Raw genomic sequence first — 54,658 nt, 5'->3', positions numbered from 1 at the left:
GCCGAATACGCCTGAGGCCGAACTGCTTGTGGGCCATCGCATCGGCGATGCGGACGATGCCGAGCGCGCGGCCGGCGTCCTGCTCGCGCGGGGCGTCGGCGCGGTGCTGCTCAAGGGGGGACACCTGCAGGAAGGCCAGCGCGTGGTCGACCGTTTCTACGACGGCGTCAGCAGCGAGGTCTTCAGCCATGCGCGGCTGCCGCTGGACGCTCACGGCACCGGGTGCACGCTGGCCTCGGCCATTGCCGCCCAACTGTGCAACGGGCTGAGCCTGGCCAACGCCTGCGAAGCCGCCATCGATTACGTTGCCCGCGGTCTGCGCCTGGGTTATGCGCCGGGACGCAGCGATGTGCGCGTGCTGGACCACTTCGGCGCTGCGTCGCACGCATGAGCGTTGCCGTCCGCACAGCTGACCTGTGCACAGCCGACGGCCATTGCTTCCAGGTGCAGCAGGTGCTGCCCGAGCGGCCGCGCGCGCGCCTGCTCTGGCTGCCGGCGCTGGGCGTGGCGGCACGCCATTACCTGCCTCTTGGACAGGCGCTGGCGGCGCGCGGCATCGCGGTGTATGTGCACGAATGGCGGGGGAACGACAGCAGCTCCCTGCGTGCCTCACGCGCGGTGGACTGGGGTTACCGGGAACTTCTCCAACACGATCTGCCAACCAGCCAGGGCGCACTGCAGGCCGACGACGACGCGCATGGGGCACTGCCCTGGATCATCGGCGGGCACAGTCTGGGCGGGCAGCTGGCGTGTCTGCACGCCGCCCGCGGCGCCCTGCCCGCCCAGCTCTGGCTGGTGGCCAGCGGTACGCCCTGGTGGCGCAGCTTTTCCGGCATCCGCGGCGGCGTGCTGCCGTTGGCCTATCGCTTCCTGCCGTGGCTGGCACGACGACGCGGTGCGCTGCCTGGACGCCGGCTCGGCTTTGGCGGCAACGAAGCGCGGGGACTGATCAGCGACTGGGCCCGCGTGGGGTTGAGCAACCGCTATGCGGCACGCGGGTTGGATGAGGACCTGGAACAGTCCCTGCGCGACCTCGAAGGCGACGCCCGGGCCGTGGTGCTGCAGGACGACTGGATGGCGCCGCCGGGCTCCATGGGTGCTCTGTTAGACAAGCTGCCAAGGCTGCGACGGAAGATCGACGTTCTGACCGCGCAGCAGCTGGGCGTGGCCGCCGATCACTTCGCCTGGATGCGTGCGCCAGATGCCGTTGCCGACACCCTGTGCCGGCCGTTTCAATGAAGCCTTTCACAAAAGACGTTGACGGACGCCGCGACAATCCGCATAATTCCGCTCCTGTTGCAGCGCGCCCGTAGCTCAGTTGGATAGAGTACCTGGCTACGAACCAGGCGGTCGGGAGTTCGAATCTCTCCGGGCGCACCATCAACAGACATCGACGCCGCCGTTGATGTGCACCATGCAACATCGCTGTCACCATGCGCCCGTAGCTCAGTTGGATAGAGTACCTGGCTACGAACCAGGCGGTCGGGAGTTCGAATCTCTCCGGGCGCACCAGTGACAGGCTCCACCGGTTTCACCGCAGTACCCCAGTGCGCCCGTAGCTCAGTTGGATAGAGTACCTGGCTACGAACCAGGCGGTCGGGAGTTCGAATCTCTCCGGGCGCACCAGATTCCAGAAACAGCAGACCCCGGTCTGCTGTTTTTTTTTGCGCTGGCGATCAGCCCGCCATCGCCGACCACCAGTGCTGCAACCGGTCCGGCGTGCCCAGCCGCTGCCGCCACCACTGCAGCGCGGCGCCGTCTTCACCGGTACGCCATGCGAGCCAGAAACTCTCGTCCGGTTTCTGCTCCTCCACCGCCTTGATCACCAGCTCGCCGCGTGCCACCGCAGCGCGCGCGCACGGCTCCGGAAGGAAGCCGAAACCCACGCCGGCACGCTGCAGCCGCAGCTTGCTCGCCATGTCCGGCACTGCCAGGGATTCCTGTCCCATCAACAGCCCGACCGTGCGCGGCAACAAGCGGCGCGCGGAATCGGACACTGCGACCGCGCAGTGCTCGGCCAGCTGCTCGCGCCCGAGTGGACCGGTCTCGCTGGCAAGCGGATGCGCCGGCGCCACGGCAAATACGAACTCCACCGTGCCCAAGGGCTCGACCACATACCCGCCGCCGCTGGGGCCCTCGCCCGCCGCGCCGACCAGCAGGTCCGCACGCCGATCCAGCAAAGCCTCCCACGTGCCCGAAAGCGCTTCGCTGATCAACCGCAGGCGGGTCGGCGCGGCTTCGCCACGGAAGGCCTGGATGTCCGGCCCGAGCAACCAGGCGGGGAACATCGAATCCACGGCCAGAGTGAGCTCGGCCTCCCAGCCGGAGGCCACCCGGCGCACCCGCAGTTCAAGCTCGCGCGCCGCGCGCAGCAGATGCCGCCCCTCCTCCAGCAGCGCGCGTCCGGCCGCCGTGAGGTCGGCACGCGGACCGACCCGGTCAAACAGCTGCACGCCGAGATCGTCCTCGAGCTTGGACACGGTGTAGGAAATCGTCGAAGGCACCTTGTGCAGCGCCTTGCCCGCGGCGGCGAAGGAGCCCCGCCGTTCGATGGCGTCGAGAATCTGCAGTGCATCGAGACTGACCTTGAGCATTCGAATAATTCGATGATGGACGTCGAAACTATCCGTTTTTCAATGCCGCGCCGCAAGCGGATACTTCTTCCCAACGGCGGATTCACAGCAGAAACGTGCAGACCGCATCATCGAAACCATCGAACAGGAAGAGACACCATGATCCAGATCCGCAAGAGCGCGACCCGCGGCGAAGCCAACCACGGCTGGCTGCATTCCATGCATACCTTCTCCTTTGCCGGCTACCACGACCCGCGCTATGTGAGCTTCGGCCCGCTGCGCGTGATCAACGAAGACAAGGTGATCGGGGGCCAGGGCTTTGGCACCCACAACCACGCCAACATGGAGATCGTTTCCTATGTCCTCGGAGGTGCGCTGGAACACAAGGATTCGATGGGCACCGGCTCGGTGCTGCGCTATGGCGATGTGCAGCGCATGAGCGCGGGCACCGGTGTGAGCCACAGTGAGTTCAACCACTCGCCCACCGAGCCGGTGCACTTCCTGCAGATCTGGCTGTTTCCGGACACGCAGGCCATCGCGCCGTCGTACCAGGAAACGCACTTCAGCCCGGACGCCAAGCGCGACCAGCTGCGCCTGATCGCCTCGCCCGACGGTGCCGACGGGTCACTGCTGATCCACCAGGATGCCCGGATCTACGCCACGATCCTGGATGGCAGCGCCCGCCTCACCCACGTGCTGGCCAACGGGCGCGGCGCCTACGTGCAGGTCGCCCGCGGACAGCTGCAGGTCAATGGCATCACGCTGGACGCCGGCGATGCGGTGCAGGTCAGCGACGAAACCACGCTGATGCTGGACCACGGGCAGGATGCGGAAGTGCTGGTGTTCGACCTGCCGCTGTAAGGTCACGCGCCCTGACCAACGCCGTTGGCAGGAGCCGGCTATGATGCCGGCTCCTGCCTGCACGAGGACCTGCCTTGCCTGCCGATGTCCGCCCGCGTTCCCAGGCTTGGCGCACGACGGCGCTCTGCACTGCCGTGGTCTGTGCGGGTGCCCTGCTGGCGTGGCTGTGGCACCTTCGCGTGCCGGACGTGGACACCGTGCAGGTTGGCGCGGCGTCCGTCCAGACCGCCGTCGGGCCCGCGACGCCTGCGCGGGCGGGTCCCGCCTACCCTCTGCCGACGAGGGGTGAACTGCAGCGCCTGAAGGATCATGTCCAACGGCTGCTCGACAAGGCACAGGCGGGCGATGCGGCCGCCATGCGCGAGCTGGGGGACATCGCAGACTTGTGTTTCATGCTTACCCTGGACCGCATTCCGCTGGAAAACGTACTGCTGCAGTCCGAGCACCGCTTGGCGATCCACCAGGGCGCCGCCGTGGCGGCGGTCTACCGAAGTGCCAGCGAGCGCCAACGGGTCCGGTGCAATGCGCTGCCGCGCAGCGGGACGGGAATGCGCGGCCTTCGCGAAGCCTGGCGCAGCAAGGCCGCCGCCGCAGGGGAACTGACCGCGCGCATCCAGGTTTTCCGCGCTGCAGAGCAAGGCCGTCCCGCCGACGTCGCGGCGTTTCTTGATGAAGCCCTCGCCAGCGACGATCCACGCGCCCTTCTCGAACTGGTGCCACTGCTCTGGACCGCGACCGATCCAAGACTGGGAGTGGGCAACGGCGACCTGCCGGGCTATGAGGGCCATGATTTCATGGGCCAGACACCCAACGCGCTGAGCCTCATCGCCTGCGAACGGGGCCTGGACTGCAGCGTCGGTTCGCCGCTGATGGACATGGCATGTGTGGGTGGCGCGCTCTGCGGTGTGCAGATGGACCTGCCCGCGCACATCAATTCTGCGGCCGACGCAACGGGGACGCGCGAGGAACTCGACGCAGCGCTGGCGCGGATGCACGCCCTGCTGGCAACCTCCGCGCCATCGCGGTGAGGCGCGAGGCCGGGCGTGCATGGCCCGCCTCGCGCCATCACGCAGGCAACCGTTTACAGACGGAAGCGCGCACCCACCGTATACGTCCGCTCCGGCGAGGCGAAATCGCGCGGGAAGGCCGCGTTGCCGAAGGCGTTACGCGTTGAGCCGCCCAGTACGTTGGTGGCTTCGGCGAAGAGCGTGATGTGGTCGTTCAGGTCGTAGTTGAAGGCCACGTCCAGCCAGTCCTCGTTACCATGGCGGATCGCATTGGGCTGGTCGCCGGAGCTGTTGAAGCTGGCCACGTAGTCGCTGCGGCGGTTGTAGGCCACGCGGGCGGAAAAGCGCGCGTACTGGTACATCAGCACTGCATTGAATGCGTGCCTTGACACGTTGGTGAGCGGCTGCATCTCCCCGGTCGGCGACTCGGCTTCGGCGCTGATCCGGGTGTAGTTGAGCTGCGTGCCCAGGCCGGACCAGGCACCGGGCAGGAAATCGTAGAACTGCGTGTACCCCACTTCGTAACCTTTCAGCGTGCCTTCGCCGGTATTGCGGGGGCGGGAGATGGAATACGTGGTGCCAGCAATGACTTCGTCACTGGCGTAGCGCTGCACGTAGCCGTCCAGGTCGCGGTGGAACGCGGCGGCGGAGAGCAGCGAGCCGGGGCGGAAATACCATTCGAGCGAGGCATCGAGGTTGCGCGATGACACCGCTTCCAGCTCCGGATTGCCACCGTCACCACGGGCCGGCAGGCTGTCGGTGGGCGCGTACAGGCTCAGCTGCGGATTGAGGTCGGCGAAGGCCGGCCGCGCAATGGTCTCACTGGCGGCCACGCGCAGGATCAGGTTCTCAGCCAGCGAGACGTTGACGTTGGCGTTGGGCAGGTACTCGGTCCGGGTGGTTTCAATCCGTTCGGGTGCCGGCACGCCATCCACCGTCCGGGTGCCGTTGAGTTCCGACGCCAGGCGGGTGGCGCGAACACCGATCCGGCCATCCACCGGGACGCTGCCCAGCGTGGTGCCCCAGTTGAGCTGCACATAGGCGGCCGTGTTGTCCTCGCGGTTGTCGAAGAACTGCGAGGCCACCTCGGCCGGAGTATCCGGCGATTGCCCCATCACCCCCCGCAGTACCGCGGTCTGCTGCAGCAGGTAGCCCGCATTGGCCACCGTCCAGCGGTCCGTGGAGAAGCGGCGCGCGCCGTCGAGCATGTTGCCCGGCGAAACCGCTGCCAGGCCCGGCACCTCGCTGGCGAACAGGCGTCCGCCGCTGAGGTTGTCCATGGCCTGCCCACCGCCACCGTGGTTGGTCGCCGTGCGGCGGCTCACCCGCACGCCCGCATCCAGGCTGCTGAAGAACCCCTCGTCGAAGTTGAAGGTGGCATCGCCGCGCCATGCCCACTCTTCGCCACGCTGGCGGTCCCAGTTGTCGTAGTACTGGCTCAGGTACCAGTTCGCCGGATCGGCGGTATCGAAGGCACTGCCATCGGCCTGGGTGACCCAGGTATCGGGCACGCCACCGGAATCGACCATATGCATCCGCGGTGCCTCCAGGCCCATGTCCAGCGTCAGGGCACGATGGCGGTTGGTGGACCAGGTGTAGGCCAGTTCGGTCGACAGCGAGACACGCTCGTTGTGCCACTTGCCGCCGATCGCCGCCTGCAGCGTGTCGGAGGTCTGCTTGTGGGCCTGGGTGCTGGAGAGGGTGTACAGATCGCGCGCAACGACGCCGTCCATGACAGCCGTACCGGGACGCAGGCTGACCGATTCCACGTTGTCGGCGTTCACCAGCCCGGGGAACGGCATCCAGTAATTGACCGTGTTCCGGCCTTCGTAGTTGACGTAGAACGCGTCCAGATAGATTTCGCTGTTCTCGCCCGGCGCCCACTGGAACGCAACGTTGGCCGAGCGTCGCTTGTGGTTGTTGCGCGCGACCAGCGCGCCGGCGTTGAAGGGCACGAAGATCTGCTGCGCAGGGTCGACCGGACTGGCCACCCGGTCATACGTCCCGTAGAAACTGTTGCTTTCCTGGTACGGCCGCTGCTGCAGCGAAACACTGCCCAGAATTCCCATGCGCCCATGGCCGCTGTCCCAGGTGTGCGCTGCGGTGAGGCTGCCCTGCGGCTTCGCTTCGCCGGCCTGGTCGCCCTGGATCGCGCTCAGGCTGCCCGCCAGCGTGGTGTCCTGGTCCAGGTCGAACGGTTTGCGCAGATGGACATCGATGGCGCCCCCGATCCCGCCTTCGATGAACTTCGCGCTGCCGGTCTTGTACACGTCCACGCTCTGCAGCAGATCAGCGGGGATGTCCTGCAGCGCGATACCACGCCCCGTCGCGGTGAACACATTGCGGCCATCGAATGTCGTGACCACATCGGGCAGGCCGCGTACCAGCACGGTGCCCACCTCCGCGCCACCGCGCGCCACCTGTACGCCGGTCACCCGCTGCAGCGCCGCCGCCACGCTGTTGTCGGGCAGCTTGCCGATGTCTTCGGCCACCACCGAGTCGCTGATTTCGGCCTTGGCCTGCTTGGCTTCCACTGCACCGATCGCGCTGCCACGAACGCCGCGCACCTGCACCGCATCCAGTTCCTGCGTCGCGGCGGCATCGTTGCCCGGGGGCGAGACGGGCACGCTCGCAGCGTCCTGTGCATGGAGTGCCCCGCAGAAACCCGCAAGCAGCGAGGGCAACAGGGCCCGACGCAACAGGACGGCGGAGGTGCGGACAGACAGCGGATTCGTAGCGGGTGCAATCATCGACAAGGGGGTCCTTCAAGCGCCGCGGCGGAACGTGGCGCGCACTGTGCCTGGCCACGTGGCAGTGGCCGCACAAGGGAGAGGGGGAGGCCGCCGTGGCATGCGCGCCAGTGCGACCTCAGAGGTGCCGACCCGTGGATCAGCGCCCGCATTAGAGCAACTGAAAACTTAAGATTCCGTTCCCGGCCGATGAGGAAATCATTCAAACGCGCCATTTCCTGCCGCAACCAACTCACTCGGCACGGCTTTCACCCGGGAGGCTGCCCTTAGAGGTTGCACCTGTACGGTCGCCGGGGTGCTAAGCTATTGCACTTGGTAATCATTATCATTTGATACAGTGCGATCCACGACTCTCCCCCTTGCGTTCATCGGCGTTGCGCTCTCCGCTGTGCTGTTCCCCGCATCAGCCGGTGCCCAGGCGTCCGCAGCAAGCGTGCGTCAGCTTGACGCGGTGCAGGTTACCGGACGCGCGCAGACGCTCTACAAGGCCGATGACGCCGCCGTCGCCACGCGCACCGATACGCCCCTCGAACGGGTGCCGCAGTCGGTGCAGGTGCTGCCGCGTGAATTGATCGACGATCAGGCGGCACGCCAGGTGACCGACCTGTACCGCAGCATCAGCGGCTTGAGCCTTTACAGCTATGGCACGGCGACGCTGCGCGGGTTCCGCCAGGACAACGTGCTTTACGACGGCCTGCGCGGCGATCCCTATGCCGGCTTTTCGGTACCGCAGTTGTTCAACATCGAGCGGGTGGAAGTGCTCAAGGGTCCCTCCGGCGCGCTCTTCGGCGGCGGGGATCCGGGTGGGGTCATCAACTACGTGACCCGCAAGCCGCGAGCGCGGGCGCAACGCACGCTCGAAGTGCAGGCCGGCAATGCGGGCTTCCGCGCCGGTTCGCTGGAAGCCACCGGTCCTCTGGGCGCCACCTCGCGCGTGCGCTACCGCGCCGGCCTCTATGCCGAAACCGAGGAGGGCGTGCGCTGGAACACCGACCGTGACGGCGTGATCGCCGATGGCTCGCTGGCGTTCGACGTCGGCCAGACCGGCGAACTGATCGTGCAGCTCACCGACATCACCCAGCAGCTCGGGGGCAACCGGCTGCGCGGCGTGCCCGTGGACGACAACGGCAACTTTCTCGCCAGCCGGCGCTGGAACCACAACGAGGCCAGCGACTTCCTCGACATGGACGCGAAGATCGCGCTGGTCCGCTACCGCGTCTCGCCGGCGGCGGACTGGGACGTGGATGTGGCCGCGCGCTGGTTCAGGAACAACGAGCACCAGATCTACCACGAGCCGATGGGGTTGATCGACCGCGATCGCGACGGCACGCCGGAGTGGATGACCCGCCAGCTGCGCAACCAGATCCGCGACAACAACGCCCTGACCGTGGCCGGCAATGCGGTGTGGCGCACGCAGACCGGCGGCATCTCGCACAAGGTGCTGATGGGGGCGGACGTGTATCGCAGTGATGCGGATTTCCGCGCGCAGACCGCCAACAGTGCCGACCTTGCGCGTGGCGCCGGCCCGGTGCCCGGCATCGCCCTGCACGAACCGGTCTACGGGCAGTCCTCCTACCGCGACTATGGCCTGGCCACCCTGCCCTGGCGGTTCACCGGCACGCGCAGTGATCGCTACGGCGCCTACCTGCAGGATGAGATGGAGATCACGCCGCGCTGGCTGGTGCTGGCCGGCCTGCGCTGGGATGGCTTCAAGGACACCGACACGATCACGGGCACAGACGTGGATGGCAACGACCTCAGTTGGCGGCTGGGCAGCACGTACGAGGTGGCCGCAGGGCTGAATCTCTACGCCAACGTCGCGGCCGGGTTCATGCCGCAGGTCGCCACCAACCGGGACCGCACGGCGGGCGGGCCGTTCGATCCCGAACGCAGTCGCCAATGGGAAGTCGGCATGAAGAGCCTGCTCGGCGGGCGCTGGACGGTGAACACCGCCGTTTACCGGATCGAGCGCAGCAACATCGTGCAGGCCACCGGCCAGGTGATCGGCGGCATCAACCAGCTCGAGGCATTGGGCCTGGTACGCAGCGAAGGCGCCGAACTGGACGTGCTGGCCGACCTGACCGAACACTGGGTGCTCAACCTGACCTACGCCTACAACGACGCCCGCGTCCTGGAGGCCGGCCGCAACGGCATCACCGACGCCGTTGGCGACCGCTTCGCCAACGCCCCGCGCAATACCCTGGGCCTGTGGACGCGCCACGATCTGCCATCGCTCAACTCCGCCGTAGGGTTCGGTGCCGAGTACATGGATGAGCGGGTCAGTCGCGACGGACAGCGGGTCAAGCCGTACACGGTCTTCGATCTGAGCTGGAAGACGCAGTGGCAGCAGTGGCAGTTCCAGGCCAACGTCAAGAACGTGTTCGACAAGGTGTACGCCGCCAGCGGATTCATCGCGCGCAATGGGCACTTCCCGGGCGAGCCGCGCCGGGTCTACGTGCAGGCGACCTATTCGTTCTGAGGCTGCATGGGAGACGGCCCCATCTGTTCGCTAGACGCCGTCGCAGATCGCACCGGCACAGGCAATCACCTGCCCGGCCGCCGTGCGGGCGCTGCCGGGTTCGAACACCGCGTTCGCCCTGTCATGACGGATGCTGACGCCCACCGACGAACCGTCCTCGAACAGGATGCGCAGCCGGAGGGGCGGGTGCAGACGCCAGCCGGCGCTTCCCTGGGGGGTGCCGATGACGTCCTCCCCGAGCGCCTTGACGAGCACATCCCCGCTGCCTGCCGCCGCGTTCACCATCGCCTGCAGGTTGGCGTCAGCCAGATAATCGAACGCCGTCTTGCGCTGCACCGGAACGTGCAGATTCAAGCGAGCCACCGGCACCTGCATCTCCGGCTCCGCCCGGGTGCTGCCAACCTGGTACTGGCTGACGGTGTTTCTGGCGAGATTGTAGGTGAGGTACACACCGGGACCGCGGCCAGCGGCGAGTCGGCGGAAGCCCGCTTCGACACACGTATCACAGCGGATTGGCACGGGGGCGGCGACGGCGTCCGCAGCGAATGCAGGATAAAGCGCGGCGAGCAGCATCAAGCGGATGATCATGGACGATGGGTCTCAGGCACCTGGGCGATGAACCGATTGGAAGCCTCCATGAGACGAACCGGCACGTCCCTATTCAAGCGTGTTCGACGGCGACGGTCTATCAGGGTTATCTGACCAGCAACAACAAAAAAGCCCCTGTTTCCAGGGGCTTTCTTGACAATCTGGCGGAGCGAGAGGGATTCGAACCCTCGATAGAGCTTTTGACCCTATACTCCCTTAGCAGGGGAGCCCCTTCAGCCACTCGGGCATCGCTCCGGGGTTTTTGCTACCGCTTGATGCCGTGGCGTCTCAGCGGGGACGCGAATAATAGCGTTATTCGGGTCACCAGGTAAAGCGTTATTCAGCAGTATTTTCGCCCGGAGTGACTTCGTCGCCACGCTGGATGCGCTGGTAGATTTCTTCGCGGTGCACGGCCACATCCTTCGGCGCCGTGATGCCGATTCGAACCTGGTTGCCCTTGACGCCGAGGACGGTCACGCTGACCTGGTCACCGATCATCAAGGTTTCGCCGACGCGGCGGGTCAAGATCAACATTGCAGTATTTCTCCATGGAACCGTGTGGAAGGGTATCCCCCACCGGCTTGACGACCTGGGGAAGGTCGCCTCGAGACAACGGGAAAAGATGACCAATGGTACCGTCAGCCCTCCCGCAGCCACAAGGCGCGGGAGGGGAGCGGTTCATCAGAGGCGGGGGCGGATCCAGTCGACCACGGCGGCCAGCGCCGTTGCAAGGGCGGGCCCGTCTTCGCCACCACCCTGGGCGAGGTCCGGGCGACCGCCGCCCTTGCCCCCGATCTGACTGGCCACATGCGCCAACAGTTCCCCTGCCTTGACCCGACCCATTGCACTGCCGTTCACACCGGCCACCAGCGCTGCCTTGCCATCCTGAGCACCTGCCAACAGGATCACGGCGTCACCCAGCTGCTGCTTGAGGCGATCAACAGCGTCGCGCAAGGCTTTCGCGTCAAATCCTTCCAGCCGCGCCACCAGGACCTTCACGCCAGACACGTCAACCGCCTGGCCGGCCAGGTCCGCCGTCGCGCCGGAGGCGAGCTTGGCTTTGAGCGACTCCAGCTCCCGTTCGAGCTGTTTCTGGCGCTGCACCTGCACACGGATCTTTTCGACCACGTCGGCCGCGCTACCGCCCAGCAGACCGGCGACCTCGGCAAGCCGCGCCTCTTCGGCCGCGACGTGATCGAGCGCACCCTGCCCCGTCACCGCCTCGATGCGACGCACACCGGCGGAGACACCGCCTTCGGAGGTGATCTTGAACAGACCGATGTCACCGGTGCGGCTTACGTGGGTACCGCCACAGAGTTCGGTGGAGTAGTCACCCATCTTCAATACGCGCACGTTCTCGCCGTACTTTTCGCCGAACAGCGCCATCGCACCGAAATCCAATGCCTCCTGCATCGCCATGTTGTGCACCTCCACCGCGTTGTTGGCGCGCACCTGCTGGTTGACCTTGCGCTCGATGAGCGCCAGTTCCTCGCCGGTGATCGGCTGGAAGTGCGCGAAATCGAAGCGCAGGCGGTCGGGTGCGACCAGCGAGCCCTTCTGCTGGACATGGGTGCCCAGCACTTCGCGCAGCGCCGCATGCAGCAGGTGGGTCGCGGAGTGATTGAGGATGGTCGCGCCGCGGCGGACATCGTTGACCTGCCCCGACAGCACGTCACCGACCGAAAGCGTGCCCTCCAGCAGCGTGCCCACGTGGCCGTGGAACTGCCCGGCGAACTTCTGCGTCTCGGTGACGTCCACACGCACGCCATGGTCACTCAGCACGCCCTGGTCACCGACCTGTCCGCCGGACTCGGCATAGAACGGGGTGCGGTCGGTCAGCACGATCAGCGCATCGCCGGCCTGCGCCGACTGCACCGGGCGTCCGTCCTTGAGCAGCGCCACGACACGCAGCGTATCGGCCTGCAGCGCGTCGTAGCCGAGGAACTCCGTAGGCTGGAGCGTGGCCACCAGCTCGGCCGAAAGCGTCACACCCCCGCCGAACTTGCCGGCCGCACGCGCGGTTTCGCGCTGCTGCTCCATCGCCGCGTCGAAGCCGGCCGTGTCCACGATCATGTCGCGTTCGCGCGCGATGTCCGCAGTGAGGTCCAGCGGGAAGCCATAGGTGTCATACAGGCGGAACGCATCCACGCCGGGGATCACACCGTCGGTTACCCGTGCCGCAACATCTTCAAAGATCTTCATGCCCGCATCGAGGGTTTCGGCGAACCGCTCCTCCTCGGCCTGCAGTGCCCGGGTCACGGTGGCCGCTGCCGCTGGAAGCTCCGGGTAGGCCACGCCCATCTGTTCCACCAGCGTCGGCACCAGCCTGCTGAAGAACGGCTGGCGCACGCCCAGCATCCACCCATGGCGCAGCGCGCGGCGGATGATCCGGCGCAGCACATAACCGCGTCCTTCATTGGACGGCAGCACGCCGTCGACGATGAGGAACGAGCAGGCGCGGATATGGTCGGCGATCACCCGCAGCGACTTGTTTTCCAGATCGCCCATGCCGGTCAGCTCGCTGGCCTTGCGGATCAGCGCCTGGAACAGATCGATCTCGTAGTTGGTGTGCACGTGCTGGAGGATGGCCGCCAACCGCTCCAGGCCCATGCCGGTGTCCACGCACGGCGCCGGCAAGGGCACCAGGGTGCCGTCGGGCTGGCGGTCGAACTGCATGAACACCAGGTTCCAGATCTCGATGAAGCGGTCACCGTCCTCGTCCGGAGAGCCTGGAGGGCCACCGGCGATATGGTCGCCATGATCGTAGAAGATCTCGGTGCACGGACCACAGGGGCCGGTATCGGCCATCTGCCAGAAGTTGTCCGAGGCGTACGGAGCGCCCTTGTTGTCGCCGATGCGCACGATGCGCGCTTCGGGGATGCCGACCATGTCGCGCCACAGCGCGTACGCCTCGTCATCGGTCTGGTAGACCGTCACCAGCAGGCGCTCGGCCGGCAGCTTCCAGACCTGGGTCAGCAGCTCCCAGGCCCAGGCAATGGCGTCCTTCTTGAAATAATCACCGAACGACCAGTTGCCCAGCATTTCAAAGAACGTGTGGTGACGGGCGGTGTAGCCGACCTGGTCAAGATCGTTGTGCTTGCCGCCCGCGCGCAGGCAGCGCTGGACATCGGCGGCGCGCACGTAACTGCGCTTTTCCGCACCGAGGAACACGTCCTTGAACTGCACCATGCCGGAGTTGGTGAACAGCAGGGTCGGATCGTTGCCAGGCACCAGCGGCGCCGACGGCACGATGGTGTGGCCCTTGCCCTTGAAGAACTCAAGGAAATCGCTGCGGATCTGGGACGTTGTGAATTTGGATGCGTTCATGGGGGCTGGCGGTCTGCGTGCCGGAGAGCCACCGCCGCCAGCCACGCTGGCCAGGGTCGGATTTCGGATCTCCGAAACCTTGAAGGGTAGCAGGCCCGAGGCCCTCAGTCCTCTGCATCGAAGCGGGTAGCGCGGCGGATCATGTCGCCATCGAACCCGCGACGGGCCAGAAGGTCGGCGGCCTTGCGCCGCTGCGGCAGATCCTGCGGGCCTTCCTCGCCGAAGCGCCGGCGAACCAGATCGCGCGCGTTGTCCAGGAAATCGCCCTCATAACTGTCCATCGCGGCGCTGATCGCTTCGCTGTCCAGCCCATGCGTGCCCAGCTCGGCCTGGATGTGCCGGGGCCCGTACCCGCTGTTGGCGCGGTTACGCACCAGGAACTCGGCAAAGCGTTCGTCGTCCTGCCAGCCTTCGCTGGTCAGCTTGTCCACCGCGGCCTGCGCCTGCTCGGGCTCGATACCGCGTGCGACCAGCTTCCGTCCCAGTTCCCTGCGCGAATGGTCGCGTCGTACCAGCAGGCCCAGCGCCCGCTGCAGGGGGGTCAGCTCGGGCCGACGGCGTTTGCGTGCGCCCGGAGCCGCGTCGGATTCGTCGTGCATGCTCATCCTCCACTCAGCGCCATCCCTGACGCCACGCCGTTGACCGGCGTGAAAAACTGCGGGACAGGACGACGTCACTGACGGCGCCGCCCTGCCCCGCAGCTACGTCTTACACGTCGTCTTCGCCGTCGTCCTCGCCCGCTTCCTTGGGCGCTTCGGCCGGCTGGAACTTCTCGCGCAGCTCGGCTTCCAGGCGCTGGGCCACGGCCGGGTTGTCGCGCAGGTAACCGCGGGCGTTGTCCTTGCCCTGGCCGATGCGTTCTTCCCCGTAGCTGTACCAGGCGCCGGCCTTCTCGACCAGCTTGGCTTCCACGCCCATGTCGATCAGTTCGCCTTCGCGGCTGATGCCTTCGCCGTACAGGATCTCGGTGACGATCTGCTTGAACGGCGGCGCCAGCTTGTTCTTGACCACCTTGATCTTGGTCTGGTTGCCGATGATCTCATCGCCCTTCTTGATCGCGCCGATGCGGCGGATGTCCAGACGGACCGAGGCGTAGAACTTCAGCGCATTGCCGCCCGTGGTGACTTCCGGGCTCTGGCCCGGCATCATCACGCCGATCTTGTGGCGCAGCTGATTGATGAACACCACCAGGGTGTTGGACCGCTTGATGTTACCGGTCAGCTTGCGCAGGGCCTGGCTCATGAGGCGGGCCTGCAGGCCCGGCAGCTGGTCGCCCATCTCGCCTTCGATTTCCGCCTTCGGAGTCAAGGCGGCGACGGAGTCGACCACCACGATGTCCACCGAATTGGAACGCACCAGCATGTCGGCGATTTCCAGCGCCTGCTCACCGGTATCCGGCTGCGACAGCAGCAGATCGTCCACGTTGACGCCCAGCTTGGCAGCGTAGATCGGATCCAGCGCGTGCTCGGCATCGATGAAGGCGGCGGTACCGCCCTTCTTCTGGCACTCGGCGATGGCCTGCAGCGTCAACGTGGTCTTGCCCGACGACTCCGGACCATAGATCTCGACCACACGTCCCTTCGGCAGACCGCCGATGCCCAGCGCGATGTCCAGCATCAGCGAACCGGTTGGAATGATCTCGACAGGTTCGACAACACGGTCGCCCATGCGCATCACCGAGCCCTTGCCGAACTGCTTTTCGATCTGGCTCAGTGCGGCGGCCAGGGCACGCTTCTTGTTCTCGTCCATTGTCTTGGTCCTTGGGGAAGTGGTCATCTTTTTAATCGGGGTCAACTCGGGTTCGGGGGAGACTGTAGCGGCCGTGCATCGCACAGACTGAGACGGCGGCCGGCAAGTCGAACATTATCGCCGCAGCCGTCAGTCCCCGCCGCCTCCTCCGTCACCGGTTGGGTCGAAGCAGTCCGCAGTACAGCCCTTCGATGGCGAAATCCTGGTCCGCGGACACCTCGATGGGGGCGTAATCCGGATTGCGCGGCAGCAGGCGGATGCGATCCTTGGCGATCTTCAGCAGCTTGACGGTGATCTCGTCATCGATGCGCGCGACCACGATCTGTCCTGACAGCGCGTCGCGGGTGCGGTGCACGCCGATCAGGTCACCGTCGAAGATGCCTTCGTCAATCATCGAATCACCCTGCACCTTGAGCAGATAGTCCGGCGCGGGTGAAAAGAACACCCGATCCAGAACGACGAAATCATCCGAGCCGATATCCGCACCGATCGGCAGGCCGGCGGCGACCCGGCCGAGCACCGGCAGTCGCAGCACGCTGTCGTCCTGCTCCGGTTGAGCCATCTGGCGGGGCGTCGGCGCCTGTACCAGGCGGATGCCGCGCGCCTGACCCGGTACCCGCCGGATGGCCCCGGCCTGTTCCAGTGCTTCGAGGTGGTACTGGGCCGCACGGACGCCCTTGAAGCCGAACGCGCGCGCGATCTCGGTCTGCGACGGCGGTGCGCCTTCACTCTCGATGCGCTCGGCGATCAGCTGCAGGATGGCCTGCTGGATTTCGGTCAGGGAGGTGGTGTCCATGGTTAGTAGTATTACTACTAACGCGGACCACTGCAAGTGCTTTATATCGCGGCCATGTCCGTGCGCCGGCAACCCGGCCGCCGACTGCTCAGCGCCGCTGCCGGCCGCTGCGCCAGATCGAGAACAGGATCCACACGCCGCACAGTCCGGCGCCGACGAAGCCGGTGACTCCCAGCGCCAGCAGCCAGCGGCTGGAGATGCCGCCCACACTGTGCATGACGATCGAGGAGCCGATGATCAACGCGGCGGTCAGGATGCCCACCACGAGGCGATTGGCGGCCTGGTTGACCTGGTCACCGAACCCCTTGAGCGCGTTGGTCTCCACCTTCAGCTGCAGACGCCCTCGTCGTGCCGCCTGCACCAGCCGCCGCAGGTCGCGCGGCAGTTCGCCGGCAAGATCGAACAGCCCCAGCAGGCTCCGACGCCCCCGTTTCAGCAGGGCACGCGGCGCGTACCGCTGCACCACCACCTGCTCGAGGAAAGGCCGCGCCGCGCTGGCCATGTCGAAATCAGGGTCAAGTTGCCGCCCCATGCCTTCCAGGGTCAGGAAGGCCTTGATCATCAGCGCCAGGTCCGCCGGCAGCATCAGGTTGTAGCTGCGCAGCAGCAGCGTGATGTCCGAAAGCATCAGGCCGATGCGCAGGTCCTTCAGCGGCACGCTGCGGTAACGGTCGACGAACTGGCTGATGTCCTGCTGCAGCCGGCCTTCGTCCACTTCCACGCCGCCCGCCCACTCCAGCAGGATGTCGGCGACCGCCTCGGGCTCCTGGTCCACCAGGCCATGCAGCAGCTGGGCGACCTGGAAGCGGCGTGTTTCAGACAGCGTGCCCACCATGCCGAAATCGATCACGCCGACCCGGCCATCGCGCAGGTAGAGGATGTTGCCGGGATGCGGATCGGCATGGAAGCAGCCGTCTTCCAGCACCATCTTCAGCACGATGTCCGCCCCGCGCTGGGCCAGCTTGTGGCGGTCCAGCCCGGCGGCATCCACGGCGTCAAGGTCGCGTCCGGGAATGCCATCGACGAAGTCCTGCACGTTGAGGCTTTCGCAGGTCCACTGCCAGTGCACGGCGGGAATCAGGATGTCATCGCGGCCGGCGAAGGCCCGCGCGATGCGCTCGGCGTTGCGGCACTCGGCCGCGAAATCGAGTTCGCGCCGCAGCGAACCGGTGAACTGCTGCACTACTTCGGCCGGGCGGTAGCGGCGGAGGTCGGGCAGCCGGGCTTCGATGATCTCGGCCAGGCGCGCCAGCAGGCGAAGGTCGGCTTCCACCACATCGCGGATGCCGGGACGGCGGACTTTCAGCACCACCTCGCGACCGTCATGCAGGCGGGCGCGGTGCGCCTGTGCCAGCGAGGCGGCAGCCATGGGCACTTCGTCGATCCAGGCGAAGACCACCGCAGGCTCGCCGCCGAGATCGCGCACCAGCTGCGGGTGGACCTGCGCATAGGGCAGCGCGGGCACGGCGTTCTGCAGTTCGGCGAACTCGGCGATCCACTCCGGCGGGAACAGATCAACGCGTGTCGCCAGCACCTGTCCGAGTTTGACGAACGTCGGGCCGAGCGTCTCCATCGCCTTGCGCACGCGCATCGGCGCGGTCATGCGCTCGCGCTGCGCATCGTCGCCCCAGTGCAACAGGCGCCCGGCGCGGGCAAGCACATCGGCCAGCCCCGTGCGGCGCACGAGGTCACCGAATCCGTAACGGATCAGGACAGCGGCGATTTCCTGCAGTCGTCCCAGGTCACGGACAGTGCCAAGCGTTTCCCACATTGGCGGCAGCTCCGGTTCGCAGAAGGCGCCAGCATCTCACAGCTGCGCGAGCAGTCCGTGCAACGCCGCCGAAACCGTCTGCCGGCGTACCGCATCGCGGTCGCCGTTGAAATGGAACAGCTGCGCGTGAGCCTGGTCGGCCCTGCGTTTCCAGCCGATCCACACACTGCCGACCGGCTTGTCCTCGCTGCCACCTCCGGGCCCGGCGATGCCGGTCACGGCAACGGCGATGCCCGCACCGGAGTTCACCAGCGCGCCGGAGACCATCTCCAGCACCGTTTCGCGACTGACCGCGCCGAACTGCTGCAGGGTCTGCGCCCGCACGCCCAGCAGTCGCTGCTTGGCTTCGTAGCTGTAGACCGCCATGCCGCAGTCGAAGAACGCCGAGGAGCCCGCGATATCGGTCATGCATTTGGCGATCCAGCCACCGCTGCAGCTTTCGGCAGTGACCAGCTGCAGCCCGGCCAGCTGCAGTCTCCTGCCCAGTTCGCTGGCCAGTGTGGCCAGCATGTCATCAGTGGGGACGGTCATCGGTCAGGCCATGGGATGGAACAGGAGAGAACGCGCACCATGGGCACGCGGCGAGCGCGCTGCGGGCATCACCACGCGGGAGGCTTTTCCGGCAACAGCGGACGGATCGCCGCGCCATCCTCGCTGGCGGCAAGCTTCTCGGCTTCCGCCAGCGGAATCTCCACCTGCAGCAGCCAGCCCTCCTCATCGGCCGTCTCCGCACGCACCACCTCGAGCTGGTGCAGGCGCGCGCGCAGACGCCCGGCCGAGGGCGCAAGGCGCAGCGCGCCGGCAACATGCTGCAGGCCCAGGCGCTTGCCCAGCACCGATTCCAGCACGTCCAGGCCCCGGCCGTCGCGCGCGGAAATCCAGACCCGCTCGCGCCGCGACTCGTCGGGCACGCCATCCTGCGCATCGTGGCGCACCTCGCCGCCTTCGATGCGATCAATCTTGTTGAAGACCAGCAGCTGCGGCAGGTCGCCTGCGCCCACGGCTTCGAGCACTTCATCCACCTGTGCGATGCGTTCCTCACGGTGCGGATCGGCGGCGTCGACGATGTGCACGAGGAAGTCGGCTTCGCGCGCTTCGGAGAGCGTGGAACGGAACGCGGCCACCAGGTCGTGCGGCAGATCGCGCACGAATCCCACGGTGTCAGCCAGCACGACGTTGCCGCCAGGCAACGCGATGCGGCGCACGGTGGGATCCAGCGTGGCGAACAGCTGGTCGGCGGCGTAGGCTTCGGCACCGGTCAATGCGTTGAACAGCGTCGACTTCCCGGCATTGGTGTAGCCCACCAGCGCCACACGGGGCAGTTCGCTGCGCAGGCGCGCGCGGCGCATCTGGTTGCGCTGCACCTCGACCTTCTCAAGACGTTTCTGCAGCTGCTCCACGCGCTTCTGCAGCAGCCGGCGATCGGTTTCCAGCTGCGTTTCACCCGGCCCGCGCAGGCCGATCGAACCACCACGCTGGCGTTCGAGGTGGGTCCAGCCGCGGATCAGCCGCGTGGACATGTGGCGCAACTGCGCCAGCTCGACCTGCAGCTTGCCGTCGTGGCTGCGCGCGCGCTGGGCGAAGATGTCCAGGATCAGCCCGGTGCGGTCGATCACGCGACGCTCCAGGAACCGTTCCAGGTTGCGCTCCTGGCCGGGGCTGAGCGCATGGTTGACCAGCACCAGGTCGGCGCCGGTCGCATCGGCGGCGGCCTTGACCTCGTCCAGCTTGCCGCTGCCGATCAGCGTCGACGGATTGGGCCTGTCGATCCGCGCGGTGACCGTCGCCGCGATGGTGGCACCTGCCGAGCGTGCCAGATCGCCGAACTCTTCCAGCACGTCCTCTTCGAGCTTGCCGAAGTGGGGCTGGATCAGCAGCGCGTTTTCACCTTTTTTCGAGCGATCAAACACTCATTGCTCCACGATTATTCTGCTGAGTCATCGTCCACCACCGTGCCATCGGCCGACTGCACATAGCCGCCACCGGGGCCAACCTTGACGTTGCGCGCCGGCACGACCGTTGAAATGGCGTGCTTGTAGACCATCTGGCTTACGGTGTTGCGCAGCAGGACCACGAACTGGTCGAACGATTCGATGGTTCCCTGCAGCTTGATGCCGTTGACGAGATACACCGACACCGGCACGCGTTCGCGCCGCAGGGCATTGAGAAACGGATCCTGCAGCGATTGTCCCTTGGACATTGCCAACTCCTGGTTAATTATTGTTTTTATGGGGTGCCAGCGGTCCTGTCGGCCGCCGCTTCGCGCAGCGCCCGTTTGACCGGCTCATCGATGGTACACGCAGCCCGCCGTGGGCGCGTCAGCCTGCGACGAAGCCCTGCACGGCCTGCGCAAGCCGCTCCGGCTCAATATGGGGATCGAACCAGCGTGCATCAAGCTCGCCGCGCAGCCAGGTGAGCTGCCGCTTGGCCAGTTGGCGGGTGGCGAAAATCGCCTTGTGACGGAAACCGGCAGCATCACCGTCCCCGTCCAGGTATTCCCATGCCTGCCGGTAGCCGACCGCGCGCACCGCCGGCAGGTCCAGGGGCATGGCCACCGCTGCCATCTGCGGCAATGCGCGCAGGGCCTGCACCTCCTGCAGGAATCCCTTCGCCAGCATCGCATCCAGGCGCTGTTCGATGCGCGCGTGCAGCACGCTGCGATCGCGGGGTGCGAGCACCAGCTTGAGTGTGCGGACCGGCAGGCGCCCTTCACCAGGCAGCTGCTGCCACGCACTGATCGGTCGCCCGGTCAGGCGATGCACTTCCAGTGCCCGCTGGATGCGCTGGGGATCAGTGGCATGGATGCGGGCGGCGGCGGCCGGGTCGACCCGGGCCAGCTCCGCATGCAGTGCCGGCCAGCCGCGCTCGGCGGCATCACTGGCCAGCCCGGCACGTACCGTGGCGTCGGCCGGCGGCATGGGTGAAAGGCCGCGCAGCAGGGCCTGGAAGTAGAGCCCCGTGCCCCCGGCGAGAATGGGCATGCGTCCGCGGGCGATGATGTCTTCGACCGCGCGCCGCGCGTCGGCCGCGAACTCCGCCGCCGAATAGCGCTGCCACGGGTCACGCAGATCAAGCAGGTGGTGCACAGCCTGTGCACGCTCGTCGGCATCCGGCTTGGCCGAACCGATCTCCAGGCCGCGATAGACCAGCGCCGAGTCGACGCTGACGATCTCACCATTCCAGCGCCGTGCCAGCGCGATCGCCGTTGCGGTCTTGCCACTGGCCGTGGGCCCCATCACTGCGATGGCCAGGGGCCGGGTGTCGACCGCCATCAGTCTTCGTCCGGCCACCGGATGGCCGGCGGTGCATCGCGCCGGGGCGGTTCCACCGCCGCGACGGCGGCCCACACTTTCAGTGCATCCACGGTCGCCGCCACGTCATGCACGCGGACGATGCGCGCACCGTTCTGCACCGCGATCAGGTGCGCGGCCACTGATGCGGCGACACGTTCAGCGGGCACCTCGCGTCCGGTGAGCTCGCCCAGGGTGCGCTTGCGCGAGAGCCCGGCAAGCATCGGCACGCCGAGATCAAGCAACTGCGCCGAGCGTGCGAGCAGGGCCATGTTGTCGGCCACCCGCTTGCCGAAACCGAATCCGGGATCGATGAGCAGGTTCTTTCTGGCGATCCCGGCCAGCTCGGCAGCGAACAGGCGCTGCACGAGGAATCCGTGCACCTCGGCCACCACGTCGTCGTACTGCGGATCGTGCTGCATGCTGCCCGGCTCGCCCTGCATGTGCATGAGCACGACCGGCACGCCGCTCGCGGCCGCCGCTTCAAGCGCGCCCGGCTGCCGCAGGGCGTAGATGTCGTTGATCATCCCGGCACCGGCGGCCACCGCAGCACGCATCACCTCCGGCTTGAAGGTATCGATGCTGATCGGCACATGCGTGCGCGCGGCGAGCTGTTCGATCACCGGCAGCACGCGCCGCAGCTCTTCCTCCAGCGGGACCGGCGTGGCGCCGGGGCGCGAGGATTCGCCCCCGATGTCGAGCACGTCCGCGCCCTCTTCCACCAGCTTCAGGCCATGTGCAACGGCGGCCTCGGTCTTGTCATGGGCCCCGCCATCGGAGAAGGAGTCCGGCGTGACGTTGACGATGCCCATCACCCGCGGGCGGTCCAGGCGCAGCACGCGGCCGGCACAATCGAGCTGGGGAACGGTATCGAACATGGCATTTCCTGCAACGGCGTGGACGCTAGTCTACGCCGCCACGCCATGCCCTCAGAAGTCGCCCAGACGTGCCTTGTCGGTGGGCGCCGCCAGCCATGCAGCGAGATCCTCGCCGATCACCCTCGCCGCGCGGTCGAGCACGGTGCACGAGCCCTTGAAGCCGGCCAGCGCACCGCCACGGGTGGTGCGCCGGGCCAGCACGGTGGCCACCTGGCGGCCATCCTCGAACAGCACGCCGCGTACCGCGGCGGACTTGAAGTGACCAATGAACGCATTGCCCGCGCTCTGCGCTTCGACGAACTCCAGCTGCAGCGACCGTCCTGCACCGCTGTCGGCGCCGACCGGGCCGGCCACCACCGTGGTCCCGGACCGGGCGGCACTTTCGCCCAGCGCGGACAGCAGGGTGTCGCTGATCGTGCACTCGGTCTTGATGGCGTCGGCGACGATCGCCGACTCGGCGAACGGCACGGGATGACTGGTGCGGATGTCGGCGGCGAAGGCCGCTGGCGCGAGCACGGCCAGGCCGGCGATGGCCAGCTGCAAAGGATGTTTCATGGTGTTCCCCCTGTTGACCCGACCGTCGTCCTGACGGCCGCGGCCCCACAGCGTGCACGTGAAGGCCGGGTGAATGCAAGAGGTGCCGCGTCCGGGGGAACCGGTGGGCTCATCCGATCAACGTGGAGGCATCCGCCGCCGACGCTCCACATACAGCGTCTTGCCGATGCTCAGGACCACCCCCACCACGATGCCGACGATGCAGCCCAGCAACAGGTTGTCCAGGCCCAGGCCGATGGCAACGCCCACGACCGTTGCGATGATCATCTCCAGCGTGTGGGACACCGGTTCGGGTGGAGCGGGAGACGGCGACATACGGGGTTGATCCTTGAAGCGGCGGCGGACGGGCCATTGTGGCGCACCAGGCCAGCGGGCGCATCTGCGGGGCTGAACGGAAAAGGCCGGGTTTCCCCGGCCTTTCCACGTGTCACGAGAGCTGGCGGAGCCCGGTCAGATCTGCTCGGCCGGACCCGAGATCGGCGCCACCGGGCGCGCGTCGCCGCCCTTGTCACCGTCGCTGCCACCACCATCCTTGTTGTTGCGGCCCCAGCCCATCGGCGGCGGCGGATCGCGGCCTTCCATGATGGCATCGATCTGCGGCGCATCGATGGTCTCGTACTGCAGCAGCAGCTGGGACATGCGATGCAGCTTGTCGATGTTCTCGGTCAGCAGCTGGGTGGTGCGCCCATAGGCCTTGTCGAGAATGCTGCGGACTTCTTCGTCGATGCGTCGCGCGGTGTCGTTGGACACGCTCTTGTGCTGCGTGACCGAGCGCCCCAGGAACACCTCGTCGTCTTCCTCGCCGTAGGCGATCGGACCGAGCTGCTCGGACAGGCCCCACTTGGTGACCATGTTGCGGGCCATCTTGGTCGCCCGCTCGATATCGTTCGACGCACCGGTGGTGACCTTGTCGGCCCCGAAGATCAATTCCTCGGCGACGCGGCCACCGTACAGCGAGCACAGCTGCGACTGGATCGCCACGCGGTTCATCGAATACTTGTCACCTTCCGGCAGGTACATGGTGACGCCCAGCGCGCGACCGCGCGGAATGATCGTCACCTTGTACACCGGGTCATGTTCCGGCACGAGGCGCCCGACGATCGCGTGGCCCGCTTCGTGGTACGCGGTGAGGGTCTTTTCTTCCTCGCTCATGGCCATCGAGCGACGCTCGGCACCCATCAGGATCTTGTCGCGCGCTCGGTCGAAGTGCTCCATGCGCACTTCCTTCTCGTTGCTGCGCGCGGCGAACAGCGCCGCTTCGTTGCAGAGGTTGGCCAGGTCCGCACCGGAGAAACCGGGCGTACCGCGCGCGATCACCAGCGGCACCACATCATCGGCCAGCGGCAGCTTGCGCATGTGCACCTTGAGGATGTGCTCGCGGCCCTTGACATCGGCCAGCCCGACAACGACCTGGCGGTCGAAACGGCCCGGGCGCAGCAGCGCCGGATCGAGCACGTCGGGACGGTTGGTGGCGGCGATGACGATCACGCCCTCGCCTCCCTCGAAGCCATCCATTTCAACCAGCAGCTGGTTCAGCGTCTGCTCGCGCTCATCATGACCACCACCCAGGCCGGCGCCGCGGTGGCGACCGACGGCGTCGATCTCATCGATGAAGATGATGCACGGGGCATGCTTCTTGGCCTGCTCGAACATGTCCCGCACGCGGCTGGCACCGACGCCGACGAACATTTCCACGAAGTCCGAACCGGAGATCGAGAAGAACGGTACCTTGGCCTCGCCGGCGATGGCCTTGGCCAGCAGCGTCTTGCCGGTGCCGGGCGGACCGACCATCAGCACGCCACGGGGGATCTTGCCGCCGAGCTTGGTGAACTTGGAGGGGTCACGCAGGAAGTCGACCAGCTCGCTGACCTCTTCCTTGGCTTCGTCACAGCCGGCCACATCGGCGAAGGTCACCTTGACCTGGTCCTCGCCCTGCAGCTTGGCGCGCGACTTGCCGAAGGACATCGCGCCCTTCGCACCGCCGCCGGCACCGCCCTGCATCTGGCGCATGATGAAGATCCAGAAGCCGATGATCAGCAGCACGGGCAGGAAGTTCATCAGGATCGCACCGAAGGAGATGCCGCTGGACGGCTCCTCCTGCACGATCTCCACGTTCTTGGCGCGCAGCACGTTGATCAGGTCACGATCAAACGGCGCGGTGATGGTGGCCGACTGGCCGCCGCGCGTGGTGTAGGTGATCTGGTTGGTGCCGCCGCGCATCTCACCGCCCAGGGCGACCTTCTGCACATTGCCGGTGTCCACCTGGTCCAGGAACTGCGAGTAGGTCGTGCCCTGTGCACCGGCCGTGGTCGTCTTCGGCGAGAAGCTCTGGAAAACCACCATCAGCACGACGGCGACGACCACCCATAGCAGGAGGTTCTTGGTCAAGTCGTTCATCCTCATTGGCTCCGGTTTTCCTCTTTGAACTGGCGTGATACGTGGATTCGAGCTTACTTCACTTCATCTGGGCGCGTTTGCCCTGGCCGAGGGCGTAGACCTCGGGGGAACGCTTGCGGGACGCTTCCGGCTTGCGGATGGAGACCTTGTCATACCGCCTGCGCAGTTCGCGCACGTAGTCATCGAAGCCAACACCCTGGAAGAGCTTGATCAGGAACGCCCCACCGGGTTTGAGGTGGTTGTCGGCGAAATCCATGGCCAGCTCGGCCAGGTGCATCATCCGCGGCTGGTCCACCGCATCCATGCCACTCTTATTGGGGGCCATGTCAGACAAGACAAGGTCTACCGGCTGATCGCCGACCATGGCCTCGAATGCAGATAGGACGGTCTCTTCCCTGAAGTCCCCGTGAAGGAACTCCACCCCGGCCAGCGGTGGCATCTCCAGGATGTCCAGCGCGAACACCCGTCCGGTGTCCCCCATCTGCCGGCGCACCTGCTGCGACCATCCACCGGGCGCTGCACCGAGGTCCACCACCACCATGTTCGGCTTCAGCAACCGGTCACGTTCGAGCAGTTCCTCCAGCTTGTAAGCCGCGCGCGAGCGCATGCCCTCGGCCTGCGCCTTCTTCACGAAGGGGTCGGAAAAATGCTCTTTCAGCCAGCGCTGGCTGCTCTTGCTGCGTGACACCATGGGAAAATACGGCCGGATGGGGTGGTCATGATACCCTGAACACCCAACGTCACCGCGCTTTCCTGCATGTCTACTGCCCTGACCGCTTCACAGACCCGATTCCTCCGCGGTCACGCCCACGACCTCAAAGCCCTGCTGCAGATCGGCGCGAAAGGGGTGACGCCGGCGTTCCTCGCCGAGCTCGAAGAGGTGCTGGAACGGCACGAGCTGATCAAGGTGAAGGTGGGCGCGGAAGACCGCGAGGCACGTGATGCCATGATCGCCGAACTGGTCTCCGCCACCGGCAGCGCACTGGTGCAGCGCATCGGCCACGTGGCCGTGCTTTACCGCCCGAGCCGGGAACAGCGCCAGATCGTGCTGCCGCGGGGCTGAGCGCCAGGAGACCCGGATGCAGCTCAACCACGAGTTCCCCGATTACGCCTACACCCTGCGCGGTGCCGATGGGCGCTCGGCACGTGTGAATGACCGCGAACTGGTACGCAGCTTCATCGTGACCCCGCAGGCGCTGGTGGAAGACTGGCCGGTCGCGTCCGTCGCGGACCTCGGACAGGCCCATCTCGATGCGGTCCTGGCACTGGAGCCGGTACTGGTCGTCCTGGGCACCGGCGCTACCCAGGTGTTTCCTTCCCAACAGCTCATGGCGGCCTGCCTGTCCCGCGGCATCGGCCTGGAAGTGATGAACAATCCGGCCGCTGCGCGCACCTTCAACATCCTTGCCGGCGAAGGCCGCAAGGTGGCCGCCGCATTCATCCTGGAAGGTTGAGGCGCAGCCGGTAGGCGGTGCGCGCCGCGCGGGGTCAAGGCGACGCAGCCGGCGCCGCGCACGACGCATCGGTTTCAGGGGAGGCAACGGACGGCGGAGAATTGCTTCAGCCGTCCGATCAGACTGCCGCCCTGCCCCCAGCGGATGTCCATGATTTTCCAGTCCTGTGCCTGCTTCTGGAGCAGAACACGATCCGTCCAGCGATAGCCGCCGGCCATCATCTCGACGCTGATCCATGCGGCATCGCCGCGCGCTCCTGAACGCACGACGTGGACCGTTTCCGGCCAATCCGGCGCCAGCAGGTAGGGACTCTGATCGAGCATGTGTGGCTTCACGTCGCGGGCAGCAAGCGCGATGCACGCCTGTTCGTAGGCGTGCTGGGCATCGATCGCTGCACGCAAGGAAGAGCCGAGCAGCGGCGCAATGGCCGAAGTGCTTGGCGGTGGCCCCTGCATCGCGGCGTAGAACGTGGTGGCCACTTCATACGGATCGGTGGCTGCAGCAGCCAACGGCGTGATGGCGAGCAGTGCAAAGGCGGTCGAAGAGCGGATCATGCGGCACCGGCGACGGCTGAGTCCGCGGAATGATGCCCGTCCGCGTGACGGCTGGGAAGGTGAACGAGGACCGGCGGTCAGTGTTCGGGCAGCTTGCCGCCGCGCATCGGCCGGCCCCCCGGCTGGGGCCCTCGGCAAGCGCCCGGCGCACTGCCCCGCACCGGAGCTCGCGGGCACGACCGGTGCAGGCCTACCTTGCCGGAAGATACTGCTGCGGATCGACCGGCTTGCCGTTGTAGCGGATCTCGAAGTGCAGCATGTCCCGGTTCGCCCCGGTCCGACCCATTTCAGCGATCTGCTGGCCCGCTTTCACGCTCTGTCCTTCGTTGACCAGGCGCTTGCGGTTGTGGCCATAGGCTGAGAGCCACTGCTCGCTGTGCTTGACGATGATCAGCTCGCCATAGCCCACCAGGCCCGCACCGGAGTACACCACCACACCGTCGGCGGCCGATTTCACGGCCTGCCCGCTCGTGCCGGCGATGTCCACGCCCTGCTTGGTCGTCTCGCCTGCCACGAAGCGCCCCACCACCGCGCCATCGGCCGGCCAGCGCCAGCTGATGTTGCTGCGCACGGGCGCTGCGGCGGGCGTGGGCGTGGACGTACCTCCACTACCACCCGGGCGCGGCGCGGTGACCACCGTTGTCGGTGCCCGCGAGCCGCCAGCGCCCTGCGGATACAGGCGGATGACCTGCCCCGGGTAGATGGTCGAGGGATTGCTGATGCTGTTCCACGCAACCAGATCGGCCGGGGTGATGTTATGGATGCGCGCCAGCGCGTAGATGGTGTCGCCACGCTGCACGCGCACGGTTTTGCCCGGTTGCGCCACCGAGGTCTTCGGTGTCGTGGACACGGCCCCGCCCGACCCGGCCGGGCGCACCACCGTGGCGGTGCCGCACGCGGCGAGCGTGGCGGCCATCATCGCCAGCGCGCTCACGCGCAGGCCCCGGTTCAAACGATCATTCATGCGAAGTAGGTCCTCCATACAAGCCAGGCGATCAGCAGCACGACAAGCGCGGTGGCGATCCAGCCCAGCGGTTCAATCCAGCGGCGCAGCACCGCCTCGGCGCGTGCGCCGCCGACACGGATCACCGCCGCCAGTACGAAGACACGCTTGGCGCGTCCCAGCAGCATGCTGAGCATGTAAGGCAGCAGCGGTACGCCGACGATACCCGATGCCCAGGTGAAGACCTTCATCGGGATGGGCATGAAACCGCCGAGCACGAGGAAGGTGAACACCGCCCACGGCGATTCGGCCATGCGCGCCTGCACGATGGCGATGCCGTTCTCGATGCCGGGCAGCATGCCCATCGCGGCCAGCAGCGGCTTGATCGCCTCGAAGGCGAAATGGCCCAGCGCATACCCCACCAGCGCGCCGGCCATGGAGCCGGCAAGGCTCAGCGTGGCGTACCACCAGCCGCGCCGGGGCTGGGCCACGCACATCGGCGCGAGCATCACCTCGGGCATGATCGGGAAAATGATCGCCTCGACGAAACTCAGCACCGCCAGATAGGTCGGCGCGCGCTCGTGGTTGGCCCACTTCAATGCCCGCTCGTAGAGCGGCCCGAAAATCTTCATGAATGTCGTGCTCCGTAGAATCAGTCCAGCATGCCAGACAGCAGCGGCACGAAGGTGACCGGCGCCAACACGCTCTGCTCGATGCTGCCATCCACGCGCCGGTCCAACTGCACCAGCGACTGCGCGCCCGCACCGCCGACCGGCGCCACCAGGCGCCCGCCCACGGCCAGCTGCTGCACCAGCGCATCGACCAGCGCCGGGGCCGCGGCGGTCACCACGATGGCATCGTACGGGCCATGCTCGGGCCACCCGGCGCGGCCATCATCGTGCTTGGTACGCACGTTCATGCCGAGCGAGCGGAAACGCTTGCGCGCCTGCCGCAGCAGATCGCCAATACGCTCGACGGTGTAGACCTCCAGCCCGACGGCCGCCAGCACGGCCCCTTGGTAACCGGACCCCGTGCCGACTTCCAGCACGGTCTTCGGCGCGACCTGGAGCACGGCTTCGGTCATGCGCGCGACGACCCACGGCTGGGAAATGGTCTGGCCATGGCCGATCGGCAGCGCGGTGTCTTCGTACGCGCGCGATGCCAGCGCTTCATCGATGAACAGGTGGCGCGGCACGATGCGGAGGGCGTTGAGGGTGGTCTCGTCGCTGATGCCGGCCTCGCGCAGGCGATCCACCAGGCGGTCGCGCACCCGCTGCGAGGTCATCCCGATACCGACCGCTTCGGGCTGCAGGCGCAGGCGCTGGCTCATGCCGGCACGTCCAGCGTGGCCGACAGGCCGCCGACCCAGCTGGCGACCTTTTCAAGTGCCTGGTAACGGGTGAGATCGACCTGGATGGGCGTGATGGAAATGAAGCCGGTGCGCACCGCGTGGAAGTCGGTGCCGGGACCCGAATCCTGCTCGCGGCCGGCGGGACCGATCCAGTACACGGTGTTGCCGCGCGGATCCTGCTGCGCGATGCAGCCCTCGGCCCGGTGACGGTTGCCGAGGCGGGTGACTTCGAACCCGGCCAGCTCGCTCCACGGCACGTCGGGCACGTTGACGTTGAGGATGGTGTCGGCCGGCAGCGGATCGGCCTTCAGACGCTTGACGATCTCCACCGCCGCCCGCGCCGCGGTCTCGAAATGCCGCGCATCGTGCCTGTGGCTGACCAGCGAGACAGCAACGGCGGGCAGGCCGAGATAGCGCCCTTCCATCGCCGCGGACACGGTGCCGGAATAGATCACGTCGTCGCCGAGGTTGGCAACGTTGTTGATGCCTGACACGACGATATCAGGCTCGAACTCCAGCAGGCCGGTCAGCGCGAGGTGAACACAGTCCGTGGGCGTGCCGGCCACGGCGACGCTGTCATCCTCGCGCCGGCGTACGCGGATCGGCGCATCCAGGGTCAGCGAATTGCTGGCCCCGGAGCGATCGCGATCAGGCGCGACCACCGTGACCTCGTAGCCGGCCTGGCGCAGTACCGCGGCCAGCATGCGGATGCCCGGCGCATCGACACCATCGTCGTTGCTCACCAGTACCCGCGTCTGTGATTGAACCGCTTGTTTGTCCAAGACTCTCGTATCCGTGACACACCGGTGGGGCGCAGTGGTGGCGCGGCTCGGTAAGTGCCGACGGTGCCACGACTGCGCCCCGTATTGTGCCGCATGGGGGCCATGCGGCCTACCCTGCCATGGGTCATTGCCCCGCTGCGTAGGCACTTCGGGCGGCGACAGGTACCCTAGGACCATGTCGCATCCGCATGACGATGATCCGGCCGAGCTGTTCCGCGCAGCCATCGGCAACGTGACCCCGCTGCGCAAAGGCAGCGGGCCACCGCCGGCTGCGCCGAAACCGCGCCCGCGTGCGCGGATGGCCGAGCTGGATGAGCAGGCGGCCGCCGGCGAGTTCGCGCGGCTGCTGCGCGAAGGCACCCCGCTGGAGGCCGGAGACACAGCGAGCTATCGGCGCGACACCCTGCCTCCGCGGATGTTCCAGCGCCTGAAAAAAGGACAGTATTCCGTGCAGGACGAACTGGACCTGCACGGTGCCACGGCGGCTCAGGCGGAGCGTCTGCTGCGCCAGTTCCTGCTGGAGGCGCATGCGCACGAGCATGGCTGCGTACGCATCATCCACGGCAAGGGCCTGCAGGCCGACGGCGGTGCACCGGTCCTGAAGAATCTGGTGGACCGGATGCTGCGGTTGCGCGCCGACGTGCTGGCCTTTCATTCGGCGCCGGCAGGCCAGGGCGGGACCGGGGCGATCCTTGTGCTGCTGGCCAGATGACGGGTTGTTGTCCATGCCAGGGCCGCGCCCCGGTGCCCCGCCGGAGCCCATGCAGGCCGCGCTTGCCCCGCCTCCGCACGATCCCCCCATCCGGCCTGGCCACACCATGAGCCCCGCCCGCTGCCACCGGGGGCTCAGCCGTCCGCCGGGCGCTCCTGCGATGCGTCCACCACCGGCCCCAGTTCATGCAGCACCGCCGTGGCATAACAGCCGGGGGGCAGTGCAAAGGAAAGCTCCAGCACGCCGTCATCCAGCCACTGGTGCTGCAGCAGCGCCGGCCGCAGCCGCAGCGCTCGCCGCTCCTGCTTCAACCGCGCATCCGCCAGCCCCGCACGCAACGCCACCGATTCGTCATCCGCCAGGGTCGCCTCCTCAAGGGCACGTACCGCACCTTCCGATCGCAGCTCGCCTTCGCCCCACAATGGCCCGCTGGGGTGGACGTCAAAGCGCGCCAGGCGCTCTGACAGCGAATCGGTGAACGGCTCCGGACCGAACACGCTGCGGCTGCCGTCGAGCATCCACACCTCACCCTCCAGCGGCGTGTCCCAGCAGCCCTGCGCCACCCGCGCGGCCAGCACGCGGTTGAACAGCGCCGAGCGGGCCGCCGAGAGCAGCAGCGAACGCTGATCCTTGCGCATGCGCCGTCCCCCGAACATCGCCAGCGCCGCCGGCACGTTGCCGCCGTCACGTCCGAAGCGCTGCTCGCCGAACCAGTTGGGCAACCCGCGCGTACCGATCTGCACCAGCCGTTCGGCCACCTGCGCCGGTGCGGCCTGCACATCGCGCAGCACCAGCCTGAAACGGTTGCCCGCCAGCGCGCCGCGCTGCAGCTTGCGGTTGTGCCAGGAGGCGTCCAGCACTTCGATGCCTTCGCCGGCCAGGGCCGCGAGGTCCGGCGCCACGCGCTTGGGCAGGTGCACACTGAAGCGCTGCGTAGTCACCGCATGGCGGTCCTTCATGCCGGCATAGCTGACCGCCATCTCCGGCAGGCCCGCCCAGCGCGCCAGCTGACCGGCCACGTGCACCGTGTTCGCGCCGCGCTTGCGGATGTGCAGCAGCAGGTGCTCACCTTCGCCGCTGGCCTCGAAGGCCGGCAGCTCATCGACCTGGAAATCCTCCGCTGTGCTGCGGATGCGGGCGCCTGCCCACACGGGCTCGCCGAAGGCCATCGGCAACGGGATCATGCGGCCACCAGCAGCACGGTGGCCTGTGCGGCGATGCCTTCGCTGCGGCCGGTGAAACCGAGTGTCTCGGAGGTCGTGGCCTTCACGCTCACCGTGTCCAGCGGCCGCTGCAGCAGCCCGGCCATGCGTTCACGCATGGCCAGCGCGTGCGGGCCGACCTTCGGCCGTTCGCAGATCACCGTGACGTCCACGTTGCCGACCTGCCAGCCCCGCTCGCGCAGCAGCGCATCGCAGTGGCGGACGAAATCGCTGCTGTCGGCCCCTTTCCAGCGGTCGTCCGAAGGTGGGAAATGCACGCCGATGTCGCCCAGCGCGAGTGCGCCGAGCATGGCATCGCACAGCGCGTGCAGGATCACATCGCCGTCGCTGTGCGCCAGGACGCCGGCGCTGTGCGGCACGCGCACCCCGCCGAGCATGATGTGGTCGCCCTCGCCGAAGGCATGGACGTCGTAACCCTGACCGATGCGGACGGGCGGGAAATGCGGGGTAGTCATGGCAACAACCTGTGCAGTGCGCGTCGGCTCAGCCTGCGCGACGGGAAAGTACGAATTCGAAACGGTCCAGGTCGGCCGGCGTGGTGACCTTGAAGTTGTCCTCGCTGCCTTCAACCAGCAGCGGCCGCTGGCCCTGCCGCTCCATGGCCATCGCTTCGTCGGTCACCTGCACACCGGCGGCAGCGGCATCGGCCAGGGCCCGGCTCAGCTGCAGGCGGCGGAACAGCTGCGGCGTCAGCGCGCGCCACAGGCGCTCACGTGGTTCGGTGCCATCGATGCCGCCGTCATCCCCGGCGCGCTTGAGCGTATCGCGCACCGGTGCTGCGAGGATCGCGCCCACCGGATCGGCGCGGCCCACTTCCAGCAGCCGGCTGAGATCGACCTGCGACAGGTTCGGACGGGCCGCATCGTGCACCAGCACGAACTCATCGGCACGCACGCTTTCGGGCAGGGCTTCGAGTCCGGCATGTACGGACGCGGCGCGGGTCTCACCGCCGACGGCGGTCAGCACCGGCCGGCCGCCCCACTCGGTCCAGCCCGGCCAGTCCACGTCCCCGGCGCCGATCACCACCATGATGCCGGCCACCGAAGGGTGTGCGACCAGCGCATCCAGGGTGTGCGCCAGCAGGCTCTGCCCGCCGGCGAGCAGATACTGCTTGGGCGTGGCGGCGCCGAAACGGGTGCCCCGGCCTGCGGCCGGAATCACGGCCCAGATCGAGGCGCTCATGGCACGTCCGCCGCGTGGTCCGCCGGGACGGGCGGCTCGGCCAGCGGCCGCGGCGGCGCGACGGGCGCATTCTCGACCACGCGGTAGAACTTCTCGCCCGGCTTGATCATGCCCAGCTCGCTGCGCGCACGCTCCTCGATGGCCGCCTCGCCGTCCTTGAGGTCCTTGACCTCGGCGGCGAGGGCGTCGTTACGCTGCTGCAGGCCTTCGTTGTCCCGTTTCTGGTGCTCGACCTGGGCTTCGAGGGTCATCACTTCGCCTGAATTGCCCGGGCCGAACCAGAAACGGTACTGCAACCATGCCAGCAGCAGGGCCAAGACCAGCAGCGCCCACCGCCAGTTGCGCATGGGATCAGCGCTTCAACGAAACGAAGGCGTCACGACCGGCGTACCGCGCACCCGCACCCAGCGCTTCTTCGATGCGCAGCAGCTGGTTGTACTTGGCCACGCGGTCGCTGCGGCACAGCGAACCGGTCTTGATCTGCGTGGCGGTAGTGGCCACGGCGATATCGGCGATGGTGGTGTCCTCGGTCTCGCCCGACCGGTGCGAGACCACCGCCGCGTAACCGGCACGGTCAGCCATCGCGATGGCCTCGAGCGTTTCGCTCAGCGTGCCGATCTGGTTGACCTTGATCAGGATCGCGTTGGCGGTACCCGAGTCGATGCCCTGCTGGAAGATCCTGGGATTGGTCACGAACAGGTCGTCGCCCACCAGCTGCACCTTCTTGCCGATGCGGTCGGTGAGCAGCTTCCAGCCGGCCCAGTCATTCTCCGCCAGGCCGTCTTCGATGGTGATGATCGGGTACTGCGCGGCCCAGTCGGCCAGGAAATCCACGAACTGCTCGGAGGTCAGGCGCTTGTTCTCGCCCACCAGGTTGTACTTGCCGTTCTCGTAGAACTCGCTGGAGGCCACGTCCAGGCCCAGCAGGATATCTTCGCCCGCCGTGTAACCGGCCTTGCCGATCGCTTCCAGGATGGTATCGAGGGCTTCGACGTTGCTGCGGAAGTCCGGTGCGAAGCCGCCCTCATCACCCACTGCCGTGCTCAGGCCGTGGCCCTTCAGCACCGACTTCAGCGCGTGGAAGATTTCCGTGCCCGCGCGCAGGCTCTCGGAGAACGAGGTGAAGCCCACCGGCAGCACCATGAACTCCTGGAAGTCCACGTTGTTGTCCGCGTGTGCGCCACCGTTGATGATGTTCATCATCGGCACCGGCAGCGACGGCGTGACGCCGGTCTTGCCGGCCAGGTACTGCCACAGGGCCTGCTTGCTCGATGCGGCCGCGGCATGCGCGGCGGCCATGGAAACCCCGAGCAGCGCGTTCGCGCCCAGGCGGCCCTTGTTCTCGGTGCCGTCGAGATCGATCAGGCGACGATCCAGGGCCTGCTGGTCCGTGGCGTCCAGGCCGGTCAGCGCACCGGCGATGGCGCCGTTGATGTTTTCCACCGCCTTGCGCACGCCCTTGCCCAGGTAGCGGGTCTTGTCGCCGTCACGCAGCTCTACCGCTTCCTTGGTGCCGGTCGAGGCGCCAGAGGGAACCGCGGCGCGACCGAACGAACCGTCCTCCAGGGTGACTTCGGCTTCCAGCGTGGGGTTGCCACGGCTGTCGAGGATTTCACGGGCATGGATGCTGCGGATCGTACTCATGGGCGGGCCGGTTACCTGTAGGAGGGGGCGACAAAACGAATGCCGCGTGATTATCCCCGGCTACCGCCCGCTTGCCAAATGGCAGGCCGCGCATCAGCTTCGATGGGCTGCGACCACGAGCAGCAGCAGGGCCGCCAGCATCACCAGCAGCACGGTGGCCAGGGCCGCCAGCGCAGGTCCGCGACAGCGGCGCCACGACATCACGATCGCCGCGACGCTGCCCACGAAGGACAGCCCCGCCACGCCCAGTGCGCCGAGTATCCACAACTGCATGGCCTGCATGTCGCGGCTGCCATCGCCGGGTGAACCGAAGCTGGCCGCCAACGCGGCCACCGCAGCGGCCAGTCCGCCCCACGCGAGCATCGCCAGCAGCAGCGAGATCAGTCCCCACCGCGGTGTACGCGCTGTCGTGGCAGGTCCGCTCAGGGCCGGGACGTGCACGGACGTTCCATTCACAGCAGGTCGTACAGCAGCAGGCCGACCCACAGCACCAGCAGCACGGCGGCCAGCGCAGCGATCAGGCGACCACGGTGCAGCCGCCAGGCCAGCGCCGCCGCCGCGATGCCTGCCGAGAGGGTCAGCAGTTCAGCCACACCGAGGGCGACAACGTACGGCTTGAGGCTCACGCCGCCCCCGTCACCGGGCGGGCGCATGGCGGCGCCGACCAGCATCAGCATGAAGAACGTGCCGGACCATGACAGCAGCGCAAGGCCGAGTGCGATCGCGCCCCATGGCCAGTGCGTCCAATGCCGGCGGCGCCGCTGTCCAGCCAGCGCCGCCCACGGGTCGCGCCCGGCAGGCTCCGGCTCACGCAAAGCGCGAGAAGCCGTGCTTCTTGGTGACCGCATCGAGCTCCATGAGCGTTTCCAGCAGCGCTTCCATGCGGTCCAGCGGCCACGCGTTGGGGCCGTCGGAGAGTGCCTTGGAGGGGTCGGGGTGGGTTTCTGCGAACAGCCCGGAGATACCCACTGCGACCGCCGCGCGCGCAAGCACCGGTACGTGCTCGCGCTGCCCGCCGGAGCTGGTGCCCTGCCCGCCCGGCAGCTGCACCGAATGGGTGGCATCGAACACCACCGGGCAGCCGGTCTCGCGCATCACCGCCAGCGAGCGCATGTCGCTGACCAGGTTGTTGTAGCCGAAGCTCGCGCCGCGTTCGCAGACCATGATCTGCTCGTTGCCGGTGGCCTTGGCCTTCTCCACGACAGGCTTCATGTCCCACGGCGCCAGGAACTGGCCCTTCTTGATGTTCACCGGCTTGCCCGCCGCGCACACCTTGGTGATGAAATCGGTCTGCCGCACCAGGAACGCCGGGGTCTGCAGGACATCCACCACCGAGGCCACTTCGTCCATCGGCGTGTATTCGTGCACGTCGGTCAGCACCGGCACGCCGATCTGCCGCTTCACCTCGGCCAGCACCTTCAGGCCCTCTTCCAGGCCGGGGCCGCGGAAGGCGGTGCCGGAGGTGCGGTTGGCCTTGTCGAAGCTGGATTTGAAGATGAAGTTGACGCCGAGCCGGCCGGTGATCTCCTTCAGCGTGCCCGCCGTATCCAGCTGCAGCTGCATCGACTCGATCACGCAGGGGCCGGCGATCAGGAACAGGGGCTGGTCCAGCCCGACTTCGAATCCACACAGTTTCATGGCATTTCCTTGTTGGCGAGGCGCCTGCCGGAAGCAGCCGGCGCCAAGGGTATCGGTAGGTACGTGAGGGCGGGGCGCCCCCGCGGCAAGTCAGGCGCGGCTTTCAGCCAGCGGCTGGCCCGCGGCCCGGCGCTCGCGTGCGGCCCGGATGAACCCGATGAACAGCGGATGGCCATCGCGCGGCGTGGAGAGGAACTCCGGGTGGGCCTGGCATGCCAGGAACCACGGATGCACCGTGCGCGGCAGCTCGACGACTTCCACCAGCGTGTCGTCCATCGACTTGCCGGCGATCACCAGCCCGGCATCCTCCAGCTGCGTGCGGTAGCGGTTGTTGAACTCGTAGCGGTGGCGATGGCGCTCGGCCACCACGTCCTTGCCATACAGTTCGCGGGCCAGCGTGCCGGGCTTGAGCCGCTGTTCCTGCAGGCCCAGGCGCATGGTGCCGCCGAGGTCGCTCTTGTCATCGCGCTTTTCCACATCACCGGTGGCCGTGCGCCATTCGGTGATCAGGCCGATCACCGGGTTCGGCGACTGGCGATCGTTCTCGGTGCTGTTGGCGCCTTCCAGACCCACCACGTTGCGGGCGAAATCCACCACGGCGGCCTGCATGCCGTAGCAGATGCCGAAATACGGCACCTGATGCTCACGGGCGTACTTCGAGGTCAGCACCTTGCCTTCGAAACCACGGTCGCCGAAGCCGCCGGGCACCAGGATGCCATCCACATCGGCGAGCGCGGACAGGTCGCTGCCTTCCAGATCCTGCGCCTCCAGCCATTTGAGGGTCACGCGCGTGCGCTGGCGCAGGCCACCGTGCTTGAGCGCCTCGCCGACGGACTTGTAGGCGTCCTGGTGATCCACGTACTTGCCCACCACGGCGATGGTCACCGCATCCAGCGGGTTCTGCGTGGCATCCACCGCGTCCTCCCAGACCGACAGGTCGACCGGGCCGACCTTGTCGGTGAGCCTGAGCTGGTTCACCACGATGTCATCCAGGCCCTGCTGGTGCAGCCCGGAGGGAATGCGATACAGCACGTCCACGTCCGGCACGCTGATCACCGCACGCTCGGAGACGTTGGTGAACTGGGCGATCTTGCGGCGCTCGGAATCCGGCACGGCCTGTTCGGAGCGGCACAGCAGCACGTCCGGCTGGATGCCGATCGAACGCAGTTCCTTGACCGAATGCTGGGTCGGCTTGGTCTTCAGCTCGCCCGCCGCGCCGATGTATGGCACCAGGGTGAGGTGCATGAACAGCGCTTTCTCCGGGCCGCGCTCGGTGCGCACCTGGCGGATCGCTTCCAGGAACGGCAGCGATTCGATATCGCCGACCGTACCGCCGATCTCGACCAGCGCCACGTCGAAGCCTTCGGTGGCTTCGTCGATGCAGCGGCGGATCTCGTCGGTGATGTGCGGGATGACCTGCACGGTGGCCCCCAGGTAATCGCCGCGGCGCTCCTTGCGGATCACGTTCTCGTAGATCCGCCCGGTGGTGACCGAGTTCTTGCGGCTCAGGCGGGTATGCACGAAGCGCTCGTAGTGCCCGAGGTCCAGATCGGTCTCGGCGCCGTCATCGGTGACATACACCTCGCCGTGCTGGAACGGGCTCATCGTGCCCGGATCGACGTTGATGTAGGGGTCCAGCTTCATCATCGTGACCGACAGGCCACGGGCTTCAAGGATCGCGGCCAGCGACGCGGCCGCGATGCCTTTTCCGAGCGAGGACACCACGCCGCCGGTTACGAAGATCAAGGGAGTCATGGCTGCAAGCATCCTGTAGTGAACGAAATAACGGCCGCGCTTCCCCGGTCCGCAGGACGGGGAAGAGGCATCAAGGGGGATTTCCGTGCCGGGCAGGCAGGCCGGGAGCGGCCAGGGCGCGAGGTCGGTCTGGCCGTGCAGGTCGCGGGGACCTTCACCTTCGCCCAGCCCTGCTGGCTGCCATGCAGAGGCAGGCCAGTCCAATCGCTGATGGTGGACACACACGACTCCCGGAAAGCCATAGTTTACAGATTGGCGGGCCCCAGCCCAAGGGGGCCGTGACGGGCGGGCAAAAGAAAGGCCCCGGCAGAACCGGGGCCTCGGTGCGGCAGCAGCGCGCTTCAGCGCTTCTTGCGCGCCTCTTCCTCTTCCTCTTCACCCTGAGGCACCTGCTGGCCCTTGGCCTTCATTTCAGCCGTGGCCTGGGCGCGGCGCTTGGCCTTGGCATCGGCTTCGGCCTGTGCGGGGTTGGCCTGGTCACCCTGCGGCGGCGCGGCCTGGCCTGCACCCTGGGCCATGGCGAGCGGCACGGCGAGCGCGGCGGCGGCGACAATGGCGATGGTAAGCAGCTTCTTCATGGGTTTTCTCCTTGCGGTATCAAACCCGGCACTGGACGTCGAGACCAGCACCCGGCATGGGCCATTCTAGCCCCCTGCCGGGTGCGGGGGATGAACCGCAGGCGTGCAAAATAACGGCCCAGACCCCACACTTGCGCATCGTTCGACCCTGCTGAACAACCATGAACACCCGTTACAACGCCGCCGATATCGAAGTCCTCTCCGGCCTTGACCCGGTCAAGCGCCGCCCCGGCATGTACACCGACACCTCGCGCCCGAACCACCTGGCGCAGGAAGTGATCGACAACTCGGTGGATGAGGCGCTGGCCGGCCACGCCCGCTCCATCGAGATCACGCTGTACCGGGATGGCAGCGTGGAGGTCAGCGATGACGGCCGCGGCATGCCGGTGGACATCCACCCGGAGGAGAAGATCCCCGGTGTCGAACTGATCCTCACGCGGCTGCACGCCGGCGGCAAGTTCAACAACAACAACTACACCTTCTCCGGCGGCCTGCACGGCGTGGGCGTGAGCGTGGTCAACGCGCTGTCCACGCTTGTGGAGCTGCACATCAAGCGCGAAGGCGCCGAACATCGCATGACCTTCCGCAACGGCGATGTCGCCTCCCCGCTGGAAGTGGTCGGCAGCGTAGGAAAGAAGAACACCGGCACCCGCCTGCGGTTCTGGCCGGACCCGAAGTACTTCGATACGCCCAAGATCGCGGTGCGCGCACTGCGCCACCTGCTGCGCGCCAAGGCCGTGCTGTGCCCGGGACTGACCGTCAAGCTGACCGACGAAGCCACCGGTGAGGTCGATACCTGGCTGTACGAGGATGGCCTTCGCGATTACCTCAAGGCCGAACTCGGCGAGCGCGAGATGCTGCCCGCCGACCTGTTCGTGGGGCACGTCAAGAAGGAAAACGAGATCGTCGACTGGGCCGTGGCCTGGCTGCCGGAAGGCGAGCTGGTGCAGGAAAGCTACGTCAACCTCATTCCGACCGCGCAGCACGGCACGCATGTCAACGGGCTGCGCACCGGCCTCACCGAAGCGCTTCGCGAGTTCTGTGATTTCCGCAACCTGCTGCCGCGCGGCGTCAAGCTGGCGCCGGAAGACGTCTGGGACCGGGTGGCTTTCGTGCTGTCGATCAAGATGACCGACCCGCAGTTCAGCGGCCAGACCAAGGAACGCCTGTCCTCGCGCCAGGCCGCCGGCTTCGTTGAAGGTGCCGCGCATGATGCCTTCAGCCTGCTGCTCAACCAGAACGTGGAGATGGGAGAAAAGATCGCCCAGCTGGCGATCGAACGTGCCAGCGCGCGCCTGAAGACCGAAAAACTGGTGGTCCGCAAGAAGGTCACCCAGGGCCCGGCTCTGCCCGGCAAACTGGCCGACTGCATCAGCCAGGACCTGTCGCGCACCGAGCTGTTCCTGGTGGAGGGTGATTCGGCCGGTGGCAGCGCCAAGCAGGCGCGCGACAAGGATTTCCAGGCCATCATGCCGCTGCGCGGCAAGATCCTGAACACCTGGGAGGTCTCGTCCAATAGCGTGCTGGCGTCGGAAGAGGTGCACAACCTGGCCATCGCCATCGGGTGCGATCCCGGCAAGGACGACATCGCCGGGCTGCGCTACGGCAAGGTGGTGATCCTGGCCGACGCCGACTCCGATGGCCTGCACATCGCCACGCTGCTCACGGCCCTGTTCCTGAAACATTTCCCGGCGCTGGTCGATGCCGGCCACGTCTTCGTGGCGATGCCGCCCCTGTTCCGCATCGACGTGGGCAAGCAGGTCTTCTACGCGCTGGATGAGGAAGAGAAGCGCACCATGCTGGACAAGATCGAGCGCGAGAAGATCAAGGGCGCCATCAGCGTGACCCGCTTCAAGGGCCTGGGCGAAATGAACCCGCCGCAGCTGCGTGAATCCACGATCCATCCGGACACGCGGCGGCTGGTGCAGCTGACCATCGATGATGGTGAGCAGACGCATTCACTGATGGACATGCTGCTGGCGAAGAAGCGTGCGTCGGATCGGAAAGGATGGCTGGAAACCAAGGGCGACCTGGCCTCGCTGGAGGTGTGAGTGCCCGGTGGCGTCGAACGCCGTCCACGAAAAAGCCCGCCGTCCGGCGGGCTTTTTCGTTGATCAACCCCCCGTCCCGCTCACGTCCAACCGAACAGTTCGAACAGCTTGAGGATCAGGTAGGCGCAGCCACCGGCGGCCGGGATGGTCAGGATCCAGGCCCAGATGATCCGCTCGATCACGCCGAACTTCAGCGAACGCGGGTTCTTGGCGAAGCCCACGCCCATGATCGCCGTGGAGATGCTGTGCGTGGTGGAGACCGGCATGCCGAAGTGTGCGGCCACGGTCAGCACCGTCGCCGAGCTGGTTTCGGCCGCGAAACCGTGGATCGGGTGCAGCTTCACCATCTTGTGGCCCAGGGTCTTGATGATCTTCCAGCCGCCCGACGCGGTACCGGCAGCCATCACCACCGCGCAGGTCAGCACGATCCACATGGCGATGCCATCACCGGCACTGGCGTCGGGATGCATGAAGGCCAGGAACCCGGGTAGCTGGTCCAGCGCACCGGTGGCCTCGGCCCCGATCAGCGTCATCGCGATGATGCCCATGGTCTTCTGCGCGTCGTTGTGGCCGTGCGCGAAGCCCATGTAGGCCGCCGAAGCGATCTGCGCCTTGCCGAAGAACAGGTTGACCCAGCGCGGACGGGCAAGGCGGCCGATCGAACCACCGATCTTCGCCAGCCCGGCGATGAGGCCCCACAGTGCCAGCATCACCACGATGCCAAGGATGAAACCGGCCAACGGCGAGGTGATCATCGGCACGAAGACTTTCCACAGCAGGCCCTTGTTCTGCGCCCAGTTGCCCAGCCGCTCGGACCAGATCAGCGCATCCCAGTTGTTGTGGGCGGCCGCCAGGCCGGCACCGCACAGCCCGCCGATCAGCGCATGCGAGGAGGAGGACGGCAGCCCCTTCCACCAGGTGATCAGGTTCCAGATGATGCCGCCGAGCAGCGCGCACAGGATCACCTGCGGGGTCACCTCGACCACGTTGGTGTTGAGCAGGCCCGAGGCGATGGTCAGCGCGACGGCGGTGCCGGTCAGCGCCCCGATGAGGTTCATGAAGGCGGCCAGCATGACCGCCGCGCCGGGCGAAAGGACTTTCGTCGCCACCACGGTGGCAATGGAGTTGGCGGTATCGTGGAAGCCGTTGATGAACTCGAAGACAAGTGCGGCGAAGATCACCACCAGGACAAGGGTCAGCATCTGCGCGGCCCGTCAGCTGTTCTTGAGCACGATCTGGTAGGCCACCACGCCCGCTTCGCGGCAGCGGTCGATGGCCTTCTCCAGGATCTCGAAGAATTCCTTCAGCAGGAACATCTGCAGGTGGTCCAGGCGCCCGGAATAGATGTCGCGGTAGAGCTCGAGCATCAGCCGGTCCGCTTCGTTCTCCAGCGAACGCAGCTTCTCGTTGAGCGCGGTCATCCGGTCAAGGTTCATGTGCCGCAGGTCGGCCACCATCTCCACCACCACGCCCGCGGCCTGCTCGAGCATCGCCGCGCGTGGCGCGAAGTCGATGTGCTCCAGGTGCGCGACGGCCAGCGAGTAACGATCGGCGAACTTCTCCACCTGCTTGGGAATCTTGTACAGCGCCGAACCCAGCGCTTCGATGTCTTCCCGCTCGATCGGCGTCATGAAGCTGTCCACCAGCGCCTGGCTGATCTTGTCCGAGGCCGCGCGCTCGCGCAGGCGGGCCAGCTTGAAGGCGTCCAGCGCCGGCTGCCGGTCGGACTCGCGCATCATCGCGTGGAGCGCCTTGGCGCTGTCGTGCGCCGCGACGGCAGCCTCATCGAGCAGGGTGTAGAACTGTTTGCCGGAACCGAAAATGGTCTGCAGAGAGAACATGAGAAACCTGTTCGCCGTCGCGGGAAGGACGGCACCAGTGCGAATTATGACGGCTAGATGACCGTTCCGGGTACTCCCCCGCCCGGGGACCATCCCTCACGCCAGGCTGAACAGGCAGTTGCGATGCTGCGCCTCCAGTTTGCTACCATGCACACGCGCCCTCTGGGGCGCACCTCTATGGACGACGACCCTTATCCCCCGCCGCCGCGCCTGACCCCGGTCTCCCGCGCCCGCCGCCATTGCAAGCACCCGCCCTCCCTGCCACCAACCGGGGACGATGCCCGTGTTTGAAATGATCCTGATTGTCTTCGCGCTGGTTCTGCTGAACGGCTTCTTCGCCATGTCCGAGATGTCGGTCATGACCTCCCGCAAGAGCCGACTCAAGCAGATGGCGGCGACGTCCCGCCGTGCGGCCAAGGCGCTCGAGCTTTCCGAGCGGCCGGAGAGTTTCCTGTCCACGGTGCAGATCGGCATCACGGTGATCGGCGTGCTGACCGGCTATCTGGGCGGCGATGCCATCGGCGATGCCATCGCCGCGTGGGTGGGTGCGCTCATGCCCGGCTTCGCGTATGCCAGCCAGCTCGGCACCACCCTGGCCGTCAGCCTGATCACCTTCATCACGCTCATCTTCGGTGAGCTGGTGCCCAAGCGCCTGGCGCTGACCCGCTCGGAAACCATCGCCACGCTGGTGGCCGTGCCGATGGCCTGGCTGGCCCGGCTTGCGCTGCCGTTCGTGTGGCTGCTTTCCAAGACCACGCGACTGGTGCTGAAGCTGCTGGGACTGGGCAACGACGAAGTGGCCACCGTCACCGAAGAAGAGATCCGCATGCTGGTGGCCGAGAGTCACGAAGCGGGCGTCATCGACACCCATGAGCGCGACATGATGAACCGCGTCATGCGCCTGGGCGACCGTACCGCCGACAGCCTGATGACGCCGCGCAACCGCGTGGCGTGGCTGGACACGCAGGCACCGCTGGAGAAAAGCCTGGAAGTGATGAGCACGCATGAGTTCTCGCGTTACCCGGTGTACCGCGGGGACGACCAGGATGTGATCGGCGTGCTCGAACTGAAATCGCTCGCCACGCGCATGGCACGCGGTGACAGCGAACTGTTCCAGACCCTGCGCGAGCCGCTGTACGTGTCCGAATCCACGCACGCGATGAAACTGCTGGAGATCTTCCGCGAAGAACAGCAGTCGATGGCGCTGGTGGTGGATGAATATGGTGAGATCCAGGGGCTGGTGACCATCAGCGACCTGATGGGTGCGGTGGTCGGCCGCCTGCAGGCGGTGGAAAACGCCGACGAAGACGCGCTGGTGGTGACGCGCGAGGATGGCTCGCTGCTGGTCGACGGCTCGCTGCCCATCGAGGACCTGCGCGAGATCATGGGCACGGGCCAATTGCCCGATGCCGAAGACGGCGATTACTACACGCTGGCCGGCATGTGCATCCATTTCTTCGGGCGCATCCCGCACGTGGGCGAGTATTTCGACTGGGCCGGCTGGCGCATCGAAGTGATCGACCTCGACGGTGCGCGCGTGGACAAACTGCTGCTGCGTACGCTGTCCGATGAGCAGGCCGATGAACTCACCGGCTGATCCGGCAGGGCCCGGCCAGGACGTCCCACCGGGACGACCGGTCTACCGCAACGAGGGCATCCGCACGCTGTTGGCGATGTTCGAATTCGGTGATCCCGCGCAGCAGATGACGCTGGGTCGCATCCTGCAGGACCTGCAGCAGAGCGCGTTCGGCGTGTTCCTGTTCGTGGCCATCCTGCCCTCCTTCATCCCCATCCCGGGACTGGGCGGCGCGGTCAGTGGTCCGCTGGTGCTGCTGATCGGGCTGCAGATGCTGTGCGGCATGCGCCGGCCCTGGCTGCCCGGATTCGTGTCCCGGCGCGGCCCGCGGCGCAAGACGATGCATACGTTCCTGGACCGGATCGACGGATCGCTGCGGCGGCTCGACCGCCTGCTCAAACCGCGCCAGCCGCAGTGGCTCGACCCCCTGCCCGCCCATGCATTCACCGGCCTGCTGCTGATCCTGCTGGGGGTGCTGCTGAGCCTGCCGATCCCCTTCACCAACTATCTGTTCGGCTTCCAGCTGCTGCTGTTCGCGCTGGCGCTGCTCGAGCGCGATGGACTGCTGATGCTGATCAACTGGATCGCCGCCGTGGCGGCCATCGCCTTCTTCGGATTCAGTTCCGGACAGCTGGTGAGCTATACGTTGCAACTGCTGGAACGCTGGTTCTGAGAACGGCATGGAAGGCGACGACGCACCGTCGCCGCCTTCCGCAGCTGTCAACGCAGATCGACGAACCCGTTGTCGCCCAGATGGCTCGGCTCATCCTGCACGGCAGAGAGCACGAAGCTCAGTGCCCGGCCCAGCAGCGTACCGGGGCCATCCCAGTATTCGGCCGATTCGGCATGCACGTGGATCAGGCGCAGGTTCGGGTCGTCCTTGCCTTCCGGGAAGAACAGCTTCATCGACGGCGACCACAGCTCGTCGATCTTGGCGCGGTCGTCGACGATCTGCGCGATGCCCGAGACCGACACGTAGGTGTTCTTCGACGGTGAGGAATACCCCACGTTGACGCGCGGATTGAGGGCGATTTCGGCCACCTTGGGGCTGTTGGCCGAGGTGGCGAACCACAGGTCGCCATCGAAGGCCACTTCCTGCGTGCCGAGCGGACGGCTGTACAGACGGCCGTCAACGCCGGTGGTGGTGAACATGGCCACCTCCACGTCCTTGATCAGTTCGGCAAGCTGTTCGATGTGCTGGCTGCGATGTTCGTTCATGAGGTGCTCCTTGGGAGCCCACATCACACGCCAACGCGGCTCTACGCCGCGTGAGCCCGTTGTCCAGCGCGCGTGCGCATCGCACGCGCGCGGTACGTCCCTGCCTCAGGCGTGCCGCGCGTGCCAGGCCTGCATCGCCAGCGCAAAGGAACGCAGGCGTGCCTGGTGATCGTGCAGGTTCGCCGTGAGCAGCAGTTCATCGGGCTTGTGCCGCGCCACGAACGCCGCGATGCCCTCGCCCACCTGCTGCGCATCGCCGAGCACCGTGCAGGCCAGCGCGCGTTCGACACCGGCCTTTTCATGCGGCTGCCAGTACGCCTCGATGTCATCGATCGGGGCCGGGATCTTGCCCGGGTGCCCACGGCGCAGGTTCACGAAACTCTGCTGCTGGCTGGTGAACTGCCGGCGCGATTCGGCCTCGCTGTCACTGGCCACCACGTTCAACGCCAGCATGGCATGCGGCTGGCGCTGGGTCGCCGAGGGCCGGAATTCCCGGCGGTAGACGGCCAATGCCTCATCCATGGCATCGGGCGCGAAGTGCGAGGCGAAGGCGTAGGGAAGGCCCAGCGCAGCAGCCAGGCGCGCTCCGAACAGGCTCGAACCCAGGATCCACACCGGCACCCGCAGGCCGGCCCCCGGTACCGCCTGCACGGCCTGTCCGGGCTGGGCCGGTTCGAAGTAATGGATCAGCTCACGCACGTCCTGGGGGAACTGGTCGGCGCTGTCAAAGTACCGGCGGAGCGCACGGGCGGTGGGCTGGTCGGTGCCAGGCGCGCGTCCGAGGCCGAGGTCGATACGGCCCGGGTAGAGCGATTCCAGCGTACCGAACTGTTCGGCGGCCTGCAGCGGTGCGTGGTTGGGCAGCATGATGCCGCCGGCGCCCACGCGGATGCGCTGGGTGCCCCCGGCCACATGGCCGATCAGTACCGCCGTGGCGGCACTGGCGATGCCCGGCATGTTGTGGTGTTCAGCCAGCCAGAAACGGCGATAACCCAGCGCATCGGCGTGCTGGGCCAGCTCAAGCATGTTGGCGAAGGCAGCGGTCGTGTCACTGCCTTCGCAGACCGGGGCAAGGTCGAGAATCGACAGGGGAATCATCAGCGCGGCGTTTCCGTGAAAGGACTCCCTACTGGTTGGGGTCGCCTGCCCGGGATTGCCAGCGGACGCGGCGGGACACTGATTCCCGCGCGTGCGCCGTTCACACGGGGCCAGCGGCCTGCGGCCTGCGGCGAGCGTGTCAGAACGCGCTGGAGCGGGGTGCCGGCAGCGGCTGGTCCACCAGCGGTTGCAGGTCCGGGTCGAGCGCCACGCGCTCATCGAAGACGAAGCAGCGCCCCTCGTACCCCTCCCCGCCCACCGCCTCGAAGTAGCCGAGAATGCCGCCATCAAGCTGCAGCACGTTCTCCATGCCATCGTTGAGCATCCACAGCGCCGCCTTCTCGCAGCGGATGCCGCCGGTGCAGAAACTCACCACGGTGGCCTCCTCGAGCGCCCGGCGATGCGGCGCGAGGGCCCCGGGCAGATCGGTGAAGCGCTCGATGGGCAACACCAGCGCATCCTTGAATGTCCCATGCGCCACTTCCTGCACGTTGCGTGTGTCCAGCATCACCACCGGCTTTCCGGCGTCATCGTGGCCCTGCCGGAGCCAGCGCTGCACCGTGGCCGGATCCACCGCAGGCGCGCGCGGGAAATCCAGTGGCTGGCCTTCGGCAATGCGGAAACTGATGATCTCCGGCTTCACCTTGGCCTTCAGGCGGGCGAAGGGCTGGTGCGCGCTGTGGCTGGTCTTGACCCGCATGTCCGCAAAACGCGGGTCGGCGTGCAGTGCATCGTAGAAGCCGGTGATGGCCTCAGGGGCACCGGCCAGGAACAGGTTGATGCCCTCCGGTGCCACCAGCACCGTACCGCGCAGGTCCGCCGCCTCCGCGCGTGCCTGCAGCTGCGCGCACAGCGCATCGGGATCGGTGACGGGAACGAAATGGTAAGCAGCGGTATTGGCGATCATGCCGCCATTTTACCGCCCTGCCCTCACCCCCGCAGCAGGAAGAACGGCAGCAGCACCAGCGAGGCCACCCCGGCCATCACCGCAAGCATCAGCAGCACGTAGACCGGACGCCGTCGGAACAGGCCCGGGAAGGTCTCCGCCGTGCCGTCGCGCAGCGCCTGGGCACGCTCGGCACGCAGGCGTTGCCCGCGCTCGGCCTGGTAGCCCTCCAGCAGCGCCCTGGCCTGCTCCAGCTGCGCGCCGTCGCTCAGCCACAGTCCACCGTTGGAAATGCCCCACGGGCTGGGTTCGGTGCGATACCAGGCGATGCGGTGCTGGTCCAGCAGCGTGCAGACGTCGTGGTATTCGTCATCGCCGACGTGGCGCAGGTTGAGCAGCAGTTTCGACATGCCCGGCATGATAGCCCGGCAGCGGCGCGCAGGCAGGCGCGCGCCATCCCGCCGTGCAGGCGATGCGCTACCCTTGCCTCCTTTTCGCTCGAGGAACCGCCGATGCGCCGCCTGCTTGCCCTCCTGCTGCTCTCGCTCGCCGTCGCCGCGTGCACGCCCGAGGGGCCGCCGCCCGGCGGCACCCTGACCACGTTCCAGACCATCGATACGCAGCCGGGCACGGGCGCAGTGGCCACGGCCGGCCAGAAGGTCACGGTGCATTACACCGGCTGGATCTACGACGAGCGCAGCGCCGACCGCCACGGCAAAACGTTCGACAGTTCGGTCACCCGCGGTGAACCCTTTGTGTTCGAGCTGGGCGCTGGCCAGGTGATCCGTGGCTGGGACGAGGGCGTTGCCGGCATGAAAGTGGGCGGCAAGCGCACGCTGATGATTCCCCCCGCGCAGGGCTACGGCGATCGCCGCGTCGGCCCGATCCCCGCCGGTTCATCGCTGGTGTTCGATGTCGAGCTGCTCGATGTCCAACCCCGCTGACACCGTGCCGCAGCGTCGCGTGGCCGTGGTCGGCGGTGGGCCTGCGGGCCTGTTCGCCGCCGAACGCCTGCGCGCGGCCGGGCTGGAGGTGGATCTCTACGAACGCAAAGGCTCGCCGGGACGCAAGTTCCTGATCGCGGGCAAGGGCGGATTGAACCTGACCCACTCCGACCCACCTGCCGTGTTCACCGCCCGCTACCGCGAGCAGGCGGCAGCCGTCGCTTCCTGGTTGCAGACCTTCGATGCGCAGGCGCTGCGGGACTGGGCCGCCGGCCTGGGCGTGGACACCTATGTGGGGTCCTCCGGGCGCGTGTTCCCGGTCGACCGCAAGGCTGCACCCCTGCTGCGGGGCTGGGTACGCCGGCTCAAGGAACAGGGCGTGCGGCTGCACGTGAATCACCGCTGGCTCGGCTGGACCGCCACGGGGGCGCTGCGCATGGCAACGCCCGAAGGCGAGCGCACCGTCGAGGCGGAGGCCACCGTGCTGGCGCTGGGTGGCGGCAGCTGGCCGCAGCTCGGCTCGGACGGTGCGTGGGTCCCCGTGCTCGCCGGCCACGGCATTGACGTGGCGCCGCTGCAGCCGGCCAACTGTGGCTTCGATGTGGCCTGGACGCCGTGGTTCGCCCAGCGCCACGCAGGTGCCCCGCTCAAACCGGTGGTGGCGCACTGGACCGACCTGCATGGACAGCCCCGCCAGCAGCAGGGCGAATGCGTGGTCAGCGGGTATGGCATCGAAGGCAGCCTGGTCTACGCGCTGTCGGCAGACCTGCGCGAGCGCCTGACCCGCGAGGGCGCTGTCACGCTGTTCCTCGACCTGGCGCCGGGGCGCGAGGCGGCCCGCCTGCTGGCCGACCTGTCCCGGCCCCGCAAGGGCCGCAGTTTCGGTGAGCACCTGCGACGCCAGGCCGGCCTGGACGCGGTGAAGACCGCACTGGTGTTCGAAATGCTCGGCAAGGAGGCCGGCCAGGACCTCGCGCGCGTGGTGGACACGGTGAAACGGTTGCCGGTGCCGCTCATCGCGGCCCGTCCGCTGGCCGAAGCCATCAGTACGGCGGGCGGCGTCCGCCTGCAGGACATGGACGACGCCCTGATGCTGCAGGCACGTCCGGGCGTGTTCTGCGCCGGCGAGATGCTGGACTGGGAAGCACCGACAGGCGGCTACCTGCTTACTGCCTGCTTTGCCAGCGGTGCACGTGCCGCACGCGGTGTCATCGACTGGCTCGGTGCACGCTGAGCCGGGCTTCAGTGCCCGCTCACCGGCCGTCGCATCGTGATGGCGTCCAGCTCGACGCCGGAAGGATGGGCGTAGCGCTGCGGTCCAACCACCTCGAAACCCGCATGGCGATAGAACGCCACGGCATTGAGCGAGGCTGAGAGCTCCACCGCGCGCGTCGGATCGGCCTGTGCCAGCAGGCGCTGCAGCAGCGCCTGGCCGATGCCCTGGCCGCTCTGGACGGGATCGACGAACAGCGCATCGACCGCGTTGCCCGCCGGGTCGAACACCCCGTAGCCGAGCAGGCGTCCTTCGGGTGTTTCCGCCACCACGCCACCGCCTGCCCCCAGCAGCGCAGCGTACTGCGCCGGTGGGGGCGAGGCGGCCCACGGCGTGATGATCTCCGGCGGGTAATGGCTGCTGCATGTCTGGCGCACGCACCGCGTGCGCAGCTCCCACAGGGCGGCGATGTCCTCGACAACGGCTTGCCGGAACCGGATCAGGGGCATGGCGCGCTCAGCGGCTCTTGCTGTCACGCAGCGCGCGGATGCGCTGCGGCGGCTGGAAGGAATCACTGCGCGCATCCGCCCAGAAATCCTGGAACACGGCGTGGTCGGGGATCCTGCGCAGAAGCTCGCCCGGTTCGAGGTACCGGTACAGCGAGGCCAGCGAGCGGATTTCCACCGCCGAGACGCGGCGCAGGATGTGCTCCGGGCCCAGCTCGGACGGATCATTCAGGCCGGCCGCGCACAGCAGTTCCTTCAGCGCATGCAGGGTGTGCTCGTGGTAGTTGTGCACGCGGCTGGCCTTGTCCGCCGGATCCAGGTGGCGCCAGCGCGCAGGATCCTGCGTGGCGATGCCGGTCGGGCACGTATCGCTGTGGCAGCTCAATGACTGGATGCAACCGAGCGCGAACATGAAGCCGCGGCCCGCATTGCACCAGTCCGCGCCCAGCGCGATGGTGCGGGCGATGTCGAAGGCGCTGGTGATCTTGCCCGCCGCGCCCAGCCGGATGCGGTCGCGCAGGTCCAGCCCGACCAGGGTGTTGTGCACCAGCAGCAGCGCTTCCTGCATCGGCACGCCGACATGATCGACGAACTCCGAAGGCGCCGCGCCCGTGCCGCCCTCGGCACCGTCCACGACGATGAAATCAGGCAGCAGCCCGGTTTCATGCATCGCCTTGGCGATCCCGAACCACTCCCACGGATGGCCGATGGCCAGCTTGAATCCCACGGGTTTGCCACCGGACAGCGCACGCAGCCGGGCGACGAACGCCAGCAGCTCGACCGGCGTGGAAAACGCGCTGTGACGTGAGGGAGAAATGCAGTCCACGCCCATCGGTACGCCGCGCGTGGCCGCGATCTCCCGACTCACCTTGGCCGCCGGCAGCACGCCGCCGTGCCCCGGCTTGGCGCCCTGGGAGAGCTTGATCTCGATCATCTTGACCTGCGCTTCAGTGGCGCTTGCGACGAAGCGCTCCTCGCTGAAGGTGCCATCCTCGTTGCGGCAACCGAAGTAGCCCGAGCCGATCTCCCACACCAGATCGCCGCCCATCTCGCGGTGGTAAGGGGAGATCGAGCCTTCGCCGGTATCGTGGTGGAAGCCGCCGCGGCGCGCACCTTCGTTGAGCGCGCGCACGGCATTGGCCGAAAGCGAGCCGAAGCTCATCGCGGAGATGTTGAACACGCTCGCCGAGTACGGCTTGGCGCAGTCCGGCCCGATCAGCACGCGGAAATCGTGGTGCGCGATCTCGGTGGGCGCCATCGAGTGGTTGATCCACTCGTAGTCCACCGCGTACGCGCTGCGCAGCGTGCCGAACGGCACCGTGTCCATTTCGTTCTTGGCGCGGCGGTACACCAGCGCACGCTGCTGGCGTGAGAAGGGAACGTCGTCCAGATCGCTCTGCACGAAATACTGGCGGATCTCCGGCCCGATGGATTCCAATCCATAGCGGAAATGCGCGAGCACCGGATAGTTGCGCCGCAGCGTGCTGCGCTTCTGCAGCAGGTCCCACGTGCCAAGCGCGGCCAGCGCGGCGGTGATGCCCACGCCCCAGTACCAGGCGGTCCACAGGGTGGCCAGCCACAGGCAGACGGGAAACAGGACGATGGCGAGCACGTAGGCCAGGTAGCGGTGCATGGCGTTCCTCGTTGCTGGTCAGCGGCCAGTCTACCCGCGCGCGCATCAACGACCTGCTGACGCAGCTACAGACGGCCGTCCACCACCTCGCGGGGCCAGACCGACTTCACGTCATAGACCACGCCATCAGACACGAGCAGGGCCCGGATCGCCTGCGCATCCATGCCGCGGAAGCGCGCGTGCGCCACTGCCAGCACCACCGCCTCATAGCCGCCCGGCCGGGGTTCGGCCACCCACTGCACCCCACTGGACGCGAGCGCCGCCGGCCCGACCCACGGGTCATGTACGTCTACCTGCGCGCCGGCGGCCTGCAGCTGCTGCGCCAGCTCCAGGGCACGGCTGTTGCGCAGGTCCGGGCAGTCCTCCTTGAAGGTCACGCCCAGCACCAGTACCCGCGCCCCATCGATGCCCGTGCCACGCGCCTGCAGCAGCGCCTGCACGCGCTCGGCCACGTGCGCCCCGACGCGGTTGTTGACCTGCCGCGCGGTGTGGATGAGATCCGGATGGAAGCCCACGCTCTCCGACTTGTGCAGCAGGTAGTACGGGTCCACGCCGATGCAGTGCCCGCCCACGAGGCCGGGGCGGAAGGGCAGGAAATTCCATTTGCTGCCGGCCGCATCGAGCACGTCCTGGGTGTCGATGTCGAGGCGGTCGAAGATCAAGGCCAGCTCGTTGACCAGGGCGATGTTGACGTCGCGCTGGATGTTCTCCACGACCTTGGCCGCTTCAGCCACGCGCATGGAGGGGGCCGGGAACGTGCCGGCGGCGATGATGCGCTGGTAGAGCGCGTCCACCACCCGGGCGGCCTCGGGCGTGGACCCGGAGGTGATCTTGCGGATGTCCGCCAGGCGCCGGTTGCGATCGCCCGGACTCACCCGCTCGGGGCTGTAGCCACAGTGGAAGTCGACGTTGAAACGCAGTCCGGAGCCGGCCTCCAGCAACGGCACGCACACCTCTTCGGTCGTGCCTGGATAGACCGTCGACTCATAGACCACCAGATCCCCCGGACGCAGCACGCTCGCCACCCGCCGGCTCGCCGACCGCAGCGGCTCCAGGTCCGGCTGCTCGTAGCTGTCGATCGGGGTGGGCACGGTGACGATGTACACGTTGCAGTCGACCAGGTCCGCCGGATCGGCACTGAAACGCAGGTGGCGTGCCGAGGCCAGCTCCTGCGCGTCGGTTTCCAGCGTATGGTCATGGCCCTGCTCGAGCTCGGCCACGCGCTCGCCATCGATATCGAAGCCGACCGTGGCCAGCTGGCGCCCGAAGGCCACCGCCAGGGGCAGCCCGACGTAGCCGAGCCCGATGATCGCCGGGCGTGGTGAGGCCGCCGCTGCGAGTGCGGTCACGCTGTCTGCGCCGTTCATGCCGCGCACCTGCGCGGGCCGTGGGGCCGTGGTCTGCTCATTGCTGCTCCGGCCATTGCCGATGGCCGACAAGGTTAACGCCGCCACCGCGACAAGGCCATGTGACTCATGACCCGAGCATCACCGCCGGGGGTTCCAGCTCCCCCTGTCCACTCATCCATACCCCGCGAAGCAGCGCAAACCCCACCGAACCTGCCTGGAAGCCTTCCCAGCGCGCGCGGGCGATCCGCTCGCTGGTGGCCGGCGCGATGCGCTGTGCCGCCAGTGCCCAACACGGGAAATGGCGGGTCCGGATGCAGTTATGCGCCAGCACGTCCAGCCGCACGTGGCTGCGCGCGTTGACGATGCGCGCCTGCACGGCGTCCACCCCATCGGCCGGCCCCTCGATGCACTGCACGAAGCGCAGGCCATCGAAGGTCAGCACGCCGGTCACCCCGGCCATGCGATTGAAGGCTGCGCCTTCGGCCAGGATGCGGTCGATGTCCTGCGCCTGCAGATCCTCTACGGCCAGGCTTGTGTAGGCGAACGCGTGTAGCGGCATGGCAGTGGCTCCTCCGTTGATCAGCGGCGCCCTCCCCGGGCACCGCCACGCAGCTGGATGCATCATCGCGCCTTTCAACCGCCCGTTTCCAGCCGCGCGTGCTTTGCAAATGCGGCCTGCTCGGGCACCCTATGCCCGCAGGCCCGGATGGCGAAACAGGTAGACGCAGCAGACTTAAAATCTGCCGACCGCAAGGTCGTGCCGGTTCGATCCCGGCTCCGGGCACCATTCCGTACGCGCGCTGCGCGTCAGATCGCACGCGAATACCGCACCGGCTGCGCAGGCTGGTGCAGGTAGCGGTCAAAGCACATCGCCAGCAGCCGCAGCAGCGGCCGGCCCGTCGGGGTCACCCGCACCACGCCCTGCTCCACGTCCGCCAGGCCATCACGCTGCAGTGCTCCGAGCCGCTGCAACGCATCGGCGAAATAGACCTGCGGATCCTCGCCGACACGCTGGCACAGTGCCTGCAGGTCCACCTCGCCGTGGCACATCAGCTGCTGGATCAGCTCGGCGCGCAGCACGTCGTCTTCGTCCAGCTGCAGTCCCCGCCAGACCGGCAGGTGCCCGCCATCGACCGCCGCCTCCCAGCCGGCCAGGTCGCGCGGATTCTGGCTGTAGGTCGTGCCCACGGTGCTGATCGCACTGACCCCGAGCCCCACCAGGTCGGTGTCGGCGTGGGTGGTGTAGCCCATGAAGTTGCGATGCAGCTGGCCTGCGCGCTGCGCACGGGACAGGTCTTCCTCCGGCAGTGCGAAATGGTCCATCCCGATGTACTGGTAACCCGCCTGCGACAGCATCTCCACGGCCAGGCCGAGCAGCGCGAGTTTCTGTTCCGGCGGCGGCAGCCGGCGCTCGTCGATCTGCTTCTGCGCGCGGAACAGATGCGGCAGGTGTGCATAGCCGTAGACCGCAAGGCGGTCCGGTCGCAATGCCAGCACCTGGTGCAG

Annotated in this window: 57 protein-coding genes and 5 tRNA genes (2 of these 62 cut by a window edge); 17 read left to right on the top strand and 45 right to left on the bottom strand. The window is 67.2% G+C overall.

The genetic code is table 11. From position 1 onward, the window contains the following. The 5 genes from thiD to FHY09_RS10485 all read left to right on the top strand — a co-directional run. Positions 1 to 391: the 3' portion of a bifunctional hydroxymethylpyrimidine kinase/phosphomethylpyrimidine kinase gene (gene thiD, locus FHY09_RS10505; protein ID WP_166926820.1), read on the top strand. 419 nt of this gene lie to the left of the window's left edge; 391 of the gene's 810 nt are visible here — the last part of the coding sequence; its start codon lies off the left edge, out of view; the stop codon is at positions 389 to 391. Then, positions 388 to 1,239, top strand: coding sequence for a serine aminopeptidase domain-containing protein (locus tag FHY09_RS10500; RefSeq protein ID WP_166926819.1), 852 nt, complete (start codon positions 388 to 390; stop codon positions 1,237 to 1,239). Before thiD ends, FHY09_RS10500 begins: the two co-directional genes overlap by 4 nt. Before the next feature lie 64 nt (positions 1,240 to 1,303). Continuing rightward, positions 1,304 to 1,380, top strand: a tRNA-Arg gene (locus FHY09_RS10495). Between the two features lie 55 nt (positions 1,381 to 1,435). Continuing rightward, a tRNA-Arg gene (locus FHY09_RS10490) sits at positions 1,436 to 1,512 on the top strand. 37 nt (positions 1,513 to 1,549) lie between these two features. Next, positions 1,550 to 1,626, top strand: a tRNA-Arg gene (locus FHY09_RS10485). A gap of 50 nt (positions 1,627 to 1,676) precedes the next feature. On the opposite strand, the gene FHY09_RS10480 is transcribed toward FHY09_RS10485, so the two are convergent. Continuing rightward, a complete protein-coding gene (locus FHY09_RS10480) occupies positions 1,677 to 2,594 on the bottom strand; it encodes a LysR family transcriptional regulator (protein WP_166926818.1) in 918 nt (305 codons plus the stop codon). A 138-nt stretch (positions 2,595 to 2,732) separates the two neighbouring features. Between FHY09_RS10480 and FHY09_RS10475 the strand changes: the two genes are divergently transcribed. Continuing rightward, complete coding sequence (locus tag FHY09_RS10475; protein WP_166926817.1) at positions 2,733 to 3,434, top strand: pirin family protein; 702 nt, start codon at positions 2,733 to 2,735, stop codon at positions 3,432 to 3,434. A 134-nt stretch (positions 3,435 to 3,568) separates the two neighbouring features. Next, positions 3,569 to 4,462, top strand: a complete 894-nt coding sequence (locus tag FHY09_RS10470) for a hypothetical protein (RefSeq protein WP_166926816.1) — start codon at positions 3,569 to 3,571, stop codon at positions 4,460 to 4,462. Between the two features lie 53 nt (positions 4,463 to 4,515). Here FHY09_RS10470 and FHY09_RS10465 read toward each other — a convergent pair whose 3' ends face one another. Beyond that, positions 4,516 to 7,191, bottom strand: coding sequence for a TonB-dependent receptor (locus FHY09_RS10465; protein ID WP_166926815.1), 2,676 nt, complete (start codon positions 7,189 to 7,191; stop codon positions 4,516 to 4,518). 337 nt (positions 7,192 to 7,528) lie between these two features. Between FHY09_RS10465 and FHY09_RS10460 the strand changes: the two genes are divergently transcribed. After that, the gene (locus FHY09_RS10460; RefSeq protein ID WP_166926814.1) at positions 7,529 to 9,670 is read left to right on the top strand and encodes a TonB-dependent receptor; all 2,142 of its coding nucleotides are present in this window, start codon (positions 7,529 to 7,531) and stop codon (positions 9,668 to 9,670) included. 30 nt (positions 9,671 to 9,700) lie between these two features. On the opposite strand, the gene FHY09_RS10455 is transcribed toward FHY09_RS10460, so the two are convergent. From FHY09_RS10455 to rlmE, 17 genes are all read right to left on the bottom strand, one after another. Next, positions 9,701 to 10,258, bottom strand: a complete 558-nt coding sequence (locus FHY09_RS10455) for a hypothetical protein (RefSeq protein WP_166926813.1) — start codon at positions 10,256 to 10,258, stop codon at positions 9,701 to 9,703. Between the two features lie 162 nt (positions 10,259 to 10,420). Then, a tRNA-Ser gene (locus FHY09_RS10450) sits at positions 10,421 to 10,513 on the bottom strand. A gap of 81 nt (positions 10,514 to 10,594) precedes the next feature. Then, positions 10,595 to 10,792 carry a carbon storage regulator CsrA gene (csrA, locus tag FHY09_RS10445; protein ID WP_166926812.1) on the bottom strand — a complete coding sequence of 66 codons (198 nt, stop codon included), beginning with the start codon at positions 10,790 to 10,792 and terminating at the stop codon, positions 10,595 to 10,597. A gap of 147 nt (positions 10,793 to 10,939) precedes the next feature. Further along, positions 10,940 to 13,585, bottom strand: coding sequence for an alanine--tRNA ligase (gene alaS / locus FHY09_RS10440; RefSeq protein ID WP_166926811.1), 2,646 nt, complete (start codon positions 13,583 to 13,585; stop codon positions 10,940 to 10,942). 104 nt (positions 13,586 to 13,689) lie between these two features. Then, positions 13,690 to 14,184 carry a recombination regulator RecX gene (gene recX, locus FHY09_RS10435; protein WP_166926810.1) on the bottom strand — a complete coding sequence of 165 codons (495 nt, stop codon included), beginning with the start codon at positions 14,182 to 14,184 and terminating at the stop codon, positions 13,690 to 13,692. A 109-nt stretch (positions 14,185 to 14,293) separates the two neighbouring features. Next, positions 14,294 to 15,334 carry a recombinase RecA gene (recA, locus tag FHY09_RS10430; RefSeq protein WP_208407766.1) on the bottom strand — a complete coding sequence of 347 codons (1,041 nt, stop codon included), beginning with the start codon at positions 15,332 to 15,334 and terminating at the stop codon, positions 14,294 to 14,296. A gap of 151 nt (positions 15,335 to 15,485) precedes the next feature. Continuing rightward, a complete protein-coding gene (gene lexA / locus FHY09_RS10425; RefSeq protein ID WP_166926808.1) occupies positions 15,486 to 16,130 on the bottom strand; it encodes a transcriptional repressor LexA in 645 nt (214 codons plus the stop codon). An 88-nt stretch (positions 16,131 to 16,218) separates the two neighbouring features. Further along, positions 16,219 to 17,901: an AarF/UbiB family protein gene (locus FHY09_RS10420; RefSeq protein WP_166926807.1), complete on the bottom strand. Its 1,683-nt coding sequence runs from the start codon at positions 17,899 to 17,901 to the stop codon at positions 16,219 to 16,221. A 36-nt stretch (positions 17,902 to 17,937) separates the two neighbouring features. Next, positions 17,938 to 18,432: a CinA family protein gene (locus FHY09_RS10415; RefSeq protein WP_166926806.1), complete on the bottom strand. Its 495-nt coding sequence runs from the start codon at positions 18,430 to 18,432 to the stop codon at positions 17,938 to 17,940. 68 nt (positions 18,433 to 18,500) lie between these two features. Then, positions 18,501 to 19,811, bottom strand: a complete 1,311-nt coding sequence (gene hflX, locus FHY09_RS10410; RefSeq protein ID WP_166926805.1) for a ribosome rescue GTPase HflX — start codon at positions 19,809 to 19,811, stop codon at positions 18,501 to 18,503. Positions 19,812 to 19,825: 14 nt separating this feature from the next. Continuing rightward, positions 19,826 to 20,101, bottom strand: coding sequence for an RNA chaperone Hfq (gene hfq / locus FHY09_RS10405; RefSeq protein WP_166926804.1), 276 nt, complete (start codon positions 20,099 to 20,101; stop codon positions 19,826 to 19,828). Between the two features lie 118 nt (positions 20,102 to 20,219). Further along, a complete protein-coding gene (gene miaA, locus FHY09_RS10400) occupies positions 20,220 to 21,173 on the bottom strand; it encodes a tRNA (adenosine(37)-N6)-dimethylallyltransferase MiaA (protein ID WP_166926803.1) in 954 nt (317 codons plus the stop codon). Beyond that, positions 21,173 to 22,069: a dihydropteroate synthase gene (folP, locus tag FHY09_RS10395; protein ID WP_166926802.1), complete on the bottom strand. Its 897-nt coding sequence runs from the start codon at positions 22,067 to 22,069 to the stop codon at positions 21,173 to 21,175. The genes miaA and folP overlap by 1 nt, the downstream gene beginning before the upstream one ends. Positions 22,070 to 22,120: 51 nt before the next feature. Then, positions 22,121 to 22,624: a hypothetical protein gene (locus FHY09_RS10390; protein ID WP_166926801.1), complete on the bottom strand. Its 504-nt coding sequence runs from the start codon at positions 22,622 to 22,624 to the stop codon at positions 22,121 to 22,123. 117 nt (positions 22,625 to 22,741) lie between these two features. Beyond that, positions 22,742 to 22,939 (bottom strand): hypothetical protein, encoded by a 198-nt coding sequence (locus FHY09_RS10385; protein WP_166926800.1) that lies wholly within the window; start codon positions 22,937 to 22,939, stop codon positions 22,742 to 22,744. A 135-nt stretch (positions 22,940 to 23,074) separates the two neighbouring features. Beyond that, on the bottom strand, positions 23,075 to 25,021 hold the full coding sequence (ftsH, locus tag FHY09_RS10380; protein WP_166926799.1) for an ATP-dependent zinc metalloprotease FtsH: 1,947 nt from the start codon (positions 25,019 to 25,021) through the stop codon (positions 23,075 to 23,077). A gap of 58 nt (positions 25,022 to 25,079) precedes the next feature. Then, on the bottom strand, positions 25,080 to 25,712 hold the full coding sequence (gene rlmE / locus FHY09_RS10375; RefSeq protein WP_166926798.1) for a 23S rRNA (uridine(2552)-2'-O)-methyltransferase RlmE: 633 nt from the start codon (positions 25,710 to 25,712) through the stop codon (positions 25,080 to 25,082). 66 nt (positions 25,713 to 25,778) lie between these two features. On the opposite strand from rlmE, the gene yhbY reads away from it, so the two are divergent. Together yhbY and FHY09_RS10365 are read left to right on the top strand one after the other, a co-directional pair. Continuing rightward, complete coding sequence (gene yhbY / locus FHY09_RS10370; protein ID WP_166926797.1) at positions 25,779 to 26,084, top strand: ribosome assembly RNA-binding protein YhbY; 306 nt, start codon at positions 25,779 to 25,781, stop codon at positions 26,082 to 26,084. Positions 26,085 to 26,100: 16 nt separating this feature from the next. After that, the gene (locus tag FHY09_RS10365; protein ID WP_166926796.1) at positions 26,101 to 26,475 is read left to right on the top strand and encodes an Mth938-like domain-containing protein; all 375 of its coding nucleotides are present in this window, start codon (positions 26,101 to 26,103) and stop codon (positions 26,473 to 26,475) included. 74 nt (positions 26,476 to 26,549) lie between these two features. On the opposite strand, the gene FHY09_RS10360 is transcribed toward FHY09_RS10365, so the two are convergent. From FHY09_RS10360 to surE, 5 genes are all read right to left on the bottom strand, one after another. Further along, on the bottom strand, positions 26,550 to 27,029 hold the full coding sequence (locus tag FHY09_RS10360; RefSeq protein ID WP_166926795.1) for a DUF3828 domain-containing protein: 480 nt from the start codon (positions 27,027 to 27,029) through the stop codon (positions 26,550 to 26,552). A 190-nt stretch (positions 27,030 to 27,219) separates the two neighbouring features. Next, a complete protein-coding gene (locus FHY09_RS10355; RefSeq protein ID WP_208407765.1) occupies positions 27,220 to 28,011 on the bottom strand; it encodes a peptidoglycan DD-metalloendopeptidase family protein in 792 nt (263 codons plus the stop codon). Further along, positions 27,990 to 28,604: a YqaA family protein gene (locus FHY09_RS10350; protein WP_166926793.1), complete on the bottom strand. Its 615-nt coding sequence runs from the start codon at positions 28,602 to 28,604 to the stop codon at positions 27,990 to 27,992. Before FHY09_RS10350 ends, FHY09_RS10355 begins: the two co-directional genes overlap by 22 nt. A 20-nt stretch (positions 28,605 to 28,624) precedes the next feature. Beyond that, a complete protein-coding gene (locus tag FHY09_RS10345) occupies positions 28,625 to 29,302 on the bottom strand; it encodes a protein-L-isoaspartate(D-aspartate) O-methyltransferase (protein WP_166926792.1) in 678 nt (225 codons plus the stop codon). Beyond that, complete coding sequence (surE, locus tag FHY09_RS10340) at positions 29,299 to 30,105, bottom strand: 5'/3'-nucleotidase SurE (protein ID WP_208407764.1); 807 nt, start codon at positions 30,103 to 30,105, stop codon at positions 29,299 to 29,301. The genes FHY09_RS10345 and surE overlap by 4 nt, the downstream gene beginning before the upstream one ends. Before the next feature lie 175 nt (positions 30,106 to 30,280). Here surE and FHY09_RS10335 point away from each other — a divergent pair, with 175 nt between their 5' ends. Beyond that, positions 30,281 to 30,817, top strand: coding sequence for a Smr/MutS family protein (locus FHY09_RS10335; protein WP_166926790.1), 537 nt, complete (start codon positions 30,281 to 30,283; stop codon positions 30,815 to 30,817). A 134-nt stretch (positions 30,818 to 30,951) separates the two neighbouring features. Here the strand turns inward: FHY09_RS10335 and truD are convergent, their stop codons facing one another. From truD to FHY09_RS10285, 10 genes are all read right to left on the bottom strand, one after another. Further along, positions 30,952 to 32,001 carry a tRNA pseudouridine(13) synthase TruD gene (gene truD / locus FHY09_RS10330; protein WP_166926789.1) on the bottom strand — a complete coding sequence of 350 codons (1,050 nt, stop codon included), beginning with the start codon at positions 31,999 to 32,001 and terminating at the stop codon, positions 30,952 to 30,954. Beyond that, the gene (gene ispF / locus FHY09_RS10325) at positions 31,998 to 32,495 is read right to left on the bottom strand and encodes a 2-C-methyl-D-erythritol 2,4-cyclodiphosphate synthase (protein ID WP_166926788.1); all 498 of its coding nucleotides are present in this window, start codon (positions 32,493 to 32,495) and stop codon (positions 31,998 to 32,000) included. Before ispF ends, truD begins: the two co-directional genes overlap by 4 nt. A gap of 28 nt (positions 32,496 to 32,523) precedes the next feature. Then, positions 32,524 to 33,222, bottom strand: a complete 699-nt coding sequence (gene ispD, locus FHY09_RS10320) for a 2-C-methyl-D-erythritol 4-phosphate cytidylyltransferase (RefSeq protein WP_166926787.1) — start codon at positions 33,220 to 33,222, stop codon at positions 32,524 to 32,526. Beyond that, a complete protein-coding gene (ftsB, locus tag FHY09_RS10315) occupies positions 33,219 to 33,569 on the bottom strand; it encodes a cell division protein FtsB (RefSeq protein ID WP_166926786.1) in 351 nt (116 codons plus the stop codon). Before ftsB ends, ispD begins: the two co-directional genes overlap by 4 nt. A gap of 4 nt (positions 33,570 to 33,573) precedes the next feature. After that, positions 33,574 to 34,866, bottom strand: a complete 1,293-nt coding sequence (eno, locus tag FHY09_RS10310) for a phosphopyruvate hydratase (protein ID WP_166926785.1) — start codon at positions 34,864 to 34,866, stop codon at positions 33,574 to 33,576. Positions 34,867 to 34,959: 93 nt separating this feature from the next. Then, a complete protein-coding gene (locus FHY09_RS10305) occupies positions 34,960 to 35,307 on the bottom strand; it encodes a hypothetical protein (RefSeq protein WP_456362778.1) in 348 nt (115 codons plus the stop codon). A gap of 11 nt (positions 35,308 to 35,318) precedes the next feature. After that, positions 35,319 to 35,681: a hypothetical protein gene (locus FHY09_RS10300; RefSeq protein ID WP_456362777.1), complete on the bottom strand. Its 363-nt coding sequence runs from the start codon at positions 35,679 to 35,681 to the stop codon at positions 35,319 to 35,321. After that, positions 35,674 to 36,504 carry a 3-deoxy-8-phosphooctulonate synthase gene (gene kdsA / locus FHY09_RS10295; protein ID WP_166926783.1) on the bottom strand — a complete coding sequence of 277 codons (831 nt, stop codon included), beginning with the start codon at positions 36,502 to 36,504 and terminating at the stop codon, positions 35,674 to 35,676. The genes FHY09_RS10300 and kdsA overlap by 8 nt, the downstream gene beginning before the upstream one ends. Before the next feature lie 90 nt (positions 36,505 to 36,594). Beyond that, positions 36,595 to 38,259 carry a CTP synthase gene (locus FHY09_RS10290; RefSeq protein ID WP_166926782.1) on the bottom strand — a complete coding sequence of 555 codons (1,665 nt, stop codon included), beginning with the start codon at positions 38,257 to 38,259 and terminating at the stop codon, positions 36,595 to 36,597. Positions 38,260 to 38,600: 341 nt separating this feature from the next. Further along, positions 38,601 to 38,837: a hypothetical protein gene (locus tag FHY09_RS10285; protein ID WP_166926781.1), complete on the bottom strand. Its 237-nt coding sequence runs from the start codon at positions 38,835 to 38,837 to the stop codon at positions 38,601 to 38,603. Between the two features lie 161 nt (positions 38,838 to 38,998). On the opposite strand from FHY09_RS10285, the gene parE reads away from it, so the two are divergent. Continuing rightward, on the top strand, positions 38,999 to 40,888 hold the full coding sequence (parE, locus tag FHY09_RS10280) for a DNA topoisomerase IV subunit B (RefSeq protein WP_166926780.1): 1,890 nt from the start codon (positions 38,999 to 39,001) through the stop codon (positions 40,886 to 40,888). 80 nt (positions 40,889 to 40,968) lie between these two features. Here the strand turns inward: parE and FHY09_RS10275 are convergent, their stop codons facing one another. Then, a complete protein-coding gene (locus FHY09_RS10275) occupies positions 40,969 to 42,090 on the bottom strand; it encodes an inorganic phosphate transporter (protein WP_166926779.1) in 1,122 nt (373 codons plus the stop codon). A 12-nt stretch (positions 42,091 to 42,102) separates the two neighbouring features. Beyond that, entirely contained in the window at positions 42,103 to 42,729 is a 627-nt protein-coding gene (locus FHY09_RS10270; RefSeq protein ID WP_166926778.1) for a DUF47 family protein, read from the bottom strand. Between the two features lie 292 nt (positions 42,730 to 43,021). Here FHY09_RS10270 and FHY09_RS10265 point away from each other — a divergent pair, with 292 nt between their 5' ends. Both FHY09_RS10265 and FHY09_RS10260 read left to right on the top strand, forming a co-directional pair. Next, positions 43,022 to 44,326, top strand: coding sequence for a hemolysin family protein (locus FHY09_RS10265; protein ID WP_456362776.1), 1,305 nt, complete (start codon positions 43,022 to 43,024; stop codon positions 44,324 to 44,326). Then, positions 44,310 to 44,978, top strand: coding sequence for an exopolysaccharide biosynthesis protein (locus tag FHY09_RS10260; RefSeq protein WP_166926776.1), 669 nt, complete (start codon positions 44,310 to 44,312; stop codon positions 44,976 to 44,978). The genes FHY09_RS10265 and FHY09_RS10260 overlap by 17 nt, the downstream gene beginning before the upstream one ends. A gap of 47 nt (positions 44,979 to 45,025) precedes the next feature. Here FHY09_RS10260 and FHY09_RS10255 read toward each other — a convergent pair whose 3' ends face one another. The 4 genes from FHY09_RS10255 to FHY09_RS10240 all read right to left on the bottom strand — a co-directional run bounded on the left by FHY09_RS10255 (position 45,026) and on the right by FHY09_RS10240 (position 47,917). Then, on the bottom strand, positions 45,026 to 45,523 hold the full coding sequence (locus tag FHY09_RS10255) for a pyridoxamine 5'-phosphate oxidase family protein (protein ID WP_166926775.1): 498 nt from the start codon (positions 45,521 to 45,523) through the stop codon (positions 45,026 to 45,028). Between the two features lie 105 nt (positions 45,524 to 45,628). Beyond that, the gene (locus tag FHY09_RS10250; protein WP_166926774.1) at positions 45,629 to 46,621 is read right to left on the bottom strand and encodes an LLM class flavin-dependent oxidoreductase; all 993 of its coding nucleotides are present in this window, start codon (positions 46,619 to 46,621) and stop codon (positions 45,629 to 45,631) included. Positions 46,622 to 46,760: 139 nt separating this feature from the next. Further along, entirely contained in the window at positions 46,761 to 47,528 is a 768-nt protein-coding gene (locus FHY09_RS10245) for a sulfurtransferase (protein ID WP_166926773.1), read from the bottom strand. A gap of 23 nt (positions 47,529 to 47,551) precedes the next feature. Next, the gene (locus tag FHY09_RS10240) at positions 47,552 to 47,917 is read right to left on the bottom strand and encodes a DUF6164 family protein (protein ID WP_166926772.1); all 366 of its coding nucleotides are present in this window, start codon (positions 47,915 to 47,917) and stop codon (positions 47,552 to 47,554) included. Positions 47,918 to 48,019: 102 nt separating this feature from the next. Here FHY09_RS10240 and FHY09_RS10235 point away from each other — a divergent pair, with 102 nt between their 5' ends. Beyond that, positions 48,020 to 48,451, top strand: coding sequence for an FKBP-type peptidyl-prolyl cis-trans isomerase (locus FHY09_RS10235; RefSeq protein WP_166926771.1), 432 nt, complete (start codon positions 48,020 to 48,022; stop codon positions 48,449 to 48,451). Continuing rightward, entirely contained in the window at positions 48,435 to 49,685 is a 1,251-nt protein-coding gene (locus FHY09_RS10230; RefSeq protein ID WP_456362775.1) for a TIGR03862 family flavoprotein, read from the top strand. The genes FHY09_RS10235 and FHY09_RS10230 overlap by 17 nt, the downstream gene beginning before the upstream one ends. Positions 49,686 to 49,693: 8 nt before the next feature. Here the strand turns inward: FHY09_RS10230 and FHY09_RS10225 are convergent, their stop codons facing one another. The 4 genes from FHY09_RS10225 to FHY09_RS10210 form a co-directional block, all read right to left on the bottom strand. Further along, a complete protein-coding gene (locus tag FHY09_RS10225; RefSeq protein WP_166926976.1) occupies positions 49,694 to 50,164 on the bottom strand; it encodes a GNAT family N-acetyltransferase in 471 nt (156 codons plus the stop codon). A 16-nt stretch (positions 50,165 to 50,180) separates the two neighbouring features. After that, complete coding sequence (locus FHY09_RS10220) at positions 50,181 to 51,803, bottom strand: FMN-binding glutamate synthase family protein (protein ID WP_166926769.1); 1,623 nt, start codon at positions 51,801 to 51,803, stop codon at positions 50,181 to 50,183. A 65-nt stretch (positions 51,804 to 51,868) separates the two neighbouring features. Further along, complete coding sequence (locus FHY09_RS10215) at positions 51,869 to 53,170, bottom strand: nucleotide sugar dehydrogenase (RefSeq protein WP_166926768.1); 1,302 nt, start codon at positions 53,168 to 53,170, stop codon at positions 51,869 to 51,871. Positions 53,171 to 53,276: 106 nt separating this feature from the next. Continuing rightward, positions 53,277 to 53,711 (bottom strand): BLUF domain-containing protein, encoded by a 435-nt coding sequence (locus FHY09_RS10210; protein WP_166926767.1) that lies wholly within the window; start codon positions 53,709 to 53,711, stop codon positions 53,277 to 53,279. 141 nt (positions 53,712 to 53,852) lie between these two features. On the opposite strand from FHY09_RS10210, the gene FHY09_RS10205 reads away from it, so the two are divergent. Further along, a tRNA-Leu gene (locus FHY09_RS10205) sits at positions 53,853 to 53,939 on the top strand. Between the two features lie 20 nt (positions 53,940 to 53,959). Here the strand turns inward: FHY09_RS10205 and hemN are convergent. Then, on the bottom strand, positions 53,960 to 54,658 hold the end of the coding sequence (gene hemN / locus FHY09_RS10200) for an oxygen-independent coproporphyrinogen III oxidase (protein ID WP_166926766.1). 711 nt of this gene lie beyond the right edge of the window; the window shows 699 of its 1,410 coding nt (coding positions 712-1,410); the start codon falls outside the window, past its right edge; it ends in the stop codon at positions 53,960 to 53,962.

It is taken from the genome of Xanthomonas sp. 60 (assembly GCF_011761925.1).
This window is presented reverse-complemented; position numbering and strand designations above follow the sequence as displayed.

What these genes read in the sequence shown, in the direction of transcription:
- FHY09_RS10500 (WP_166926819.1), top strand. Translation starts at nt 388, where the DNA reads ATGAGCGTTGCCGTCCGCACAGCTGACCTGTGCACAGCCGACGGCCAT.
- FHY09_RS10480 (WP_166926818.1), bottom strand. Translation starts at nt 2,594, where the DNA reads ATGCTCAAGGTCAGTCTCGATGCACTGCAGATTCTCGACGCCATCGAA.
- FHY09_RS10475 (WP_166926817.1), top strand. Translation starts at nt 2,733, where the DNA reads ATGATCCAGATCCGCAAGAGCGCGACCCGCGGCGAAGCCAACCACGGC.
- FHY09_RS10465 (WP_166926815.1), bottom strand. Translation starts at nt 7,191, where the DNA reads ATGATTGCACCCGCTACGAATCCGCTGTCTGTCCGCACCTCCGCCGTC.
- FHY09_RS10455 (WP_166926813.1), bottom strand. Translation starts at nt 10,258, where the DNA reads ATGATCATCCGCTTGATGCTGCTCGCCGCGCTTTATCCTGCATTCGCT.
- csrA (WP_166926812.1), bottom strand. Translation starts at nt 10,792, where the DNA reads ATGTTGATCTTGACCCGCCGCGTCGGCGAAACCTTGATGATCGGTGAC.
- alaS (WP_166926811.1), bottom strand. Translation starts at nt 13,585, where the DNA reads ATGAACGCATCCAAATTCACAACGTCCCAGATCCGCAGCGATTTCCTT.
- recX (WP_166926810.1), bottom strand. Translation starts at nt 14,184, where the DNA reads ATGCACGACGAATCCGACGCGGCTCCGGGCGCACGCAAACGCCGTCGG.
- recA (WP_208407766.1), bottom strand. Translation starts at nt 15,334, where the DNA reads ATGGACGAGAACAAGAAGCGTGCCCTGGCCGCCGCACTGAGCCAGATC.
- lexA (WP_166926808.1), bottom strand. Translation starts at nt 16,130, where the DNA reads ATGGACACCACCTCCCTGACCGAAATCCAGCAGGCCATCCTGCAGCTG.
- FHY09_RS10420 (WP_166926807.1), bottom strand. Translation starts at nt 17,901, where the DNA reads ATGTGGGAAACGCTTGGCACTGTCCGTGACCTGGGACGACTGCAGGAA.
- FHY09_RS10415 (WP_166926806.1), bottom strand. Translation starts at nt 18,432, where the DNA reads ATGACCGTCCCCACTGATGACATGCTGGCCACACTGGCCAGCGAACTG.
- hfq (WP_166926804.1), bottom strand. Translation starts at nt 20,101, where the DNA reads ATGTCCAAGGGACAATCGCTGCAGGATCCGTTTCTCAATGCCCTGCGG.
- miaA (WP_166926803.1), bottom strand. Translation starts at nt 21,173, where the DNA reads ATGGCGGTCGACACCCGGCCCCTGGCCATCGCAGTGATGGGGCCCACG.
- folP (WP_166926802.1), bottom strand. Translation starts at nt 22,069, where the DNA reads ATGTTCGATACCGTTCCCCAGCTCGATTGTGCCGGCCGCGTGCTGCGC.
- FHY09_RS10390 (WP_166926801.1), bottom strand. Translation starts at nt 22,624, where the DNA reads ATGAAACATCCTTTGCAGCTGGCCATCGCCGGCCTGGCCGTGCTCGCG.
- FHY09_RS10385 (WP_166926800.1), bottom strand. Translation starts at nt 22,939, where the DNA reads ATGTCGCCGTCTCCCGCTCCACCCGAACCGGTGTCCCACACGCTGGAG.
- ftsH (WP_166926799.1), bottom strand. Translation starts at nt 25,021, where the DNA reads ATGAACGACTTGACCAAGAACCTCCTGCTATGGGTGGTCGTCGCCGTC.
- rlmE (WP_166926798.1), bottom strand. Translation starts at nt 25,712, where the DNA reads ATGGTGTCACGCAGCAAGAGCAGCCAGCGCTGGCTGAAAGAGCATTTT.
- yhbY (WP_166926797.1), top strand. Translation starts at nt 25,779, where the DNA reads ATGTCTACTGCCCTGACCGCTTCACAGACCCGATTCCTCCGCGGTCAC.
- FHY09_RS10365 (WP_166926796.1), top strand. Translation starts at nt 26,101, where the DNA reads ATGCAGCTCAACCACGAGTTCCCCGATTACGCCTACACCCTGCGCGGT.
- FHY09_RS10360 (WP_166926795.1), bottom strand. Translation starts at nt 27,029, where the DNA reads ATGATCCGCTCTTCGACCGCCTTTGCACTGCTCGCCATCACGCCGTTG.
- FHY09_RS10355 (WP_208407765.1), bottom strand. Translation starts at nt 28,011, where the DNA reads ATGGAGGACCTACTTCGCATGAATGATCGTTTGAACCGGGGCCTGCGC.
- FHY09_RS10350 (WP_166926793.1), bottom strand. Translation starts at nt 28,604, where the DNA reads ATGAAGATTTTCGGGCCGCTCTACGAGCGGGCATTGAAGTGGGCCAAC.
- FHY09_RS10345 (WP_166926792.1), bottom strand. Translation starts at nt 29,302, where the DNA reads ATGAGCCAGCGCCTGCGCCTGCAGCCCGAAGCGGTCGGTATCGGGATG.
- FHY09_RS10335 (WP_166926790.1), top strand. Translation starts at nt 30,281, where the DNA reads ATGTCGCATCCGCATGACGATGATCCGGCCGAGCTGTTCCGCGCAGCC.
- truD (WP_166926789.1), bottom strand. Translation starts at nt 32,001, where the DNA reads ATGATCCCGTTGCCGATGGCCTTCGGCGAGCCCGTGTGGGCAGGCGCC.
- ispF (WP_166926788.1), bottom strand. Translation starts at nt 32,495, where the DNA reads ATGACTACCCCGCATTTCCCGCCCGTCCGCATCGGTCAGGGTTACGAC.
- ispD (WP_166926787.1), bottom strand. Translation starts at nt 33,222, where the DNA reads ATGAGCGCCTCGATCTGGGCCGTGATTCCGGCCGCAGGCCGGGGCACC.
- ftsB (WP_166926786.1), bottom strand. Translation starts at nt 33,569, where the DNA reads ATGCGCAACTGGCGGTGGGCGCTGCTGGTCTTGGCCCTGCTGCTGGCA.
- eno (WP_166926785.1), bottom strand. Translation starts at nt 34,866, where the DNA reads ATGAGTACGATCCGCAGCATCCATGCCCGTGAAATCCTCGACAGCCGT.
- kdsA (WP_166926783.1), bottom strand. Translation starts at nt 36,504, where the DNA reads ATGAAACTGTGTGGATTCGAAGTCGGGCTGGACCAGCCCCTGTTCCTG.
- FHY09_RS10290 (WP_166926782.1), bottom strand. Translation starts at nt 38,259, where the DNA reads ATGACTCCCTTGATCTTCGTAACCGGCGGCGTGGTGTCCTCGCTCGGA.
- FHY09_RS10285 (WP_166926781.1), bottom strand. Translation starts at nt 38,837, where the DNA reads ATGAAGAAGCTGCTTACCATCGCCATTGTCGCCGCCGCCGCGCTCGCC.
- parE (WP_166926780.1), top strand. Translation starts at nt 38,999, where the DNA reads ATGAACACCCGTTACAACGCCGCCGATATCGAAGTCCTCTCCGGCCTT.
- FHY09_RS10275 (WP_166926779.1), bottom strand. Translation starts at nt 42,090, where the DNA reads ATGCTGACCCTTGTCCTGGTGGTGATCTTCGCCGCACTTGTCTTCGAG.
- FHY09_RS10270 (WP_166926778.1), bottom strand. Translation starts at nt 42,729, where the DNA reads ATGTTCTCTCTGCAGACCATTTTCGGTTCCGGCAAACAGTTCTACACC.
- FHY09_RS10265 (WP_456362776.1), top strand. Translation starts at nt 43,022, where the DNA reads ATGATCCTGATTGTCTTCGCGCTGGTTCTGCTGAACGGCTTCTTCGCC.
- FHY09_RS10260 (WP_166926776.1), top strand. Translation starts at nt 44,310, where the DNA reads ATGAACTCACCGGCTGATCCGGCAGGGCCCGGCCAGGACGTCCCACCG.
- FHY09_RS10255 (WP_166926775.1), bottom strand. Translation starts at nt 45,523, where the DNA reads ATGAACGAACATCGCAGCCAGCACATCGAACAGCTTGCCGAACTGATC.
- FHY09_RS10250 (WP_166926774.1), bottom strand. Translation starts at nt 46,621, where the DNA reads ATGATTCCCCTGTCGATTCTCGACCTTGCCCCGGTCTGCGAAGGCAGT.
- FHY09_RS10245 (WP_166926773.1), bottom strand. Translation starts at nt 47,528, where the DNA reads ATGATCGCCAATACCGCTGCTTACCATTTCGTTCCCGTCACCGATCCC.
- FHY09_RS10240 (WP_166926772.1), bottom strand. Translation starts at nt 47,917, where the DNA reads ATGTCGAAACTGCTGCTCAACCTGCGCCACGTCGGCGATGACGAATAC.
- FHY09_RS10235 (WP_166926771.1), top strand. Translation starts at nt 48,020, where the DNA reads ATGCGCCGCCTGCTTGCCCTCCTGCTGCTCTCGCTCGCCGTCGCCGCG.
- FHY09_RS10230 (WP_456362775.1), top strand. Translation starts at nt 48,435, where the DNA reads ATGTCCAACCCCGCTGACACCGTGCCGCAGCGTCGCGTGGCCGTGGTC.
- FHY09_RS10220 (WP_166926769.1), bottom strand. Translation starts at nt 51,803, where the DNA reads ATGCACCGCTACCTGGCCTACGTGCTCGCCATCGTCCTGTTTCCCGTC.
- FHY09_RS10215 (WP_166926768.1), bottom strand. Translation starts at nt 53,170, where the DNA reads ATGAACGGCGCAGACAGCGTGACCGCACTCGCAGCGGCGGCCTCACCA.
- FHY09_RS10210 (WP_166926767.1), bottom strand. Translation starts at nt 53,711, where the DNA reads ATGCCGCTACACGCGTTCGCCTACACAAGCCTGGCCGTAGAGGATCTG.